The sequence below is a fragment of the Citrobacter sp. Cpo109 genome (assembly GCF_030332565.1).
Lineage (GTDB): Bacteria > Pseudomonadota > Gammaproteobacteria > Enterobacterales > Enterobacteriaceae > Citrobacter > Citrobacter portucalensis.
This window is the reverse complement of sequence record NZ_JAOWHQ010000068.1, coordinates 189256-246926: the sequence shown is the minus strand read 5'-3', so window position 1 is coordinate 246926 and position 57671 is coordinate 189256. Positions and strand designations below refer to the sequence as shown.

At 53.1% G+C, this 57671-nt stretch carries 48 protein-coding genes and 3 tRNA genes (2 of these 51 only partly in view); 28 read left to right on the top strand and 23 right to left on the bottom strand.

Annotated elements, in window-relative coordinates; genetic code table 11:
- The 3 genes from kduI to araE all read left to right on the top strand — a co-directional run.
- Positions 1 to 271, top strand: the end of a protein-coding gene (gene kduI / locus OGY71_RS17910) for a 5-dehydro-4-deoxy-D-glucuronate isomerase (RefSeq protein WP_286613514.1). It extends 566 nt beyond the left edge of the window; 271 of the gene's 837 nt are visible here — the last part of the coding sequence; its start codon lies off the left edge, out of view; it ends in the stop codon at positions 269 to 271.
- 57 nt (positions 272 to 328) lie between these two features.
- A complete protein-coding gene (gene kduD, locus OGY71_RS17905) occupies positions 329 to 1090 on the top strand; it encodes a 2-dehydro-3-deoxy-D-gluconate 5-dehydrogenase KduD (RefSeq protein WP_003033923.1) in 762 nt (253 codons plus the stop codon).
- A gap of 315 nt (positions 1091 to 1405) precedes the next feature.
- Complete coding sequence (gene araE, locus OGY71_RS17900; RefSeq protein ID WP_003033926.1) at positions 1406 to 2824, top strand: arabinose-proton symporter AraE; 1419 nt, start codon at positions 1406 to 1408, stop codon at positions 2822 to 2824.
- A 106-nt stretch (positions 2825 to 2930) separates the two neighbouring features.
- On the opposite strand, the gene OGY71_RS17895 is transcribed toward araE, so the two are convergent.
- Positions 2931 to 3257 (bottom strand): cupin domain-containing protein, encoded by a 327-nt coding sequence (locus OGY71_RS17895; RefSeq protein WP_003825583.1) that lies wholly within the window; start codon positions 3255 to 3257, stop codon positions 2931 to 2933.
- Between the two features lie 141 nt (positions 3258 to 3398).
- On the opposite strand from OGY71_RS17895, the gene OGY71_RS17890 reads away from it, so the two are divergent.
- Positions 3399 to 4106 (top strand): aspartate/glutamate racemase, encoded by a 708-nt coding sequence (locus OGY71_RS17890; RefSeq protein ID WP_191236323.1) that lies wholly within the window; start codon positions 3399 to 3401, stop codon positions 4104 to 4106.
- On the opposite strand, the gene OGY71_RS17885 is transcribed toward OGY71_RS17890, so the two are convergent.
- Positions 4078 to 5013 carry a LysR family transcriptional regulator gene (locus tag OGY71_RS17885; protein WP_008785717.1) on the bottom strand — a complete coding sequence of 312 codons (936 nt, stop codon included), beginning with the start codon at positions 5011 to 5013 and terminating at the stop codon, positions 4078 to 4080. The two genes, OGY71_RS17890 and OGY71_RS17885, sit on opposite strands and share 29 nt — an antisense overlap.
- Before the next feature lie 118 nt (positions 5014 to 5131).
- Here OGY71_RS17885 and lysA point away from each other — a divergent pair, with 118 nt between their 5' ends.
- Positions 5132 to 6388: a diaminopimelate decarboxylase gene (gene lysA, locus OGY71_RS17880; protein WP_063940933.1), complete on the top strand. Its 1257-nt coding sequence runs from the start codon at positions 5132 to 5134 to the stop codon at positions 6386 to 6388.
- An 80-nt stretch (positions 6389 to 6468) separates the two neighbouring features.
- Here the strand turns inward: lysA and OGY71_RS17875 are convergent, their stop codons facing one another.
- Together OGY71_RS17875 and galR are read right to left on the bottom strand one after the other, a co-directional pair.
- Positions 6469 to 7479 (bottom strand): LacI family DNA-binding transcriptional regulator, encoded by a 1011-nt coding sequence (locus tag OGY71_RS17875; RefSeq protein WP_286613513.1) that lies wholly within the window; start codon positions 7477 to 7479, stop codon positions 6469 to 6471.
- Between the two features lie 13 nt (positions 7480 to 7492).
- The gene (gene galR / locus OGY71_RS17870) at positions 7493 to 8521 is read right to left on the bottom strand and encodes an HTH-type transcriptional regulator GalR (RefSeq protein ID WP_003033945.1); all 1029 of its coding nucleotides are present in this window, start codon (positions 8519 to 8521) and stop codon (positions 7493 to 7495) included.
- A gap of 597 nt (positions 8522 to 9118) precedes the next feature.
- On the opposite strand from galR, the gene aas reads away from it, so the two are divergent.
- Both aas and lplT read left to right on the top strand, forming a co-directional pair.
- Positions 9119 to 11278 (top strand): bifunctional acyl-ACP--phospholipid O-acyltransferase/long-chain-fatty-acid--ACP ligase, encoded by a 2160-nt coding sequence (gene aas / locus OGY71_RS17865; protein WP_286613512.1) that lies wholly within the window; start codon positions 9119 to 9121, stop codon positions 11276 to 11278.
- Positions 11271 to 12464: a lysophospholipid transporter LplT gene (lplT, locus tag OGY71_RS17860; protein WP_008785713.1), complete on the top strand. Its 1194-nt coding sequence runs from the start codon at positions 11271 to 11273 to the stop codon at positions 12462 to 12464. The genes aas and lplT overlap by 8 nt, the downstream gene beginning before the upstream one ends.
- Positions 12465 to 12547: 83 nt before the next feature.
- On the opposite strand, the gene OGY71_RS17855 is transcribed toward lplT, so the two are convergent.
- The 4 genes from OGY71_RS17855 to mutH form a co-directional block, all read right to left on the bottom strand.
- Positions 12548 to 13588, bottom strand: a complete 1041-nt coding sequence (locus OGY71_RS17855) for an NADP(H)-dependent aldo-keto reductase (RefSeq protein WP_003825597.1) — start codon at positions 13586 to 13588, stop codon at positions 12548 to 12550.
- Positions 13589 to 13694: 106 nt separating this feature from the next.
- A complete protein-coding gene (gene ygdR / locus OGY71_RS17850; RefSeq protein WP_000758660.1) occupies positions 13695 to 13913 on the bottom strand; it encodes a lipoprotein YgdR in 219 nt (72 codons plus the stop codon).
- A 144-nt stretch (positions 13914 to 14057) separates the two neighbouring features.
- On the bottom strand, positions 14058 to 14771 hold the full coding sequence (locus OGY71_RS17845) for a TerC family protein (protein WP_003033961.1): 714 nt from the start codon (positions 14769 to 14771) through the stop codon (positions 14058 to 14060).
- Positions 14772 to 14846: 75 nt separating this feature from the next.
- A complete protein-coding gene (gene mutH / locus OGY71_RS17840) occupies positions 14847 to 15542 on the bottom strand; it encodes a DNA mismatch repair endonuclease MutH (RefSeq protein WP_286613511.1) in 696 nt (231 codons plus the stop codon).
- A 684-nt stretch (positions 15543 to 16226) separates the two neighbouring features.
- Here mutH and rppH point away from each other — a divergent pair.
- The 12 genes from rppH (at position 16227) to recD (ending at position 34616) form a co-directional block, all read left to right on the top strand.
- Positions 16227 to 16757 carry an RNA pyrophosphohydrolase gene (gene rppH, locus OGY71_RS17835; RefSeq protein ID WP_003825602.1) on the top strand — a complete coding sequence of 177 codons (531 nt, stop codon included), beginning with the start codon at positions 16227 to 16229 and terminating at the stop codon, positions 16755 to 16757.
- Between the two features lie 12 nt (positions 16758 to 16769).
- On the top strand, positions 16770 to 19016 hold the full coding sequence (ptsP, locus tag OGY71_RS17830) for a phosphoenolpyruvate--protein phosphotransferase (protein WP_003825604.1): 2247 nt from the start codon (positions 16770 to 16772) through the stop codon (positions 19014 to 19016).
- A gap of 190 nt (positions 19017 to 19206) precedes the next feature.
- A complete protein-coding gene (lgt, locus tag OGY71_RS17825) occupies positions 19207 to 20082 on the top strand; it encodes a prolipoprotein diacylglyceryl transferase (RefSeq protein ID WP_003825606.1) in 876 nt (291 codons plus the stop codon).
- Positions 20083 to 20088: 6 nt separating this feature from the next.
- Positions 20089 to 20883 (top strand): thymidylate synthase, encoded by a 795-nt coding sequence (gene thyA, locus OGY71_RS17820; protein ID WP_003033990.1) that lies wholly within the window; start codon positions 20089 to 20091, stop codon positions 20881 to 20883.
- A 183-nt stretch (positions 20884 to 21066) separates the two neighbouring features.
- Positions 21067 to 21537, top strand: coding sequence for a prepilin peptidase-dependent protein (locus OGY71_RS17815; protein ID WP_191222197.1), 471 nt, complete (start codon positions 21067 to 21069; stop codon positions 21535 to 21537).
- Positions 21528 to 22091, top strand: a complete 564-nt coding sequence (locus OGY71_RS17810) for a prepilin peptidase-dependent protein (protein ID WP_003825611.1) — start codon at positions 21528 to 21530, stop codon at positions 22089 to 22091. The genes OGY71_RS17815 and OGY71_RS17810 overlap by 10 nt, the downstream gene beginning before the upstream one ends.
- Positions 22088 to 22495 carry a DUF2509 family protein gene (locus OGY71_RS17805; RefSeq protein ID WP_003825615.1) on the top strand — a complete coding sequence of 136 codons (408 nt, stop codon included), beginning with the start codon at positions 22088 to 22090 and terminating at the stop codon, positions 22493 to 22495. Before OGY71_RS17810 ends, OGY71_RS17805 begins: the two co-directional genes overlap by 4 nt.
- The gene (locus tag OGY71_RS17800; protein WP_003825617.1) at positions 22480 to 22803 is read left to right on the top strand and encodes a prepilin-type N-terminal cleavage/methylation domain-containing protein; all 324 of its coding nucleotides are present in this window, start codon (positions 22480 to 22482) and stop codon (positions 22801 to 22803) included. Before OGY71_RS17805 ends, OGY71_RS17800 begins: the two co-directional genes overlap by 16 nt.
- A 12-nt stretch (positions 22804 to 22815) precedes the next feature.
- Positions 22816 to 26184 carry an exodeoxyribonuclease V subunit gamma gene (gene recC, locus OGY71_RS17795; RefSeq protein ID WP_286613510.1) on the top strand — a complete coding sequence of 1123 codons (3369 nt, stop codon included), beginning with the start codon at positions 22816 to 22818 and terminating at the stop codon, positions 26182 to 26184.
- 179 nt (positions 26185 to 26363) lie between these two features.
- Complete coding sequence (gene ptrA, locus OGY71_RS17790) at positions 26364 to 29252, top strand: pitrilysin (protein ID WP_286613509.1); 2889 nt, start codon at positions 26364 to 26366, stop codon at positions 29250 to 29252.
- A complete protein-coding gene (recB, locus tag OGY71_RS17785; protein WP_284962479.1) occupies positions 29245 to 32790 on the top strand; it encodes an exodeoxyribonuclease V subunit beta in 3546 nt (1181 codons plus the stop codon). Before ptrA ends, recB begins: the two co-directional genes overlap by 8 nt.
- Entirely contained in the window at positions 32787 to 34616 is a 1830-nt protein-coding gene (gene recD / locus OGY71_RS17780) for an exodeoxyribonuclease V subunit alpha (protein ID WP_286613508.1), read from the top strand. The genes recB and recD overlap by 4 nt, the downstream gene beginning before the upstream one ends.
- Before the next feature lie 44 nt (positions 34617 to 34660).
- On the opposite strand, the gene argA is transcribed toward recD, so the two are convergent.
- Complete coding sequence (gene argA, locus OGY71_RS17775) at positions 34661 to 35992, bottom strand: amino-acid N-acetyltransferase (protein ID WP_286613507.1); 1332 nt, start codon at positions 35990 to 35992, stop codon at positions 34661 to 34663.
- 234 nt (positions 35993 to 36226) lie between these two features.
- On the opposite strand from argA, the gene amiC reads away from it, so the two are divergent.
- The gene (gene amiC / locus OGY71_RS17770) at positions 36227 to 37480 is read left to right on the top strand and encodes an N-acetylmuramoyl-L-alanine amidase AmiC (RefSeq protein WP_286613506.1); all 1254 of its coding nucleotides are present in this window, start codon (positions 36227 to 36229) and stop codon (positions 37478 to 37480) included.
- A gap of 74 nt (positions 37481 to 37554) precedes the next feature.
- On the opposite strand, the gene OGY71_RS17765 is transcribed toward amiC, so the two are convergent.
- From OGY71_RS17765 to OGY71_RS17755, 3 genes are all read right to left on the bottom strand, one after another.
- Positions 37555 to 37631, bottom strand: a tRNA-Met gene (locus tag OGY71_RS17765).
- 33 nt (positions 37632 to 37664) lie between these two features.
- Positions 37665 to 37741 (bottom strand) — tRNA-Met (locus OGY71_RS17760).
- A gap of 34 nt (positions 37742 to 37775) precedes the next feature.
- Positions 37776 to 37852, bottom strand: a tRNA-Met gene (locus tag OGY71_RS17755).
- A 205-nt stretch (positions 37853 to 38057) separates the two neighbouring features.
- Here OGY71_RS17755 and mltA point away from each other — a divergent pair.
- Both mltA and tcdA read left to right on the top strand, forming a co-directional pair.
- Positions 38058 to 39155 carry a murein transglycosylase A gene (gene mltA, locus OGY71_RS17750; RefSeq protein WP_008785702.1) on the top strand — a complete coding sequence of 366 codons (1098 nt, stop codon included), beginning with the start codon at positions 38058 to 38060 and terminating at the stop codon, positions 39153 to 39155.
- Positions 39156 to 39263: 108 nt separating this feature from the next.
- On the top strand, positions 39264 to 40070 hold the full coding sequence (tcdA, locus tag OGY71_RS17745) for a tRNA cyclic N6-threonylcarbamoyladenosine(37) synthase TcdA (RefSeq protein ID WP_003825630.1): 807 nt from the start codon (positions 39264 to 39266) through the stop codon (positions 40068 to 40070).
- Positions 40071 to 40147: 77 nt separating this feature from the next.
- Here tcdA and csdE read toward each other — a convergent pair whose 3' ends face one another.
- Together csdE and csdA are read right to left on the bottom strand one after the other, a co-directional pair.
- Complete coding sequence (gene csdE / locus OGY71_RS17740) at positions 40148 to 40594, bottom strand: cysteine desulfurase sulfur acceptor subunit CsdE (protein WP_063940939.1); 447 nt, start codon at positions 40592 to 40594, stop codon at positions 40148 to 40150.
- Positions 40594 to 41799: a cysteine desulfurase CsdA gene (gene csdA, locus OGY71_RS17735; protein ID WP_063940940.1), complete on the bottom strand. Its 1206-nt coding sequence runs from the start codon at positions 41797 to 41799 to the stop codon at positions 40594 to 40596. The genes csdE and csdA overlap by 1 nt, the downstream gene beginning before the upstream one ends.
- A gap of 192 nt (positions 41800 to 41991) precedes the next feature.
- Here csdA and OGY71_RS17730 point away from each other — a divergent pair, with 192 nt between their 5' ends.
- The 4 genes from OGY71_RS17730 to rlmM all read left to right on the top strand — a co-directional run bounded on the left by OGY71_RS17730 (position 41992) and on the right by rlmM (position 45009).
- A complete protein-coding gene (locus OGY71_RS17730; protein WP_003825635.1) occupies positions 41992 to 42219 on the top strand; it encodes a YgdI/YgdR family lipoprotein in 228 nt (75 codons plus the stop codon).
- Positions 42220 to 42584: 365 nt separating this feature from the next.
- Complete coding sequence (gene gcvA / locus OGY71_RS17725; protein ID WP_003034035.1) at positions 42585 to 43502, top strand: glycine cleavage system transcriptional regulator GcvA; 918 nt, start codon at positions 42585 to 42587, stop codon at positions 43500 to 43502.
- A gap of 18 nt (positions 43503 to 43520) precedes the next feature.
- On the top strand, positions 43521 to 43916 hold the full coding sequence (locus OGY71_RS17720; RefSeq protein ID WP_003034037.1) for a DUF423 domain-containing protein: 396 nt from the start codon (positions 43521 to 43523) through the stop codon (positions 43914 to 43916).
- Positions 43909 to 45009, top strand: coding sequence for a 23S rRNA (cytidine(2498)-2'-O)-methyltransferase RlmM (rlmM, locus tag OGY71_RS17715; protein ID WP_003034040.1), 1101 nt, complete (start codon positions 43909 to 43911; stop codon positions 45007 to 45009). The genes OGY71_RS17720 and rlmM overlap by 8 nt, the downstream gene beginning before the upstream one ends.
- A 35-nt stretch (positions 45010 to 45044) precedes the next feature.
- Here rlmM and fucR read toward each other — a convergent pair whose 3' ends face one another.
- The 5 genes from fucR to fucP all read right to left on the bottom strand — a co-directional run bounded on the left by fucR (position 45045) and on the right by fucP (position 50898).
- Positions 45045 to 45773, bottom strand: coding sequence for an L-fucose operon activator (gene fucR / locus OGY71_RS17710; RefSeq protein ID WP_003825642.1), 729 nt, complete (start codon positions 45771 to 45773; stop codon positions 45045 to 45047).
- Between the two features lie 57 nt (positions 45774 to 45830).
- Positions 45831 to 46253, bottom strand: coding sequence for an L-fucose mutarotase (gene fucU / locus OGY71_RS17705; protein WP_048215640.1), 423 nt, complete (start codon positions 46251 to 46253; stop codon positions 45831 to 45833).
- Between the two features lies 1 nt (position 46254).
- The gene (gene fucK, locus OGY71_RS17700; RefSeq protein ID WP_286613505.1) at positions 46255 to 47673 is read right to left on the bottom strand and encodes an L-fuculokinase; all 1419 of its coding nucleotides are present in this window, start codon (positions 47671 to 47673) and stop codon (positions 46255 to 46257) included.
- Between the two features lie 107 nt (positions 47674 to 47780).
- Positions 47781 to 49556 carry an L-fucose isomerase gene (fucI, locus tag OGY71_RS17695; protein ID WP_003825648.1) on the bottom strand — a complete coding sequence of 592 codons (1776 nt, stop codon included), beginning with the start codon at positions 49554 to 49556 and terminating at the stop codon, positions 47781 to 47783.
- A gap of 31 nt (positions 49557 to 49587) precedes the next feature.
- Positions 49588 to 50898 (bottom strand): L-fucose:H+ symporter permease, encoded by a 1311-nt coding sequence (fucP, locus tag OGY71_RS17690; protein WP_286613504.1) that lies wholly within the window; start codon positions 50896 to 50898, stop codon positions 49588 to 49590.
- A gap of 563 nt (positions 50899 to 51461) precedes the next feature.
- On the opposite strand from fucP, the gene fucA reads away from it, so the two are divergent.
- A complete protein-coding gene (gene fucA, locus OGY71_RS17685) occupies positions 51462 to 52109 on the top strand; it encodes an L-fuculose-phosphate aldolase (RefSeq protein WP_003825656.1) in 648 nt (215 codons plus the stop codon).
- An 11-nt stretch (positions 52110 to 52120) separates the two neighbouring features.
- Positions 52121 to 53269: a lactaldehyde reductase gene (fucO, locus tag OGY71_RS17680; protein ID WP_193134621.1), complete on the top strand. Its 1149-nt coding sequence runs from the start codon at positions 52121 to 52123 to the stop codon at positions 53267 to 53269.
- Between the two features lie 76 nt (positions 53270 to 53345).
- Here the strand turns inward: fucO and xni are convergent, their stop codons facing one another.
- The 4 genes from xni to ppnN form a co-directional block, all read right to left on the bottom strand.
- Positions 53346 to 54101: a flap endonuclease Xni gene (gene xni, locus OGY71_RS17675; RefSeq protein WP_063940943.1), complete on the bottom strand. Its 756-nt coding sequence runs from the start codon at positions 54099 to 54101 to the stop codon at positions 53346 to 53348.
- Positions 54102 to 54270: 169 nt separating this feature from the next.
- Positions 54271 to 55638, bottom strand: coding sequence for an L-serine ammonia-lyase (locus OGY71_RS17670; protein ID WP_003034070.1), 1368 nt, complete (start codon positions 55636 to 55638; stop codon positions 54271 to 54273).
- 53 nt (positions 55639 to 55691) lie between these two features.
- Positions 55692 to 56981, bottom strand: a complete 1290-nt coding sequence (locus OGY71_RS17665; protein WP_003034073.1) for an HAAAP family serine/threonine permease — start codon at positions 56979 to 56981, stop codon at positions 55692 to 55694.
- A gap of 560 nt (positions 56982 to 57541) precedes the next feature.
- Positions 57542 to 57671, bottom strand: partial view of a nucleotide 5'-monophosphate nucleosidase PpnN gene (ppnN, locus tag OGY71_RS17660; RefSeq protein ID WP_003034076.1) — the 3' end only. It continues 1235 nt past the right edge of the window; 130 of the gene's 1365 nt are visible here — the last part of the coding sequence; its start codon lies beyond the right edge, outside the window; it ends in the stop codon at positions 57542 to 57544.

Sequence of the window (57671 nt, the reverse complement as noted above, 5' to 3'; positions counted from 1 at the left end):
GTGGAACACCATGCCGTGTCATACCCATGAACGTCGTATGGAAGTCTATTTCTACTTCAATATGGAAGAAGATACCTGCGTCTTCCACATGATGGGTCAGCCTCAGGAAACGCGTCATATTGTGATGCACAACGAGCAGGCGGTGATTTCTCCAAGCTGGTCTATTCACTCCGGTGTCGGCACAAAAGCTTATACGTTCATTTGGGGCATGGTCGGCGAAAACCAGGTCTTTGATGATATGGACCATGTTGCAGTAAAAGATCTGCGCTAGTTGCGGGCGACAGCCGTGCCTGCTGCGGTGGGCATTATAAAAAATTAAGGATTTACAATGATTTTGAATGCATTCTCTCTTGAAGGTAAAGTCGCCGTTGTGACCGGTTGTGACACAGGTTTGGGTCAGGGTATGGCGCTTGGTCTGGCTGAAGCAGGTTGCGATATCGTCGGGATCAACATTGTTGAACCGACAGAAACCATCGAACGCGTGACCGCACTGGGCCGCCGTTTTTTAAGCCTGACCGCCGATCTGCGTCAAATCGATGGTATTCCGGCGCTGCTGGAGCGCGCAGTGGCAGAATTCGGCCATATCGATATTCTGGTCAACAACGCGGGTCTTATCCGTCGTGACGATGCGATCGACTTCAGCGAAAAAGACTGGGATGACGTGATGAACCTGAACATTAAGAGCGTGTTCTTTATGTCTCAGGCCGCGGCGAAGCACTTTATCGCTCAGGGTAACGGCGGCAAAATTATCAACATCGCCTCTATGCTTTCCTTCCAGGGCGGGATCCGCGTGCCGTCTTACACCGCGTCTAAAAGCGGCGTAATGGGCGTTACCCGTCTGATGGCGAACGAGTGGGCAAAACATAACATCAACGTCAACGCGATTGCACCGGGTTACATGGCGACGAATAACACTCAACAGCTGCGTGCTGATGAGCAACGTAGCGCAGAAATCCTCGATCGTATTCCGGCGGGTCGTTGGGGTCTGCCGAGCGATCTTATGGGGCCTGTCGTGTTCCTGGCGTCCAGCGCATCTGACTATATCAACGGCTATACCGTTGCAGTAGATGGCGGCTGGCTGGCACGTTAATTCGCTTTCCAGAACCGTTAAACCCTGCCCTCTGGCAGGGTTTTTTTATATTCGGATCATTAAAATCCATATTGTGGTTATAAATTATTCCATATTAAATTTCATACGTATAAATTTATTGTTTTTAATATTCTTTAATATCAATTAGTTAAATTTAATTGAGTGATTGTCGGTAAATTTTAAAATTGGAATATCCATCACATAACCATGTGGTGTAGCTATTTAATCCATGTTTTTGCCGTTTCCCGCCTGACGCTTCCTGCAAGGGATCCCTTACTTTCAATGGCATGGTTACTCTGTATCTGGCAGGAAAAAATGGTCTCAATAAATAATGATGCTGCTTTAGCGCCGCGCCCAGTGCGCGATACGCGACGTATGAATATGTTTGTTTCTATCTCTGCGGCTGTCGCAGGGTTGTTATTCGGCCTGGATATTGGCGTGATTGCTGGCGCGTTGCCTTTTATCACCGATCACTTTGTGTTGACCAGCCGCCTGCAGGAGTGGGTGGTAAGCAGCATGATGCTGGGTGCGGCAATTGGTGCGCTGTTTAACGGTTGGTTGTCATTCCGCCTGGGGCGCAAATACAGCCTGATGGCGGGCGCGATCCTTTTCGTCGTCGGATCTCTGGGCTCGGCGTTTGCCTCCAGCGTAGAAATGCTCATTTTTGCCCGCGTGGTGCTGGGCGTAGCGGTGGGGATCGCGTCTTACACCGCACCGCTCTATCTCTCCGAAATGGCCAGCGAAAACGTGCGTGGCAAGATGATCAGTATGTATCAGCTGATGGTGACGCTGGGTATCGTTCTGGCCTTTTTGTCCGATACCGCGTTCAGCTACAGCGGTAACTGGCGCGCTATGCTTGGCGTGCTGGCGCTTCCGGCTGTATTGCTGATTATTCTGGTTGTTTTCTTGCCCAACAGCCCGCGCTGGCTGGCGGAGAAAGGTCGCCACATCGAAGCTGAAGAAGTACTGCGCATGTTGCGCGATACGTCAGAAAAAGCCCGCGATGAGCTGAACGAAATCCGTGAAAGCCTGAAGCTGAAGCAGGGTGGTTGGGCGCTGTTTAAAATTAACCGTAACGTGCGTCGCGCGGTTTTCCTCGGAATGTTACTGCAGGCGATGCAGCAGTTCACCGGGATGAACATCATCATGTATTACGCGCCGCGCATTTTTAAAATGGCGGGTTTTACCACCACAGAGCAGCAGATGATTGCCACGCTGGTAGTTGGCTTAACGTTTATGTTCGCCACCTTTATTGCCGTCTTCACGGTCGACAAAGCAGGACGTAAACCGGCGCTGAAAATTGGTTTCAGCGTAATGGCCATCGGGACACTGGTGCTTGGTTATTGTCTGATGCAGTTTGATAACGGCACGGCTTCCAGTGGGCTATCCTGGCTGTCAGTTGGCATGACGATGATGTGTATTGCAGGCTATGCGATGAGCGCCGCGCCGGTAGTGTGGATCCTGTGTTCGGAAATTCAGCCGCTGAAATGCCGTGATTTTGGTATTACCTGCTCCACCACCACCAACTGGGTGTCGAATATGATCATTGGCGCAACGTTCCTGACGCTGCTCGACAGCATTGGCGCCGCCGGTACGTTCTGGCTCTATACTGCGCTGAACGTCGTATTTATTGGTATTACGTTCTGGCTGATTCCAGAAACCAAAAACGTCACGCTGGAGCATATCGAACGTAAGCTGATGGCTGGCGAGAAGTTAAGAGATATTGGGGTGTAAGTCAGATAAGCATGCCGGATGGCGGTTCAGCCTTATCCGGCCTGCGAGTGGAGTCTCTTATAGGCCGGGAAAGCGTCAACGCGACCCGGTTTTTTTAATTAGCGCCTTACCCGTGCAGAAAATCTTCGCGAATTGGGGTAAAGGTATCCAGCAGCGTTCCCGGTTTTAAGCAGACGCAGCCATGCATAATGTTGGGCTGTTTATACAGGGTATCGCCCGCCCTAACGATATGTTTCTCTTCGCCAATGGTAAATTCAAACTCACCGGACAACACGTAAGTCAACTGCTCGTGCGGATGATTGTGCATCGGGCCGATTGCGCCTTGCTCGAAGTTCACCTCAACCGCCATCATGTTACCGCCGTGAGCAAGAATGCGCCGGGTAACGCCATTGCCCAGATCGTCAAGCGTGGTCTCTTTATGAAAAATAAACATCCGGCCTTCCTGTAATTAATTAAAACAACGTTTCATTAAAGCTATATCAGAAAATTAAAAAAAGAAATGCACGCCAACAGATGTGGAAAGTTGATCACATCTTTGGTTCACTGGAGAGACAACAACGAGTCAGGGGAAATGATGAAAACGATCGGTCTGTTAGGCGGTATGAGCTGGGAATCTACCATTCCTTATTATCGACTCATTAATGAAGGGGTAAAACAGCGTCTGGGTGGACTGCATTCGGCACAGATTCTGTTGCACAGCGTGGATTTTCACGAGATTGAAGCCTGTCAGTCAAGCGGTGACTGGCAGCGAGCCGGTGAGATCCTCGCGCAGGCCGCCACAGGGCTACAGCAAGCCGGGGCGCAAGGAATTGTGCTGTGTACCAACACCATGCACAAAGTTGCTGAGGCGATTGAAAGCGCCTGTGATGTGCCGTTTCTGCATATTGCCGACGCGACGGGGCGGGCGATACAAAAGCAGCAAATGAGCAACGTGGCGCTACTGGGTACGCGTTACACCATGGAGCAGGATTTTTACCGCGGGCGTTTACAGACTGAATTTGGCATTAGCACGCTGATCCCTGAAGCTGATGATCGTCAGAAAATAAACCAGATTATTTTCGACGAGCTGTGTCTCGGTGAATTCAGCGAGGCTTCCCGCGATTATTACCTGGGCGTCATCGACCAACTGGCGAAACAGGGGGCGCAAGGGGTGATCTTTGGCTGTACCGAGATTGGTCTGCTGGTTCCCACCGAGCTAAGCCCACTACCGGTTTTCGACACCGCGGCAATCCATGCGCAAGATGCGGTGGCGTTTATGCTTTCGGCTGCGGATGCAAAATAGCCTCCAGCGGGTCAATAAGCCTCGGTAGATGGGCCTGCAGATGCGCCGTAAAAGCATCAACCAGCGCCGAGGCGGGGCGATGAAGCGGGTGAATCAGGCTGACTGTAAAGGGTACCGAAATACTGAAGCGGCGGATAACGACTCCGCTGCTGGCGTAATCCAGCGCGGTCAGTGGGTTCACCACCGAGATCCCCACGCCTGCCCGTACCATTGCACAAATTGAAGCGGCGCTATGGGTTTCAATCACCATGCGGCGCTTCACCTGGTGCTCATTAAACAGGGTATCCAGTAGCTGACGGTAGCTGTCGGTGCGCGACAGGCTGATGTAGTTTTCTCCCTGAAAATCCTGCGGCGTTAACACCGCTTTCTTAGTCAGCGGATGGCCCTGCGGCAGCACGCACACTTCATCCAGCGCCAGCAATTCGGTGCGTTTCGTTCCGGCAGGCGTATGCAGCGTTTCCGTTAACCCCAGATCGTGGCGCTGCGCCGACAACCACTCTTCCAGCAGCGGTGACTCCTGCGGCACTATCTGAATATTGACCTGTGGATAGCGTGCGAGGAATGGCTGCAGCAGCGGCGGTAAAAAAGACTGTGAGAATACCGGCAGGCAAACAATCGACAATTCGCCCTGGCGAAACTCGCGCAGGCTTTCGGCGGCGCTCACAATTCTATCCAGGCCATACCACGAACGTTGCACTTCTTCAAACAGACGTAACCCTTGCACGGTTGGGTGCAGTCGGCCACGCGTGCGTTCAAACAGCGTTAATCCCAGCACTTTCTCGAATCGGGCCAGTTCCCGGCTGACGGTGGGCTGCGAGGTATGTAGCATGCGCGCGGCTTCTGTCAGATTGCCTGCCGTCATGATGGCGTGAAAAATTTCGATGTGTCGCAGGTTAACGGCGGGCATGGGCAATCCTCGAATGAATCAATCCATATCATTTTTGCATAGACTCACAATAAAACGATATTTTTTATTCTTTTCGGGCTGTGGCGTAATCATAAAAAAGCCAATACCGGAGCACACCATGCCACGCCCACTCAATAGTACTGACACTGACCTGACCGCCGACAACCTGCTGCGCCTGCCTGCCGAATTCGGCTGCCCGGTGTGGGTCTATGATGCTCAGATTATCGGCGCGCAGATTGCCAAATTGAGTCAGTTTGACGTGGTGCGTTTCGCCCAAAAGGCATGTTCGAATATTCATATTTTGCGCCTGATGCGCGAGCAGGGCGTGAAGGTTGATTCCGTCTCGCTTGGCGAAATTGAACGTGCGCTGGCGGCAGGCTTCGTACCGGGGAAAGATGAAATCGTCTTTACCGCCGATATGATTGATGAAGCGACGCTCGCGCGGGTGCATGAATTGAGCATTCCGGTAAATGCCGGGTCGGTGGATATGCTGGAACAACTGGGCCAGGTCTCGCCGGGCCATCGCGTGTGGCTACGCGTAAACCCTGGCTTTGGACATGGGCACAGCCAGAAAACCAATACCGGCGGTGAAAACAGCAAGCACGGGATCTGGTATAGCGATCTTCCCGCGGCGCTGGAGGTGATTCAGCGCTATAAGCTGAAGCTGGTGGGGATTCATATGCATATCGGCTCCGGCGTAGACTACGGCCATCTGGAGCAGGTGTGCGGCGCAATGGTGCGCCAGGTGGTTGAATTTGGTCAGGATCTGGAGGCGATCTCCGCGGGCGGTGGTTTATCAATCCCGTATCGCGAAGGGGAAGAGGCGATCGATACCGATCATTACTTTGGATTGTGGAACGCTGCGCGTGAACAGATTGCTAAACACCTGGGCCACCCGGTCGCACTTGAGATAGAGCCAGGCCGTTTTCTGGTCGCGGAAGCCGGTGTGTTAGTGGCGCAGGTACGTAGCGTAAAAGAGATGGGTAGCCGCCACTTTGTGCTGATCGATGCGGGCTTCAACGATCTAATGCGCCCGGCCATGTACGGTAGTTATCACCATATCTCAGCGCTGGCAGGGGATGGTCGCTCTCTGGAACACACCCCGCAACGGGAAACCGTGGTAGCCGGGCCGCTGTGCGAATCTGGCGATGTGTTTACCCAGCAGGAGGGCGGAAATGTGGAAACCCGACTGTTGCCTGCGGTGGTGCCGGGCGATTATCTGGTGCTGCATGATACCGGGGCGTACGGCGCGTCAATGTCGTCAAATTACAATAGCCGCCCGCTGCTGCCGGAAGTTTTGTTCGATAACGGCGTGGCGCGGCTAATTCGCCGTCGCCAGACCATTGATGAGCTGTTAGCGCTGGAGCTAATCTGAGGGAATGCCCGATGGCGCTGCGCTTATCGGGCCTACGGGGATGTAGGCCGGATAAGGCGCTTGCGCCGCCATCCGGCACGTTATTTGTAATACGGCCCCGTCGTCACCGAATCACGTAGTACCAGTTTGCCGGTAAACGGTGGGATTGGCTCGACGCTCTCGCCGTTGGCCAGCCGGATAGCCTGGTCGATTGCCGTGGTTATCATGGTATCAATCGGTAGATATACGGTAGACAGCCCTGGCTCCAGCCATTTGGCGCTGGGCGCATCATCAAAACCAAACAGTGAGACGTCCGTTGGGATCCTCAGCCCGGCCTGATGTAACGCTTTTGATGCGCCTAATGCCATGTCATCGTTACAGGCGAATAGGGCGCTAAATTTCACCCCTTCCTCCAGCAGTTCACGGCAGGCCTCATAGCCTCGCGTCATCGTGGAGTCGCCGTATTTGACCTTATCGGGATCCCAGGGAATACCGTTTTTTTCCAGCGCTTTACGATACCCCATCAGGCGTGATTTACCGGTAGGCGTATGGCCTGGCACAGTGATACAAGCAATATCGCTATGGCCCTGGGAGATCAGATAATTGACCGCCTGATAGGCCGCGTCTTCCTGTTCAAAGAAAATTGCGCGATCGCGGGCCTGGCTGACATCACGGTTGATGACCAGCAAGGGCATAGCAATGCTGTTCATCAACGACATAATCGCCTTTTCACTCATATAGCGGGTATAGAGAATAATGGCGTCGCACTGCCTGTCCGCCAGCATTTGCACGGCTTCCTGCTCACGCTCTGGTGTGTCGTGGCCGTCGGTGACGATCAACTGCTTGCCGTGAGATTCCGTCTGGCGTGAAGCCTGTTGCAGCAGGCGGCCAAAGTAGAATCCATCAAATGTGGAAACTACCAGACCAATGCTGTTGCTGGTGCGGTTTGCCAAAGAGCGCGCTAAAAAATTAGGCCGATAATCAAGTGCCTGCATGGCCTTAAACACTTTCTGGCGCGTGCTCTCTTTTACCTGACCCGTGCCATTCAGTACGCGCGAAACGGTCGCTTTTGAGACGCCTGCGTGTTGTGAAACGTCCAACATCGTAGTCATAACGCTATCCTGGTTAATCGTTTGACGATGAATTCCCCGGCTCTGTCAGCGTCGAAACGGAATGGCGACGCACCAGAGTTGGGTTAAAAACGTGGGTAATTTCAGGCACGGGACGCTTCTCCGCCAGCGCGAGCGCCAGTTCGGCAGCCTGGGTTGCCATCGTCACGATCGGGTAGCGCACCGTGGTCAAACGCGGGCGCACGTAGCGGGAAACCAGCACATCATCAAAACCAATCAGCGAGATTTCTCCCGGCACATCAATGCCGTTATCATTCAATACGCCCATGGCACCAGCCGCCATTGAGTCGTTGTAGCAGGCTACCGCAGTGAAGTTTTTGCCACGGCCAAGTAACTCGGTCATAGCCTGTTCACCGCCGCTTTCATCCGGTTCACCAAACGTTACCAGGCGATCGCTGACAGGAATATTGCTCTCTGCCAGCGCGTCGTAATAGCCTTGCAGACGATCTTCCGCATCTGAAATCGTGTGATTGGAGCACAGATAGCCAATGCGCGTATGGCCTTGTTGAATGAGGTGTCGGGTCGCGAGCCAGGCGCCGAAACGGTCATCAAGGGCAACGCAGCGTTGTTCGAATCCCGGCAGAATTCGGTTAATCAATACCATGCCGGGGATTTGCTTCATGAGTGATGCCAGCTCAGCATCCGGGATAATTTTTGCGTGGACAACAAGGGCTGCGCAGCGGTGGCGAATGAGCTGTTCAATCGCCTGTCGTTCCTTCTGTTCGTTATGGTAGCCGTTACCAATCAGTAAAAAATTACCAGTGTTATAGGCCACCTGCTCGACAGCTTTAACCATTGCCCCAAAGAATGGATCGGACACATCTCCCACCACCAGACCGATGGTCTCTGTGGATTGTTGTGCCAGCGCACGCGCATTGGCGTTGGGGTGGTAGCTGAGTGATTCCATTGCACTTGTTACGGCCAGACGCGATGCTTCGCTGGCTTTAGGGGAATCATTAATCACTCGAGAAACGGTGGCGACTGATACACCAGCTAGTCGGGCTACATCCTTTATGGTCGCCATGATAGTACCTGTTGTGGGTAAACGCTTACATTCCGTCAGTGTTACGGAAAATGGCTGGCTGTTCAAGCAGATTGCCTGTCAGAACGTCGCAAATGTGAGCGCACACGAGCGAAGTAAGACAGAAAATAGAAAATGCTAATTTTTGCTTACACTTTGCGATGTGCTGTTGCGATTGTTCGCTGGTGAGGGAACTGAGCAGATTGCTAGAGTTGAGATCCCAGAGGTATTGATAGGTGAAATCAACTTTCGGGTTGATCACTAGAATTACACCAGCCTGCGCAGATGCGCAGGTTTTTTTTTACCTTCAGCCTATCTGTAACAGTAACCGATAATTTACACAACTCGTTGCATTTGGGTTCATTCCTTTGCGTTTTCGCACTGGCGTATCTGGCTGCTGACGACCACAATCAAGATCCCAGAGGTATTGATTGGTGAGATTATTCGGTACGCACTTCGTACCTGTCTCTTGCACCAACCTGCGCGGATGCGCAGGTTTTTTTTCGGATTGTATTTACCAGTTACCTGTCGCGCCCATTCCCCAACTCGTATACTCTCCCACCATTGATGTTTATATAATTAATGGCACAGGGAGTTGAGATGCTATTTGGCTTTTTTCGTAATCTGTTTCGCGTGCTTTTCCGCGTTCGCGTCACGGGCGATGTCAGCGCGCTACAGGGAGAACGCGTTCTAATCACTCCCAACCATGTCTCATTTATAGACGGCATCCTGTTGGCGCTCTTTTTACCGATTCGTCCCGTCTTCGCTGTTTACACCTCTATCAGCCAGCAATGGTATATGCGCTGGCTAACTCCGCTGATTGATTTCGTACCGTTAGATCCAACTAAACCGATGTCGATTAAACATCTGGTTCGTCTGGTCGAACAGGGCCGTCCGGTGGTTATTTTCCCGGAAGGACGTATTTCGACCACTGGTTCGTTGATGAAAATTTATGACGGCGCGGGGTTTGTTGCCGCTAAGTCGGGGGCGACGGTCGTTCCTGTCCGCATTGAGGGCGCAGAACTTTCCCGCTTTAGCCGCCTGAAAGGTTTGGTTAAACAGCGACTCTTCCCGCGCATCCGCTTACACATTCTACCGCCGACTCAACTGCCGATGCCGGAAGCACCGCGTGCTCGCGATCGCCGCAAAATCGCCGGAGAGATGCTGCATCAAATTATGATGGAAGCACGCATGGCGGTTCGTCCGCGTGAAACGCTATACGAGTCGCTGTTGGCGGCGAAATACCGTTTTGGCGCGGGCAAAAACTGCATTGAAGATGTCAACTTTACCCCTGACAGCTACCGCAAGCTGCTGACAAAGACGCTCTTTGTGGCCCGTATTCTGGAAAAATACAGCGTCGAAGGTGAAAAAATCGGCCTGATGCTGCCAAACGCGGGGATCAGCGCGGCGGTTATTTTTGGCGCCATTGCGCGTCGACGCATTCCGGCCATGATGAACTACACCGCGGGCGTGAAAGGATTAACCAGCGCCATTACTGCGTCTGAAATCAAAACGATCTTCACATCCCGACAGTTTCTTGATAAAGGCAAACTCTGGCATTTACCGGAACAGCTCACCCAGGTGCGTTGGGTTTATCTGGAAGACTTAAAAGCTGATGTGACCTTCAGCGATAAGCTGTGGATTTTCTCACATCTGCTGGCACCTCATCTGGCGCAGGTGAAGCAACAGCCGGAAGACGCTGCGGTGATCCTCTTTACTTCTGGTTCAGAAGGCCATCCGAAAGGCGTGGTTCACAGTCATAAAAGCATTCTGGCGAACGTTGAGCAGATCAAAACGATTGCCGATTTCACCGCCGATGACCGTTTTATGTCGGCGCTGCCGCTGTTCCACTCCTTTGGCCTGACGGTGGGATTATTCACGCCGCTACTGACTGGCGCAGAAGTGTTTCTTTATCCCAGCCCGCTGCATTACCGCGTTGTGCCAGAGCTGGTATACGACCGGAACTGCACCGTGTTGTTTGGTACTTCAACGTTCCTCGGCAACTATGCGCGTTTTGCGCATCCGTACGATTTCCACCGCCTGCGCTATGTGGTGGCGGGAGCGGAAAAACTTCAGGACAGCACAAAGCAGCTGTGGCAGGAGAAATTTGGCCTGCGCGTTCTTGAAGGCTATGGCGTGACGGAATGTGCGCCGGTTGTGTCGATTAACGTACCAATGGCGGCAAAATCGGGAACGGTAGGGCGCATCTTGCCTGGTATGGATGCTCGACTGTTGGCCGTTCCGGGAATTGAGGACGGTGGGCGTTTACAGCTGAAAGGTCCTAATATTATGAGCGGTTATTTGCGCGTCGAAAAACCTGGCGTGCTGGAAGTGCCGACAGCAGAGAATGCGCAAGGTGAGATTGAGCGCGGCTGGTATGACACCGGAGACATCGTGCGCTTTGATGAAAACGGCTTTGTACAGATTCAGGGGCGCGCTAAGCGTTTCGCTAAAATTGCCGGAGAGATGGTTTCGCTGGAAATGGTTGAGCAACTTGCGTTGGCGGTATCTGCAGACAAAATGCACGCCACGGCGATCAAGAGTGATGCCAGCAAAGGTGAGGCGCTGGTGCTGTTCACTACCGATAGCGAACTTACGCGTGAAAAACTACAGCAGTATGCGCGGGCGCACGGCGTACCTGAACTCGCTGTACCGCGTGATATTCGCCACCTGAAGCAACTCCCATTACTCGGCAGCGGTAAGCCGGATTTTGTTACGCTGAAAAGCTGGGTCGATGAGCCGGAAAAACAACATGAGTGAGTCAGTGCACACTAACACTTCAATCTGGTCCAAAGGGATGATGTCCGTTATCGCCGCACAGTTTCTGTCGGCGTTTGGCGATAACGCGTTGCTGTTTGCTACGCTGGCGTTGCTGAAGGAGCAATTTTATCCGGACTGGAGTCAGCCGATCCTGCAAATGGTGTTTGTGGGCGCTTACATCCTTTTTGCCCCCTTTGTTGGACAGGTGGCGGATAGCTTTGCCAAAGGCAGAGTGATGATGTTCGCGAACGCTCTGAAATTGCTGGGCGCGGCGAGTATTTGCTTCGGCATTAATCCGTTTCTTGGGTATACGCTGGTGGGAATCGGCGCGGCGGCGTATTCACCAGCCAAGTATGGCATTCTCGGTGAACTGACTACCGGCGACAAACTGGTGAAGGCTAACGGCCTGATGGAAGCCTCCACCATTGCCGCGATTTTGCTCGGTTCTGTCGCCGGCGGCGTTCTGGCCGACTGGCACGTAATTGCCGCGCTTTCTGCCTGTGCCCTGGCCTATGCTGGCGCGGTGGTGGCTAACCTGTATATCCCGAAACTGGCCGCGGCTCGTCCTGGCCAGTCCTGGCATCTGGGGAAAATGACGCGCAGTTTCTTCTGTGCGGCTTCATCGTTGTGGCGCAACGGTGAAACACGCTTCTCGTTGGTGGGAACCAGCCTTTTTTGGGGCGCGGGCGTTACGCTGCGTTTTCTGCTGGTGCTGTGGGTCCCGGTGGCGCTCGGCATCACCGATAACGCAACGCCGACCTACCTCAATGCCATGGTAGCGATCGGGATTGTGGTCGGTGCGGGTGCGGCAGCGAAGCTGGTAACGCTGGAAACCGTTTCGCGCTGTATGCCTGCGGGGATCCTGATTGGCGTCGTGGTGCTGATTTTCTCTCTTCAACATTCGCTGCTTCCGGCCTACGCATTGCTGATGCTTATCGGCGTGTCGGGTGGCTTCTTTGTGGTGCCGCTGAATGCGTTGCTGCAGGAACGGGGTAAGAAAAGCGTCGGCGCAGGTAATGCGATAGCGGTACAAAACCTGGGTGAAAACAGCGCGATGCTGTTGATGCTCGGTATTTACTCACTGGCGGTGCTGGTGGGGATCCCGGCTGTTGCGATTGGTATTGGATTTGGTGCGCTGTTTGCGCTGGCGATTGCGGCGCTGTGGATTTGGCAGCGCCGCCATTAGTCTGTTGTATGCTGTTGCCGTATCAGGCCTACAGGGAAGTTGTCTGTAGGCCTGATAAGCGTAGCGCCATCAGGCGCTAACTGTTACGGTGCAGGATAGGTATACACCTGATGTACCGCTTCAATCTCTGCCAGTACTTCTTCGCTCAACTCCAGATGCAGACTTTCAACGTTGGTTTTTAGCTGCTCCATCGTCGTGGCGCCCAGCAAAGTGCTGGCGACAAACGGCTGACGACGCACGAATGCCAGCGCCATTTGCGCGGGATCCAGATTATGGCGTTTCGCGATATCCACATAGGCCGCAACGGCTTTCTGCGTCTGCTCGCCGCTGTAGCGCGTGAAACGGCTAAACAACGTATTGCGTGCACCGGCAGGTTTCGCGCCGTTCAGGTATTTCCCGGTTAACGTACCGAAGCCCAGGCAAGAGTAAGCCAGCAGCTCAACGCCTTCATACTGGCTCACTTCAGCCAGTCCAACCTCAAAGCTGCGGTTCAGCAGGCTGTAGGGGTTCTGGATGGTGGCGATGCGTGGCAGATCGTGTTTGTCCGCCAGGTGCAGATAGCGCATCACGCCAAACGCGGTTTCATTAGAAACGCCGATGTAGCGAATTTTCCCGGCGCGCTGAAACTCGGCCAGCGCGTCCAGGGTATCGAGAAGGGAAACGACTGGCGCGGAGTCTGTCCAGCTGTAGCCTAACTTACCAAAGCAGTTGGTCGGGCGCTGCGGCCAGTGAACCTGATACAGATCCAGATAATCGGTTTTCAGTCTTTTCAGGCTGTCGTGCAGCGCTTCACGGATATTTTTACGGTCCAGCGCCTGATTCGGTCGAATGCCGCTGTCGTTGTTACGTGATGGTCCGCTGACCTTAGAAGCAACGATCAGCTTTTCGCGGCTGCCGTGTTTGGCGAGCCAGTTACCTACGTAGGTTTCGGTGAGACCCTGGGTTTCAGGACGCGGCGGTACCGGATACATCTCGGCAACGTCGATCAAATTAATGCCCTGTGCTACGGCATAATCGAGCTGTGCATGTGCGTCGGCTTCGCTGTTTTGTTCACCAAACGTCATTGTGCCCAGCCCCAGTGTACTGACTTCCAGCGAGCTGTGGGGTATACGGTGATATTGCATAGCCGTTTCCTTTTTATAATCACGACATAAGGATTATAAAAATGGCTGAGGGAAGAGAAAAAGGGAAGTAAAATTGTTAAGGCCAGCGCGCTGCTGACCTCAACCATCAGCGTTCAATGATTTGAGACACATCATCGCGGTTAATCTGCATCGCATTGCCCTGCTGGTCGTGATAGCTCACCAGACCGGTATCATCGTCAATTTCTGGTTTTCCATCGGTCAGGATCATTCGACCATCTTTTGTCGCCATTACATAATCGCTGCTGCATCCGGAAACGGCAAAAGCCAGTCCTACGGCGGAAATCAAAACTGCCCATTTTTTCATCTGCTTATCCTCACATGGCCTGCGTCTGACAATAGTTTAGTAATAACGCGAAGTTGTGCAGGGTGAAAGCAGTAAAATCTTAAACTGTGAGAAGGGGTAGGTGTGGCTGGCATTCGCTCCCCTTGCGGGGAGCGATGGATTTCATCAGAGCGGATTTTTTTTATTACGCCAAAGGTTCAGGGTCTCTACCGCGATAGAGAAGAACATGGCGAAATAGATATATCCTTTCGGAACGTGGACGTCGAAACTTTCCAGAATTAGCGTAAAACCGACCAGAATCAGAAACGAGAGCGCCAGCATTTTTACCGAAGGGTGGCGATCGACAAACTCACCAATCGGGCGAGCAGCAAACATCATGACGCCTACGGCAATCACCACCGCCGCCATCATGATAAACAGATGATCGGACAAGCCTACCGCAGTAATCACGGAATCCAGACTGAAGATAATGTCTAACAACATGATCTGTACAATCGCACCCAGAAAAGAGGATACGCGAGTTTTCAGACCTTCTTCCTCACCTTCAATGGATTCGTGGATCTCTTTACTGGCTTTCCAGATCAGGAACAATCCCCCCAGCAGAAGGATCAGGTCGCGTGCTGATATCGCCTCGCCAAACAGCTCGAATAACGGGTTTGTCAGCCGCGTTACCCAGGCGATAGAAGCCAGCAGTGCCAGACGCATGATCATCGCCGCCGCCAGCCCAATACGTCGAGCATGATTGCGTTGCGCTGTCGGGAGTTTGGCTACAACCAGAGAAAGGAAAATAATATTGTCGATCCCAAGAACGATCTCCAGCAGCGTCAGCGTACCGAGCGCAAGCCAGGCGTTAGGATCGGTTATCCATGCAAATAACATCGAACAAAGTCCTGCCAAAAAAAAGAAGCGGTAATTATAGGCCCGTAACGCGGCGGGTGAAAGGCCGGACGGTGCCTATTGCGCCTGGAACAAGAAATGTCGCTCAAGCAATGCGCGGGTGAAGTTCTTTTTCAGGTAAAAGCCGCGTGGCAGGGTCAGGATGGGTTCGCCGTTGGCGCCAATGGCCTCGGTAAGCGCGCGGGCGTTGGCGGCTTTAGGACGCAGTTGCAGTACTTCCCCATGGCGAGCGGTGATGCGTTCGACATGACCTAACACAATCATGTCCATTAACTCTTCCCAGTCCAGACGCAATTGCCGGTCTTCTTCTTCATTCGGGCTCCACAGCAGGGGAGAGCCGACGCGGCGCTCAGCCAGAGGGATGCTGCGTTTGCCTTCTACCGGGATCCACAGAACACGTTTGAGTTTGTGCCGTACATGGCTGGTTTCCCAGGTGACGCCGGTATTGCCGGTTAACGGCGCCACACACACAAAGGTGGTTTCCAGCGGTCTGCCAAGACTGTCCACAGGGATCGTTTTCAGCTCCACGCCCAGCGCCGCAAAATCCTGCTCTGGTTTACTGCCCGCACTGGCACCGAGCCAGATTTCCAGCAGGACGCCAATCCAGCCTTTATCGCGCTTAAGATCCTTCGGCGTAATGATTCCCGCCATTGCCGCTAATTCTCCTAACGCGTAGCCCGAAAGCTGCCGTGCCTGGCTCAGCAACTGGGCTTCAGATTCAGGGGGAGAAAGCAACGGACGGAGTTCTGGCATCGGGTTAACCCTTAGGTGAAAAAATGAGCAGTGATTTTATACCGTATGGACAGAGTTTATCTTTTTCCACATGCTTTATTCAATTCTATGATTTATATTGGTTTTTAGATTCACGTTCGCAGAGTTGCGCAACAGCGAAGCGGGTTTTCCAATTCTGGTCACTGACAATGAACAGGATCTTACACCATGTTATCCACAGAAAGATGGGATAACTGTGAAAAACCCCCACTACTGTTTCAATTTACAGCCTTGACGTGCGACGAAAATCGAATTTTCACACAAATTGTGCCTAACTTATTGGCATAATCTGTGGATAAAACCAACGCTGGTCGATCTTTCATCAGAGTGAAGAACGTATGCGTGATGCACATCACATTTCTGTGTGTTTATCTGCGTGGATCGGTTTTAACTTTATGAATGTATAAGAGTATTTTTGATATGTGACGAATGTCTTATTCGGACTGTTCTGGGTTTTCCCATAGTAATTCCGTACTTCTTCACAACTATATCCACAGAAAAGGTGAATAAAATCGCCTTGCTTGCCCTTCTTCTGTTTATAACTCGGCCTTTAACTGTGAGTTATTCAATTGTTATTAGAATATCGCACCCTTAACAGAGTGGTTTACCGCCCCTCAGGAGTGTGAAACAATCGTTTGTATATAAGGTTTATGTTGAGGTAGTCCGGTGATTGATGACGATGGCTACCGCCCGAATGTAGGGATAGTAATTTGTAACCGCCAGGGGCAGGTCATGTGGGCCCGGCGATTTGGTCAGCACTCCTGGCAATTCCCACAAGGTGGGATCAATGCAGGAGAGACAGCAGAGCAGGCGATGTACCGGGAACTCTTTGAAGAAGTGGGTCTCAGTCGTAAAGATGTACGGATCCTTGCTTCTACTCGTAACTGGTTGCGTTACAAGTTACCGAAACGTTTGGTGCGTTGGGACACGAAGCCGGTTTGTATCGGCCAGAAACAAAAATGGTTTCTTCTGCAATTGGTCAGTAGCGATGCTGAAATCAATATGCAAACCAGCAGTACACCTGAGTTCGACGGCTGGCGCTGGGTGAGTTACTGGTATCCGGTTCGACAGGTGGTGTCATTTAAACGCGATGTCTATCGCAGGGTGATGAAAGAATTCGCAAGTGTTGTCATGGCGCTTCAGGAGAGCACTCCTAAACCGCAAAGCGCACCTGCGTACAGACGTAAAAGAGGTTAAGCTACGCAAATTATGCTCACCCGCCTGCGCGAAATAGTCGAAAAGGTGGCCAGTGCTCCGCGTCTGAACGAAGCGCTGAATATACTGGTTACCGACATCTGTCTTGCGATGGATACCGAGGTCTGCTCGGTCTATCTGGCCGATCACGATCGACGTTGTTATTACCTCATGGCGACCCGGGGACTAAAAAAACCACGTGGTCGCACTGTCGCACTCGCGTTTGATGAAGGTATCGTTGGCCTGGTTGGCAGGCTGGCGGAACCTATCAACCTCGCCGATGCGCAAAAACATCCCAGCTTTAAATACATTCCTTCGGTAAAAGAAGAGCGTTTTCGTGCATTCTTAGGCGTACCGATCATTCAGCGTCGCCAGCTTTTAGGTGTGCTGGTGGTGCAGCAGCGTGAGCTGCGTCAGTACGATGAAAGTGAAGAGTCTTTCCTCGTCACGCTCGCCACGCAAATGGCGGCCATACTTTCGCAGTCGCAGCTAAACGCGCTGTTCGGTCAATACCGTCAAACACGTATCCGTGCGCTGCCTGCCGCTCCCGGTGTGGCAATAGCCGAAGGTTGGCAGGATGCGACGCTGCCGTTGATGGAACAGGTCTACCAGGCTTCAACGCTGGATCCAGTGCTTGAACGCGAGCGACTGACTGGTGCGCTGGAAGAGGCGGCGAACGAATTCCGCCGCTACAGCAAGCGTTTTACCGCTGGGGCGCAGAAAGAAACGGCGGCGATCTTTGATCTTTACTCGCACTTGCTTTCCGATACCCGTCTGCGCCGCGAGCTGTTTGCGGAAGTGGATAACGGTTCGGTGGCCGAGTGGGCGGTTAAAACGATCATCGAAAAGTTTGCCGAACAGTTCGCCGCGCTGAGCGATAACTACCTCAAAGAGCGGGCCGGAGATTTACGCGCGCTGGGCCAGCGTCTGCTGTTCCACCTTGATGACTCTATCCAGGGGCCGAATGCCTGGCCGGAACGCTTTGTGCTGGTGGCGGATGAACTTTCAGCAACCACGCTGGCGGAGCTTCCTCAGGACCGGTTAGTTGGCGTGGTTGTCCGGGACGGCGCAGCCAACTCTCATGCGGCAATTATGGTGCGTGCGCTGGGTATCCCTACCGTTATGGGGGCCGATATCCAGCCGTCGGTGCTGCATCGCCGTACGCTGGTGGTGGACGGTTATCGCGGTGAACTGCTGGTCGATCCGGAACCGGTATTGATCCAGGAATACCAGCGTCTTATCAGTGAAGAAATTGAGCTGAGCCGCCTGGCGGAAGACGACGTCAACCAGCCAGCACAGCTGAAAAGCGGCGAGCGCGTGAAGGTGATGCTCAATGCGGGTCTCAGCCCGGAACATGAAGAAAAGCTGGGTAGCCGAATCGACGGCATTGGCCTCTATCGCACCGAAATCCCGTTCATGCTGCAAAGCGGATTTCCTTCGGAAGAAGAACAGGTTGCGCAGTATCAGGGGATGCTGCAAATGTTTAACGACAAGCCGGTGACCCTGCGTACGCTGGATGTCGGCGCCGATAAACAGCTGCCCTATATGCCGATCAGTGAAGAGAACCCGTGCCTTGGCTGGCGAGGGATCCGCATAACGCTCGATCAGCCGGAGATCTTTTTGATCCAGGTTCGCGCTATGCTGCGTGCGAATGCGGCAACCGGAAACCTGAGCATTTTGCTGCCGATGGTAACCAGCATCGATGAAGTGGACGAAGCGCGACGTTTGATTGAACGCGCCGGACGCGAAGTGGAGGAGATGATCGGTTACGAGATCCCGAAACCGCGCATTGGCATCATGTTGGAAGTTCCGTCGATGGTGTTCATGCTGCCGCATCTGACAAACCGGATAGACTTTATATCGGTCGGAACCAACGACCTTACCCAGTACATACTGGCCGTCGATCGTAACAACACACGGGTAGCCAGCATTTATGACAGCCTGCATCCGGGGATGTTGCGTGCGCTGGCGATGATTGCGCAGGAAGCCGAAAGAAGCGGTATCGATTTGCGCCTGTGTGGTGAAATGGCGGGCGACCCGATGTGCGTGGCTATTCTGATCGGTCTCGGTTTCCGTCATTTGTCGATGAACGGTCGTTCTGTCGCTCGCGTAAAATATCTGCTGCGTCATATCGATTTTGATGAGGCGCAAACGCTGGCGCAGCGCAGCCTGGAGGCACAGATGGCAACAGAAGTACGCCATCAGGTAGCGGCCTTCATGGAGCGTCGTGGCATGGGGGGCTTGATTCGCGGGGGATTGTAGGTCTGACAAGCGTAGCGCTATCAGGTATTACGGGGGATAGAGATTACCTATACAGATCTTTTACATCTTCCCGGCATCCGCTTCTAACCCCTTGTGCTATCATTCGCACCTTTGGAGCGCCTGCATTATGCAGGCGCGCTTATCAATTGCTGTCTGACTTCAGCGAAATAACAAGAACTTGTGGTGACAGATGACCAGTAGCTATCTGCATTTTCCGGATTTCGATCCGGTCATTTTCTCAATCGGACCCGTCGCGCTTCACTGGTACGGCTTAATGTATTTGGTGGGGTTTATTTTCGCGATGTGGCTGGCGACGCGCCGCGCGAATCGTCCGGGCAGTGGCTGGACCAAAAATGAAGTAGAAAACTTACTGTATGCGGGCTTCCTCGGGGTTTTCCTCGGTGGGCGTATTGGTTACGTACTGTTCTATAACTTCCCGTTATTCCTCGATAATCCCCTGTATCTGTTCCGCGTCTGGGACGGCGGTATGTCCTTCCACGGTGGACTTATCGGTGTGATCCTGGTGATGATTATCTTCGCCAAACGCACTAAGCGTTCGTTCTTCCAGGTTTCTGATTTCATTGCCCCGCTGATTCCGTTTGGCCTGGGTGCTGGGCGTCTGGGCAACTTTATCAACGGTGAGCTGTGGGGACGCGTTGACCCGAACTTCAAGTACGCCATGCTGTTCCCGGGCTCCCGTACCGAAGATATTTTACTGCTGCAAACTAACCCGCAATGGCAGTCTATTTTTGATACCTACGGCTCGCTGCCACGCCACGCCTCACAGCTTTATGAGATGGCGCTGGAAGGCGTTGTGCTGTTTATCATTCTGAACTTGTACATTCGCAAACCACGCCCGATGGGTTCGGTATCCGGTCTGTTCCTGATTGGTTATGGCGCGTTTCGTATTATTGTTGAATTCTTCCGCCAGCCGGATGCGCAGTTTACCGGCACCTGGGTACAGTACATCAGCATGGGGCAGATCCTCTCTATCCCGATGATTGTCGCAGGCATTATTATGATGGTTTGGGCGTACCGCCGCAGCCCACAGCAACACGTTTCCTGAGGAACCATGAAACAGTATTTAGAACTGATGCAAAAAGTGCTGGATGAAGGCACACAGAAAAACGACCGCACCGGAACCGGAACGCTTTCCATTTTTGGTCATCAGATGCGTTTTAATCTGCAGGAAGGGTTCCCGCTGGTTACGACTAAACGCTGCCATTTACGCTCGATCATTCATGAGTTGCTGTGGTTCTTGCAGGGCGATACTAACGTTGCCTACCTGCATGAAAACAACGTCTCAATCTGGGACGAATGGGCGGATGAAAATGGTAATTTAGGCCCGGTTTATGGCAAACAATGGCGCGCGTGGCCTACGCCAGATGGTCGCCATATCGACCAGATCACCACCGTGCTAAACCAGCTGAAAAATGATCCGGACTCTCGTCGCATCATCGTTTCCGCATGGAACGTCGGTGAGCTGGATAAAATGGCGCTGGCACCGTGCCATGCGTTCTTCCAGTTCTACGTGGCGGATGGCAAGCTCTCCTGCCAGCTGTATCAGCGTTCGTGCGATGTGTTCCTCGGCCTGCCGTTTAACATTGCCAGCTACGCTTTGCTGGTACACATGATGGCGCAGCAGTGCGATCTGGAAGTGGGTGATTTTGTCTGGACCGGCGGCGACACGCACCTGTACAGCAACCATATGGATCAAACGCATCTGCAGCTTAGCCGTGAACCTCGCGCGTTGCCGAAACTGGTTATCAAACGTAAGCCTGAATCAATCTTTGACTATCGCTTCGAAGACTTCGAAATTGAAGGCTACGATCCGCACCCGGGTATTAAAGCGCCGGTAGCTATATAACCTGTTTCAGGCTGTCACAACCGACGCCCATGTGCGTCGGTTTTTTTTGTCTCAAATCGCGTTTTTCGGCGTGGATTCCTGAAATATTGCAACGGCCTGTAACGCGCTAAATATTCCCCATAGCTCGCCGTAGAAACCGAATTTCCCGCTCGTTATTCATTTTCCTCACGCCATACTGGCGACATGAAAAAACAACAAGGTTACACGCTTCTCGAAACTCTGATTGCGATGCTGATTGTCGCGGCGCTTGGTGCATCTGGGCTGTATGGTTGGCAGCGCTGGCAGCAACAGCAGCGGCTGTGGCAGACAGCCTGCCAGGTGCGGGACTACCTGCTGCAACTGCGTGAAGATGCTAACTGGCGTAACCGCGATCACGTGATAAGCGTGATTCGGGATGGCACATCATGGTGTTTTGTCAGCTCTGCGGCTTCGCAAACCACGTGTCGACCCGTTTCGTCTTTGGTTTTTATACCGCCTTGGGATGACGTCGAAATGGCAGAGATAACACCTTCACTGGCCTTTTTTGGACTGCGCAATACGGCATGGGCCGGACATATACGCCTGAAAAATACGGCAGGGGAATGGCGCGTGGTGGTGTCTGGCTGGGGACGAATCAGGCTTTGCGAGCGCGATGAGGCCAGATTATGTCAGTAAACGAACGGGGATTTTCACTGCTGGAGATGCTCATTGCCATGGCGATTAGCAGTATTTTATTGCTTAGCTCAGCGCGATTTTTACCGGCGCTACAGCGAGAGATTCTGCGTAACACCCGCCAGTTAGTACTGGAAGATGAAATATGGCAGCGGGTCTACACCGTGGCGAAGCATCTTCAGCGGGCGGGGTATTGCCGGGGAAACTGTGTCGGAGAGGGACTGGTGATATCGGCTAAGGGAGACTGTGTTATTGCCCGCTGGGATGCCAACAGCAATGGCGTTTGGGAAAGCAGTCCCGTGAAAGAGGCTGATTCTATTGGGTTTCGTTTACAGGACAAGGTGTTGGAAACCGTGCGTGGAGCCACCGGCTGCACTGGCAAAGGATGGGAGAAAATGACCGATCCGGCCACGATGAAGATTGAGGCATTCCAGGTTGAAAGGCTGAATTTCAGCGGATATTCCCCGCTTCTTACGCTGCGTTTGCGTGGAGTGAGCAATGACCAACCACAAAAAGTTGTTGAAGCGATCTACAGCGTTACGGGATTCAACCTATGAACCGTGAGAGAGGCGTATCCTCTCTGACAATGGTCCTGTTGCTGCTGGTGCTCGGTAGTCTGCTGCTGCAAGGCGTTAGCAGACAGGAGGCCAGTTTTGCTGCGCGTGTGGTCACACAAAGTCAGGCGCTGCAGCGTCAGGCGGTAGTGCAATCCGCGATGGAATGGGGGCGTACGCAGCCCTGGCGCTTACAACCCGCCGTACAGTGTCGGCGCGTTCCTACGCAGGATGCCGCGGTTTGCCTGCGTCTGCTTACCAATAATTTTGTGCTGCTTATTGCCCACTATGAAGAGATATCGTTATGGCGTCAGGGGGCGGTTATTGATGGCAACATAGAATTCTCGGCGCGTGGCTGGAGCGATTTTTGTCCGCTAAAGGAGCAGACGTTATGCCAGATCCCCTGAACAGACAGCGTGGCTTTAGTCTGCCGGAAGTGATGCTGGCAATGGTACTAATGGTAATGATTGTGACCGCGTTGTCAGGATATCAGCGGGTGCTAATGAACAGCTTTATCATCAGAAACCAGTATCAGCAACTCTGGCGCCACGCCTGGCAGCAAACCCAGCTGTACCCGTTTTCATCGCCTGTGAACTGGCAGGTTAACCGAATGCAGACAACGAGAGCGGGATGTGTCAGCATCAACGTTATAATTTCTTCACCCCTCGGCAGGCAGGGTCAGATGACGCGTCTGCATTGCCCGAATCGTCAGTAGTCAGGAGTCGCTATGTTAAGGGTCTACCACTCCAACCGTCTGGATGTGCTGGAAGCGTTAATGGAATTTATCGTTGAGCGCGAGCGGCTGGACGACCCCTTTGAGCCTGAGATGATCCTGGTTCAAAGTACCGGTATGGCGCAGTGGCTACAAATGACTCTTGCACAGAAGTTTAGTATTGCCGCCAATATCGATTTTCCGCTGCCCGCGAGTTTTATCTGGGATATGTTTGTGCGCGTGCTGCCGGATATCCCGAAAGAGAGTGCGTTCAGCAAACAGAGCATGAGCTGGAAGTTGATGACGCTGTTGCCACAATTGCTGGATAGCGATGACTTCGCATTGCTACGCCACTATCTGACGGACGACACTGATAAACGTAAGCTTTTTCAGCTTTCCTCGCGCGCGGCTGACCTTTTCGACCAGTATTTAGTCTACCGCCCTGACTGGTTGACCCAGTGGGAAGCGGGGCGACAGGTTGAGGGACTTGGCGAGTCTCAGGCCTGGCAGGCACCGTTGTGGAAAGCGCTGGTGGAATACACCGCGGAATTGGGCCAGCCGTGCTGGCATCGTGCCAATTTATACCAACGATTTATTCAGACGTTGGAAAACGCGTCCGAGTGCCCGCAGGGACTGCCTTCTCGCGTCTTTATTTGCGGTATTTCGGCGCTGCCGCCGGTTTATTTGCAGGCATTGCAGGCACTGGGTAAGCACATTGATATTCATCTGCTGTTTACCAACCCTTGTCGCTACTACTGGGGGGATATTAAAGATCCTGCCTGGCTGGCGAAGCTGATGGCACGTCAGCGTCGGCACAGCTTTGAAGAACGGCATCTGCCGCTGTTTCGTGATAATCAGAAAGCCGAAGGATTATTTAACAGCGATGGCGAACAGGATGTGGGTAACCCGATGCTGGCCTCGTGGGGCAAGCTGGGGCGTGATTACATTTATTTGCTTTCGGAGCTGGAAAACAGTCAGGAACTGGATGCGTTTGTCGACATTACACCTGACAACCTTTTGCATAATATTCAATCAGATATTCTGGAACTCGAAAGTCATGCCGTAGCGGGCGTTACGCTGGAAGAATATTCCCGTAGCGACAATAAACGACGGCTTGAGCTGAACGACACCAGCGTGACTTTCCATGTCTGCCATAGCCCACAGCGCGAGGTGGAAATTCTTCATGACCGGCTGTTGGCCATGCTGGAAGCGGACCCAACGCTGACGCCGCGCGATATTATCGTGATGGTGGCGGACATCGACAGCTACAGCCCATTCATTCAGTCGGTCTTTGGTAGCGCGCCAGCCGAGCGTTACTTACCTTATGCAATATCTGACCGTCGGGCACGCCAGTCTCATCCCGTCTTACAGGCCTTTATCAGCCTGCTGTCGCTGCCGGATAGCCGTTTTGTCTCAGAGGATGTCCTGGCGTTACTGGATGTTCCCGTGCTGGCGGCGCGTTTCAACATTGATGAAGAAGGGTTGCGCTATCTTCGCTTATGGGTCAATGAATCCGGGATTCGTTGGGGAATTGACGACGATAACGTGCGTGAACTGGAACTTCCACCTACAGGTCAGCATACCTGGCAATTTGGTTTAACGCGTATGCTGCTCGGCTACGCGATGGAAAGCTCGCAGGGCGAGTGGCAATCGGTATTGCCTTACGATGAGTCCAGCGGCCTGATTGCCGAGCTGGTAGGGCATCTGGCCTCGCTGCTGATGCAGCTTAATCTCTGGCGTAGGGGGCTAGCGCAGGAACGACCGCTGGAAGAGTGGCTACCCGTTTGTCGGGAAATGCTTAATGATTTCTTCCTACCGGACGCGGACACCGAAGCGGCGATGACGCTGATTGAACAGCAGTGGCAGGCCATTATTACCGAAGGTTTAGGGGCTGAGTACGGCGATGCTATACCGCTCTCTCTGTTGCGTGATGAGCTAGCCCAGCGCCTTGACCAGGAACGCATCAGCCAGCGCTTCCTGGCGGGGCCCGTTAACATTTGTACGCTGATGCCGATGCGCTCCATTCCGTTCAAAGTGGTGTGCCTGCTGGGTATGAACGATGGGGTTTATCCGCGTCAACTTGCGCCGCTGGGCTTTGATTTAATGAGCCAAAAACCGATGCGAGGTGACCGCAGTCGTCGCGATGATGACCGCTATTTGTTCCTCGAAGCATTAATCTCAGCACAGCAGACGCTCTACATCAGCTACATTGGCCGCTCTATTCAGGATAACAGCGAGCGCTTCCCGTCGGTGCTGGTGCAAGAACTGATGGACTACATTGGACAAAGCCATTATCTGCCGGGCGATGAATCGTTGACCTGCGATCAAAGCGAGGCAAGGGTAAAAGCGCACATTACCCGTTTGCATTCCCGTATGCCCTTTGATGCACAAAACTATTTGCCGGGCGAACAGCAAAGCTATGCCCGGGAATGGCTGCCTGCGGCGAGTCTGTCAGGAAAAGCGCACACGGATTTTGTGCAGCCTCTTCCCTTTGAAATGCCAGAAACGCTAACGCTGGAAACGCTGCAGCGGTTTTGGGCACATCCAGTACGCGCCTTTTTCCAGATGCGTTTGAGGGTCAACTTCCGCTCTGAAGAGAGTGAGATCCCGGATACGGAACCTTTCACTCTTGAAGGGTTGACCCGCTACCAGCTTAATCAGCAATTGCTTAATACGCTGGTTGAAGAGAACGATGCTGAACGACTGTTCCGCCGTTTTCGTGCGGCGGGCGCGCTACCCTATGGGCCGTTTGGCGAAATTCTGTGGGATACGCAGCGTCAGGAAATGCAGTCGCTGGCTGAACGCATTATCGCCTGTCGTCAGCCCTGTCAGAGCATGGAAATCGATCTTAACTGTCACGGCGTGCAAATCACCGGCTGGCTGCCGCAGGTGCAAGAGGATGGTTTGTTGCGCTGGCGCCCATCTTTGATAAGCATTGCGCAGGGTGTGCAACTTTGGCTGGAACATCTTGTCTATTGTGCCAGTGGCGGTAGGGGAGAGAGCCGATTGTTCCTGCGTAAAGACGGAGAATGGCGTTTTCCGCCGCTGGATGCAGAACAGGCGTTGCTGTACCTGTCGCAACTCATTGAGGGGTATCGGGAAGGCATGTCGTCACCGTTGATGGTATTACCCGAAAGCGGTGGTGCATGGATAAAAACCTGTTATGACGCCGCAAATGATGCCATGTTAGATGACGATGCAACGTTGCAAAAAGCGCGCAGTAAGTTTCTGCAAGCCTATGAAGGCAACATGATGGTACGTGGCGAAGGTGATGATATCTGGTATCAGCGTCTTTGGCGTCAACTGGATGCTGATACTCAGGAGGCTATTGTTTTACAGTCTCAGCGCTACCTGTTACCGATTTTTCGCTTTAATCAGTCATGATGATTGTATAAAAATTGCGCAATTTGATGGCTTCCACTATGATGCGCATTCTGTCACGGACTGATTCTTACAAAGAGAAGATGCTGGCTCGTTCAGCACATAGTCTTGCCCTGTTCAGGTCATGTATTTATACGTGGTTTGTAGTGAACAGGTGAATTCGTTAATGATGAGGTTTGTGAATGCCCCGCAGCACCTGGTTCAGTGCATTACTGTTGTTCGTCGCCCTTTGGGTTCCCGTAAGTCAGGCAGATACCGGTTGGCAGCCTTTAGCTGAAACCATCCGTAAAAGCGATAAAGACACCCGTCAGTATCAGGCCGTGCGCCTTGATAACGGCATGGTTGTGCTGCTGGTATCCGATCCTCAGGCCGTGAAATCCCTTTCTGCACTGGTAGTCCCCGTGGGCTCGCTGGAAGATCCGGACGATCATCAGGGGCTGGCGCACTATCTCGAACACATGTGTCTGATGGGCTCGAAAAAATACCCACAGCCGGACAGCCTGGCTGAATTCCTGAAAATGCACGGCGGTAGCCACAATGCCAGTACTGCGCCTTATCGTACGGCCTTCTATCTTGAAGTCGAAAACGACGCGCTGGTGGGGGCGGTGGATCGCCTGGCGGATGCTATTGCTGATCCATTGCTGGATAAAAAATATGCCGACCGCGAGCGTAACGCGGTTAACTCCGAGCTGACGCTGGCGCGTACCCGAGACGGGATGCGTATGGCGCAGGTGAGCGCTGAGACGATCAACCCGGCGCACCCTGGCTCGCGTTTCTCTGGCGGGAATCTCGAGACATTAAGCGATAAACCGGGCAACCCGGTGGTGAAGGCATTACAAAAATTTCATGAAAAGTACTACTCTGCTAACCTGATGAAGGCGGTGATTTATAGCAATAAACCGCTGCCAGAGCTGGCGCGGATAGCGGCTGACACCTTTGGGCGCGTACCGAACAGGAATATCGCAAAGCCTGAAATTACCGTACCGGTCGTCACTGATGCGCAAAAGGGCATCATCATCCACTATGTTCCGGCAATGCCGCGTAAAGTATTGCGCGTCGAGTTTCGTATCGATAACAACAGCGCGCAGTTCCGCAGTAAAACCGATGAACTGGTGACCTACCTGATTGGCAATCGTAGCCCGGGCACGTTGTCTGACTGGCTGCAAAAGCAGGGCCTGGTTGAGGGTATTCGCGCGGACTCCGATCCGGTGGTCAACGGGAACAGCGGCGTATTAGCCATTTCCGCGACGTTAACCGACAAGGGGCTGGCGAACCGCGATGAAGTTGTCGCGGCAATCTTTAGCTACCTCAATTTGTTACGCGAGAAAGGTGTCGATAAACGCTATTTTGACGAGCTGGCGCACGTGCTGGATCTCGATTTCCGTTATCCCTCCATCACCCGTGATATGGACTACGTGGAATGGCTGGCTGATACCATGATCCGCGTTCCCGTCGAGCATACGCTGGATGCGGTGAATATTGCTGACCAATACGATGCGAAAGCCGTTGAGCAACGTCTGGCAATGATGACGCCGCAGAATGCGCGTATCTGGTATATCAGCGCGAAAGAGCCGCATAATAAAACCGCTTATTTTGTCGATGCGCCTTACCAGGTGGATAAAATCAGCGACAAAACCTTTGACGACTGGCAGCAAAAAGCGCAGGGCATTGCGCTGTCGTTACCGGAGTTGAACCCCTACATTCCGGATGATTTCACGCTGATTAAGACGGATAAAAAATACGCTCATCCTGAGCTGATCGTTGATGAGCCGGATTTACGTGTGGTGTATGCCCCGAGCCAGTATTTTGCCAGCGAGCCAAAGGCTGACGTCAGCGTGATCCTGCGTAACCCGAAAGCCATGGACAGCGCCCGCAACCAGGTCTTATTCGCACTTAACGATTACCTGGCAGGGATTGCGCTCGATCAGTTAAGTAACCAGGCATCGGTAGGTGGAATTGGTTTCTCTACCAACGCTAACAATGGGTTGATGCTTAACGCCAACGGCTACACCCAACGTTTGCCGCAGCTTTTTCAGGCGCTGTTGAGCGGCTATTTCAGCTACACCTCAACGGACGAACAGCTGGAACAGGCGAAATCCTGGTATGCCCAGATGATGGATTCCGCAGAAAAGGGTAAAGCTTACGATCAGGCTATTATGCCGGTGCAGATGCTTTCTCAGGTGCCGTACTTCTCCCGCGACGAGCGCCGTAAACTGCTGCCTTCCATCACCCTGAAAGAGGTGATGACCTACCGCGACGCCTTAAAAACCGGTGCGCGACCTGAATTCCTGGTCATTGGCAATATGAGCGAAGCTCAGACGACGAGCATGGCGCGGGATATCCAAAAACAGCTAGGTGCGAACGGGTCACAGTGGTGTCGCAACAAAGATGTGGTTGTGGACAAGAAGCAGTCCGTCATCTTTGAAAAAGCAGGCAGCAGCACGGATTCAGCGCTGGCCGCGGTATTTGTGCCAACCGGATACGATGAATACGCCAGTTCAGCCTACAGCGCTATGTTAGGTCAGATTGTTCAGCCGTGGTTCTATAATCAGCTGCGTACTGAAGAACAGTTAGGCTACGCCGTATTTGCTTTCCCGATGAGCGTTGGCCGTCAGTGGGGAATGGGGTTCCTGCTGCAAAGCAGTGATAAGCAGCCGTCTTACCTCTGGGAGCGTTATAAAGCGTTCTTCCCGACGGCGGAAGCGAAGCTGCGGGCGATGAAACCTGAAGAGTTTGCGCAAATTCAGCAGGCGATTATTGCGCAAATGCTGCAGGCGCCGCAAACGCTGGGGGCAGAAGCCTCACAGTTAAGCAAAGATTTTGATCGCGGCAATATGCGCTTCGATTCACGTGATAAAATAGTGGCTCAGATTAAACTGCTGACGCCGCAAAAACTTGCCGACTTCTTCCATCAGGCGGTGGTTGAGCCGCAAGGCATGGCGATATTGTCACAGGTTTCCGGCAGTCAGAATGGGAAAGCAGAATATGTGCACCCGGAAGGCTGGAAAGTGTGGCAGACCGTCAGCGCGTTGCAGCAAACCTTACCCCTGATGAGTGATAAGAATGAATGATGCCGCTGAGTCCCTTGATCCACTGCGCTTGCCCCTGACGGGCGAGCGTCTGATTGAAGCCTCTGCGGGCACCGGTAAAACCTTTACCATCGCCGCCCTGTATTTACGTTTACTGCTTGGATTGGGCGGCTCTGCCGCCTTTCCTCGTCCTCTGACCGTCGAAGAACTGCTGGTGGTCACCTTCACCGAGGCGGCTACCGAAGAGTTGCGCGGTCGAATTCGTAGCAATATTCATGAACTGCGAATTGCCTGCCTGCGTGAAACCACCGACAACCCGCTATATGCCCGTTTGTTAGATGAAATTGCCGATAAAAAACGGGCCGCGCAGTGGCTGCTATTGGCTGAAAGACAGATGGATGAAGCGGCGGTGTTTACCATCCACGGCTTTTGTCAGCGTATGCTCAGTCTCAACGCCTTTGAGTCAGGCATGCTGTTCGAACAGCAGCTGATAGAAGATGAATCGCTGCTGCGCTATCAGGCTTGCGCGGACTTCTGGCGTCGGCACTGCTACCCGCTGCCCCGCGACATTGCGCAGGTGGTTTTTGAAACGTGGAAAGGCCCGCAAGCGCTGCTGAGAGATATCGATCGCTATCTGCAGGGGGAAGCGCCGGTTATCAAGGCGCCACCGTCTGATGACGAAACGCTGGCCTCCCGGCATGAACAAATTCTCGCACGCATTAACCAGATCAAGCAGCAATGGCGTGATTGTGTTGATGAGCTGGATGGCCTGATGGAAGCCTCCGGAATTGACCGGCGTAAATTTAATCGCGGTAATCAGGGCAAGTGGATCGAAAAGATCAGCGCGTGGGCGGAGGAAGAAACACAAAGTTACCAGCTTCCTGACGCGCTGGAGAAATTCTCACAGCGTTTTCTGGAAGAGCGCACCAAAGCGGGTGGGATAACCCCTCAGCACCCGCTGTTTGTCGCTATTGATGAACTGCTTAGCGAACCGTTAACTCTCCGCGATCTGGTGATCACTCGTGCGCTAGCGGAGATCCGCTCGGCAGTTGCCGAGGAAAAACGTCGCCGCGGCGAGCTGGGTTTTGACGATATGCTCAGCCGTCTGGATGCGGCGTTGCGCAGTGAAAGCGGCGATGCGCTGGCGACGGCTATTCGTACTCGTTTTCCGGTCGCCATGATCGATGAATTCCAGGATACCGATCCACAGCAGTACCGTATTTTTCGTCGGATCTGGCAGCATCAGCCGGATACCGCACTGCTGCTAATTGGTGATCCGAAACAGGCAATTTACGCGTTTCGCGGCGCGGATATCTTCACCTATATGAAGGCGCGCAGCGAAGTCAGCGCACACTATACGCTCGATACCAACTGGCGTTCGGCCCCCGGCATGGTCAATAGCGTGAATACGCTTTTCAGCCAGATGGACGACGCCTTTATGTTCCGCGAAATCCCTTTCAGCCCGGTAAAATCCGCAGAAAAAAACCAGGGGTTACGGTTTGTTTTACGCGGCGAAACGCAGCCCGCTATGAGTATGTGGCTGATGGAAGGAGAAAGTTGCGGCGTAGGCGATTATCAGAGCTACATGGCGCAGGTGTGCGCCACGCAAATTCGCGACTGGCTTAAGGCTGGGCATTCTAGCGCAGCGCAACTGGTAAGTGGCAAAGCATCCAGCCCGGTACGCGCGTCGGACATTAGCGTATTGGTTCGTAGCCGCCAGGAGGCGGCGCTGGTCCGTGATGCACTGACGCAACTGGCCATTCCCTCTGTCTACCTCTCCAACCGTGACAGCGTATTTGAAACGCTGGAAGCACAGGAGTTGCTGTGGGTGCTGCAGGCGGTGATGACGCCGGAGCGTGAGAACACGCTGCGTAGCGCGCTGGCAACGTCAATGATGGGGCTGAATGCGCAGGATCTTGAAGCGTTAAATAACGACGAAAATGCCTGGGATGCGGTGGTCGAAGAGTTCGATGGCTATCGTCAGATCTGGCATAAACGCGGCGTGATGCCGATGCTGCGTGCGCTGATGACAGCTCGCCAGATTGCGGAGAACCTGCTGGCGACGGCGGGAGGCGAACGTCGACTGACCGACATTTTACATATCAGCGAACTGTTGCAGGAAGCGGGTTCGCAGCTGGAAAGCGAGCATGCGCTGGTGCGCTGGTTGTCCCAGCATATTCTTGAACCCGACAGCAACGCGTCAAGCCAGCAGCTCAGGCTGGAAAGCGACAAGCATCTGGTCAAAATCGTCACCATCCATAAATCGAAAGGGCTGGAATATCCGCTGGTCTGGCTGCCGTTTATCACCAATTTCCGCGTCCAGGATCAAGCTTTCTATCACGATCGCAGCTCTTTTGAAGCGGTGCTGGATCTCAGCGATGCCGAGGAGAGCGTTGAGCTAGCCGAAGCAGAGCGTCTGGCGGAAGACCTGCGTTTGCTGTATGTCGCGCTAACCCGTTCGGTATGGCATTGCAGCCTTGGCGTTGCGCCGTTGGTACGACGTCGGGGCGATAAAAAAGGGGATACCGATGTGCATCAGAGCGCCCTTGGTCGCCTGTTGCAAAAAGGCGAGCCGATGGATGCCGTGGGTCTGCGTAGCGCGATTGAAGCGCTTTGCAGCAACGATATTGCTTGCCAGACTCCCGCGCAGCCTGACGGTGAACCCTGGCAGGTTGCGCAGGCTGTTAGCAGCGAACTGAGTGCAAAAATACTGCAGCGTAAGCCCGGTGATAGCTGGCGCGTGACCAGTTATTCCGGTCTGCAACAGCGTGGACAGGGTATCGCGCAGGATCTGATCCCACGACTGGATATCGATGCCGCAGGCGTCGGTGAGGTTATTGAAGAATCAGGACTTACACCGCATCAGTTCCCGCGCGGCGCTTCGCCAGGTACGTTCTTGCATAGCCTGTTTGAAGATCTCGATTTTACGCAACCGGTGGATCCGCATTGGGTCGAGGAGCAACTGGCGTTGGGCGGTTATGACGCACACTGGACGCCGGTTTTGACCGAATGGCTGGACGCCATTTTGCAGGCGCCTCTCAACGAGACGGGCGTGAGTTTGAGCCAGCTATCCGCGCGTGAAAAACAGGTGGAGATGGAGTTTTATCTGCCGATTTCGCAGCCGTTAATGGCCAACCAGCTTGATGCGTTAATTCGCCAATACGATCCGCTCTCGGCGGGGTGCCCTGCGTTGGACTTTATGCAGGTTCGCGGTATGCTGAAAGGCTTTATTGACCTGGTATTCCGCCACCAGGGGCGTTATTACCTGCTCGATTACAAATCGAACTGGCTGGGCGAAGACAGCTCTGCCTATACGCAGCAGGCGATGGCCTCTGCCATGCAGGCGCATCGCTACGACCTTCAATACCAACTTTATACCCTCGCGCTGCATCGCTACTTACGCCATCGTATTGCTGATTACGATTATGAACGCCATTTTGGCGGCGTTATCTATCTCTTCCTGCGTGGCGTTGACAGTGAAAATCCGCAGCAGGGAATTTACGCGACTCGACCTGACGGAGAGTTGATTGCATTGATGGACGAGATGTTTGCCGGTGCGGTGCAGGAGACGATGTTATGACAATCCAGAAACGATTTCTGGAGGCTGTTGAGCAAAAACAGCTCCGGCCTCTGGATGCTCAGTTCGCGCTGGCGGTTGCCGGAAGTGACAACCCTGCCGTTGCGCTGGCTGCGGCGTTGCTCAGCCGTGAAGCGGGAGAAGGGCACGTCTGCTTACCGCTTTCACGGTTATCTCTGAGCGAGGACGCGCATCCTCTGTTAAGCGCCTGGCTCGCTGAAACGGGCGAGCCTGAAGACTGGGCGGAATGTCTGTTGGCTTCCAGTGCGGTAAGTCGTGGCGAGCAACCTACGCCGCTGGTGCTGTACGGCGATCGCCTGTATCTGAACCGGATGTGGCATAACGAACGTACGGTAGCTCGCTTTTTTAGTGAAGTGAACCACGCCATTGAAGTGGATGAACAGCGGCTGACCCACACGCTGGCATCGCTGTTCCCATCCTCTGAGGGGGTTAACTGGCAAAAAGTGGCCGCTGCTGTCGCGCTGACCCGCCGGATATCGGTGATCTCCGGCGGACCGGGGACGGGAAAAACGACAACGGTCGCAAGGCTGCTGGCGGCGTTGATTCAAATGGCAGACGGTGAGCGCTGTCGTATTCGACTGGCGGCGCCAACGGGAAAAGCGGCAGCGCGCCTGACCGCCTCATTGGGAGCGGCGCTACGAGAGCTACCGCTAACCGACGAGCAAAAGAAACGCATCCCCGATGACGCCAGTACGCTGCATCGATTATTAGGCGCTCAGCCTGGCAGTCAGCGTCTGCGTCACCACGCGGGAAACCCGCTGCATCTGGATGTGCTGGTGGTGGATGAAGCCTCGATGATCGATTTGCCTATGATGTCGCGCCTTATCGATGCGCTGCCGCCGCATGGACGGGTGATTTTTCTGGGCGATCGCGACCAGCTCGCTTCCGTCGAAGCGGGGGCGGTGCTGGGGGATATCTGTGCTTTCGTCGGTGACGGGTTTACCCCGGAACGCGCCCGCCAGCTCAGTCGCCTGACCGGAAGCGCTATTCCGACAGGTACGGGAACTCAGGCTGCTGCTCTGCGCGACAGTCTGTGCCTGCTGCAAAAGAGCTACCGTTTCGGCAGCGATTCCGGAATCGGTCAGTTGGCCGCTGCGATTAATTGCGGCGATAAATCTGCGATAAAAACGATTTTCCAGCAGGGATTTAGCGACATCGAAAAACGCACGCTACACAGCAGCGAGGATTACGCCGCGATGCTGGATGAGGCGCTGGCGGGTTATGGGCATTACCTGGATTTGCTGCGCGAGGGCGCAGAGCCAGGAGCTGTCATTCAGGCCTTCAATGAGTATCAACTGCTATGCGCCCTGCGGGAAGGTCCGTTTGGCGTTAGTGGTTTGAATGAACGCATTGAGCAGGTGATGGCGCAAAAACGTAAAATTCATCGTTCGACGCATAGCCGCTGGTATGAGGGAAGGCCGGTGATGATCGCGCGCAATGACAGTTCGCTGGGATTATTTAACGGTGATATCGGCATTGCCCTCGACCGTGGACAGGGCCTGAGGGTGTGGTTTGCGTTGCCGGATGGTTCTATCAAATCGGTGCAGCCCAGCCGCTTGCCTGAACATGAAACCACCTGGGCGATGACGGTGCACAAATCGCAGGGATCTGAGTTTGACCACGCGGCGTTGATTTTACCCAGCCAGCATTCACCCGTGGTTACCCGCGAGCTGGTCTATACCGCCGTTACCCGCGCGCGTCGCCGCCTGTCGCTGTATGCCGATGAGCGGATATTGAGCCGCGCCATTGCCACCCGCACTGAACGTCGCAGCGGACTGTCAGCATTATTTAATGACGGCATGATGTAGATGTAGGCCGGATAAGGCTGTTATGCCGCATCCGGCAACGACTCTTACCCCAAATCCGCCATCAGCACTTTTGACCGCCGCTGATAGTTGTACATCTCTTTCTTGCTTTCCGGCAGCAGGTCGATATCCACCGGCGTGAAACCGCGCTCCTGGAACCAGTGGATGCTGCGCGTGGTCAGCACAAACAGCTTGCTTAGCCCCATTTGCCGGGCCTGCGCGGCGATCCGTTCCAGCAACACTTCCCCGCGCGACGAACTACGGTAGTCCGGATGCACCGCCACGCACGCCATCTCGCCAATTCTCTCTTCCGGGAAAGGATACAGAGCGGCGCAGGCGATGGTCAGGTTATCACGCTGAATAATCGTGAATTTGTCGATCTCCATTTCCAACTGCTCGCGCGAGCGGCGGACCAGAATACCCTGCTGCTCCAGCGGGCGGATCAGCTCAAGAATCCCGCCGATATCGTTAATGGTGGCGCGACGGATCTGCTCGGCGCTTTCCATTACGATCTGTGTACCGATCCCGTCGCGGGAGAACAGTTCCTGCAGCAAGGCGCCATCTTCCTGATAGCTGATCAGATGGCAGCGGCGTACGCCACTGCGGCAGGCTTTCACCGCCCCGCGCAGGAAGCGCACCGTGCCGGAGCCGTAATCGCCTTTCTCTTCCTGCAACTCAACGCGAGCCTGGGCTTCGTTAGGAAACAGCTCGGAAATAATATCGCCATCATCGTTGGTGACACCCTGAGACGAGCAAAACCCGATCATTTTCTCCGCCTTCAGTTTGATAGCCAACTGTGTGGCGACCTCTTCTGACGTCAGGTTAAAGCTCTCACCGGTGACGGAAACGGCGACCGGCCCCAGCAGCACAATCGCGCCGCTGTCTAACTGGCGGTGAATGGCATCTTCATCAATACGACGAATACGCCCGCTATGGCAGTAATCTACGCCGTCATCAACGCCCAGTGGCTGAGAGATAATAAAATTACCGCTGACCACGTTGATGTGTGCACCTTGCAGTGGCGTATTATTCAGGCTCATCGACAGGCGGGCGGTAATATCAAGCTGAAGTAATCCCGCAGCCTGTTTGACCAGCTCGAGCGTTTTAGCGTCGGTAACGCGCGTATTTTTGTGGTACACCGGTTCATGATGATGCGCCGCAAGGTTGGCATCAATCTGCGGTCGTGCGCCATAGACCACGACGAGGCGGATGCCGAGGCTATGAAGAAGACCAATGTCATTGACGATACTGGAAAAGTTTTCATGCTCGATGGCTTCGCCGCCCAGCATAATGACAAACGTTTTTCCCCGATGGGTATTGATATAGGGAACAGAATGGCGGAATCCCTGTACCAGTTCGGTTCTACGCTCCTTCACCACGGCACACCCTCATTGCATGATTATTCGTAATTTATGTATTTTTATTCTGTTTTGGCGCTGTGCGCAAGCGTAATTTTTACCCATCCCGAAGATTTATCTCAGTAATGCCGTGAATATAAAAAGAATGTTTACCCTTTTATTGATGACAGATTATGCGTCATTCGCTAAAGTTTCCGGTCAATTCGGACGTTTTACGTATTACCTCAATAAAGATTTCTTTTGCTCGGGAGAAGCATGTCGGGATCCAATTCAGCAATCAGTCGCCGCCGTTTACTGAAAGGTGCGGGTGCTATGTGGCTTTTGAGCGTCAGCCAGGTCGGTCTGGCTGCCGTGAGTCAGGTCGTTGCCGTTCGTGTCTGGCCTGCGTCCAGCTATACCCGTGTCACGGTAGAATCTAACCGTCTGCTGAAATACAAACAGTTTGCCCTGAGTAATCCTGAGCGTGTGGTTGTGGATATTGAAGGCGTTAACTTGAACTCGGTGCTTAAGGGCATTGGTACGCAGATCCGTCCTGACGATCCGTATATTAAGTCGGCGCGTGTTGGGCAGTTTGACCCACAGACCGTGCGGATGGTGTTCGAGCTGAAACAGAACGTGAAGCCGCAACTTTTTGCGCTGGCTCCGGTGGCTGGCTTTAAAGAACGTCTGGTGATGGATCTCTATCCTGCGAATGCCCAGGATGTTCAGGATCCGTTGCTGGCGTTGCTGGAAGATTACAACAAGGGCGATCTGGATAAACAGGTGCCGCCTGCGCAAAGTGGCCCGCAGCCTGGTAAAGCGGGGCGCGATCGTCCGATTGTCATTATGCTGGACCCTGGCCACGGTGGAGAGGATTCCGGTGCGGTGGGGAAATACAAGACGCGTGAAAAAGATGTGGTACTGCAGATTGCCCGCCGCCTGCGAGCCCTCATAGAGAAAGAGGGCAACATGAAGGTCTTTATGACGCGAAATGAAGATATCTTCATTCCGCTTAAAGTCCGCGTGGCGAAAGCGCAGAAGCAGCGTGCTGACCTGTTTGTCTCTATTCACGCCGATGCCTTTACCAGTCGACAACCCAGCGGTTCGTCGGTGTTTGCGCTCTCGACCAAAGGCGCGACAAGTACCGCCGCGAAATATCTGGCGCAGACCCAGAACGCCTCGGATCTCATTGGTGGCGTCAGTAAGAGCGGTGACCGCTACGTCGACCACACCATGTTCGATATGGTGCAGTCGCTGACCATCGCCGACAGCCTGAAGTTTGGTAAAGCGGTATTGAACAAGCTTGGCAAAATCAACAATCTGCACAAGAATCAGGTTGAACAGGCCGGGTTTGCGGTACTAAAAGCGCCAGATATCCCGTCTATTCTGGTCGAAACGGCATTTATCAGTAACGTTGAGGAAGAGCGTAAACTCAAAACGGCGAACTTCCAGCAGGAAGTTGCAGAGTCGATTCTGGCAGGGATTAAAGCCTACTTTGCCGATGGGGCGACGCTGGCGAGAAGGGGATAACAAAAAAGCGCTGAAAAGCGCTTTTTTTATGGGCAACAGAAACAAAAAAACACCCGTTAAGGTGTTTAATGTGTTGGTTGCGGGGGCCGGATTTGAACCGACGACCTTCGGGTTATGAGCCCGACGAGCTACCAGGCTGCTCCACCCCGCGTCACCGTACTGCTTATATTTTATCAAATTTGATTGGTTGCGGGGGCCGGATTTGAACCGACGACCTTCGGGTTATGAGCCCGACGAGCTACCAGGCTGCTCCACCCCGCGTCACCGTACTGCTTATACTTCATCAAATTTTAATTGGTTGCGGGGGCCAGATTTGAACTGACGACCTTCGGGTTATGAGCCCGACGAGCTACCAGGCTGCTCCACCCCGCGTCCGTGGATGCGCACTATACTCTGCTCGCATTTTCATGCAACCCTTTTTTCACCTTGATCACGTTTTTAGGGTGAAAATGAACAAAAACAACGCATTCTGGATTGTTTTTTGCTCAAAATTTGCGTTCGGGTATGTATACGCATTTCATTAGGTTCGGGGGTTTGTTATCTTCGTCTCGCATTCAGGCAACATAAGACGAGAACAATGAAAGGACGTTGGGCAAAATATCTTCTGGCGGGAGCTGTAGTCGCGATGCTCGCCGCGTGTTCCTCAAAACCCACCGATCGTGGGCAGCAGTATAAAGACGGGAAATTTACCCAGCCTTTCTCACTGGTGAACCAGCCTGATGCGGTTGGCGCGCCAATCAATGCCGGTGATTTCGCCGAGCAGGTTAATCAAATTCGCAGCGCTTCGCCACGTTTGTACGGCAACCAGAGCGACGTCTACAACGCTATCCAGCAATGGTTACGTGCGGGCGGTGATACGCGCAGTATGCGCCAGTTTGGTATTGATGCCTGGCAAATGGAAGGGGCGGACAACTACGGTAACGTCCAGTTTACCGGTTACTACACACCGGTTATCCAGGCGCGCCATACGCGCCAGGGCGAGTTTCAGTATCCTATCTATCGCATGCCGCCAAAACGTGGGCGCTTACCCTCTCGTGCCGAGATCTACGCGGGCGCGCTAAGCGACAATTATATTCTGGCATACAGCAACTCCCTGATGGATAACTTCATTATGGATGTTCAGGGCAGTGGCTACATCGATTTTGGCGATGGCAGCCCGCTCAACTTCTTTAGCTATGCCGGGAAAAATGGCCACGCCTATCGCAGTATCGGTAAAGTGCTTATCGACCGTGGCGAAGTGAAAAAAGAAGATATGTCGATGCAGGCTATTCGCCACTGGGGTGAGACGCACAGCGAAGCCGAAGTGCGTGAGCTGCTGGAGCAGAACCCATCGTTTGTCTTCTTTAAACCGCAATCTTTTGCTCCGGTGAAAGGGGCCAGCGCGGTGCCGCTGATTGGCCGCGCGTCCGTAGCTTCTGACCGTAGTATCATTCCTGCGGGCACAACGTTACTGGCGGAAGTCCCGTTACTGGACAATAACGGCAAGTTTACCGGCCAGTACGAACTGCGCCTGATGGTGGCGTTAGATGTGGGTGGGGCTATTAAAGGGCAACACTTCGACATCTATCAGGGTATTGGCGCTGACGCCGGACACCGTGCCGGGTGGTATAATCACTACGGTCGCGTATGGGTACTAAAAACAGCGCCGGGTGCGGGTAACGTGTTCAGCGGTTAATTGCCGGATGGTGCTTCGCTTATCAAGCCTACATTATTGAGTAGGCCTGATAAGGCGTAGCCGACATCAGGTAGTCAGACTGCTCGGTATTAATGAATTTGAGGTTCTATGTCTGTGGTTATTAGCGATGCCTGGCGCCAACGTTTTGGTGGTACGGCACGTCTGTATGGCGAAAATGCGTTGCAGCTGTTTGCCCAATCGCACGTTTGCGTGGTTGGGATTGGCGGAGTAGGGTCATGGGCGGCGGAAGCGCTGGCGCGAACCGGTATTGGCGCTATCACACTCATTGATATGGATGATGTGTGCGTCACCAATACAAACCGCCAGATCCATGCGCTGCGTGATAACGTCGGTCTGGCAAAAGCTGAAGTGATGGCGGAGCGTATCCGACAAATTAACCCGGAGTGCCGGGTGAACGTGGTCGATGATTTTGTTACGCCAGATAACGTTGCTGAATATATGAATGCAGGATTTTCGTACGTCATCGATGCGATTGATAGCGTGCGCCCAAAAGCGGCACTGATCGCGTACTGTCGGCGTAACAAAATTCCGCTGGTGACCACCGGTGGTGCGGGCGGACAGATCGATCCTACGCAGATTCAGGTCGTTGATTTGGCAAAAACCATCCAGGATCCGCTGGCGGCCAAGCTGCGTGAGCGGCTGAAAAGCGATTTTGGCGTGGTGAAAAACAGCAAAGGCAAGCTGGGCGTGGACTGCGTGTTCTCGACCGAAGCGCTGGTTTACCCGCAGGCGGATGGCTCGGTATGTGCGATGAAAGCGACGGCGGAAGGGCCGAAGCGTATGGATTGCGCGTCCGGGTTTGGCGCGGCTACCATGGTGACAGCCACCTTTGGCTTTGTTGCTGTCTCCCATGCGCTGAAGAAGATGATGGCGAAGGCTGCGCGTCAGGCCTGATTGTGTCGGATGGCGCTATGCTTATCCGACCTACGGTTCGTGCAGTGTTGTCGGCCGGATAAGACGTATCTGCGTCGTCATCCGACTTTCTGGGCCGCCTCGAGAATCGCCTCGTTTAGAGCATGCAGCCCCTGGCTACGCGAGGCGCTGAGCTGCGCGCGTAAACCCAGTTCGTCAAATAACGCCATCGGCGAACGCGCCAGTAACTCGGCTGCGGTTTTACCTTCGACCGCCGTGAGTAATACCGCCAACAGCCCGCGTACTATTCGACCTTCGCTGTCGCCGAAGAAATGCAGAGTGCCATTCTCATGAAGAGTATGCCCCAGCCAGACGCGGTTTTCGCAGCCCGAAATTTCTTTGGCCTGCGCCTTTAGCTTATCCGGAAGCGCCGGCAACTGCTTACCCAGCAGAATCAGCTGGCGATATTTATCTTCCCACTGAGTAAGCGGGATAAAGGTATTGCGTAACGTCTCTTCGGTTACGGTTGTGCCAAACGGGTGTCCGGCGAACAGAGGGCTTGTCATTAATCCACCAATATTTCCAGCGCGCGGTCGACGGCTGCGACCAACGCATCCACATCGCTTTGGGTATTATAAGGGGCAAATGAGGCGCGTAGTGTTCCGGATACGCCAAGTTCCGCCAGCAGCGGCTGTGCACAGTGTTGCCCCGCGCGCAGCGCAATGCCATATTCGGCCAGCAGAGTGACCATATCGCTGTGATGAACACCCGCGAAATCAAAGGCTAACAGACTGGAGTCCTGGCAGCGGAAGGAACGAAAGCCAGGGCGTTTCGCCAGGGCATCTTCTGCCAGCGTCGCCAGACCCCGGCTCCAGTTTTCGGCCTGTGCAACGTCGACGTCCGCCAGCCATTCGAGCGCCGCGCTTAGCCCGATAACGCCTGCAACGTTAGGCGTACCGGCTTCCAGCTTCCATGGTGCGGGCTGAGTGGTGAAACCGTCAAAACTGACTTCGCTAATCATCTTACCGCCCCCAAGCCAGGGAGACATGGCTTCCAGCAGTTCCGGCTTACCGTACAGCACGCCAATACCGGTGGGGCCATATAGCTTGTGGCCTGAAAACGCATAGAAATCAATATCCAACTGCTGTACATCGGCAGGGTAATGCACAATTCCCTGGGCACCATCAACCATCACCACCATGCCAGCCGCATGGGCGAGCGTAATGGCGCGGGCCAGATCCGGGCAGCCACCAGTGACGTTCGACATTTGCCCGAGCGCCAGAATGCGGCTGCGCGGGGTAATGAGCTGCGTGAGGCGCTCAACGTCTGGCAATAAATGGGGGGTGAGTGGGAGTTTGACGACCTTAGCCCCCGTTTGCTCCGCGACCATCAGCCAGGGAACGAGGTTGGCGTGATGTTCCGCTGCGCTAACGATAATCTCATCACCCGGTTGTAGGCGTGGACGCGCATAGCTTTGGGCAACCATGTTGATCGCTTCCGTTGTGCCGCGGGTCCAGACGATGGTTTTGTCATCCGACGCATTAATCAGGTGTGCGACTTTTTCCCGCGCGGCTTCATAGCGAGCGGTCAGGCGCTGGGCTTCAGCAAACTGGCTGCGATGGACGTTCCCGGCACTCAGGCTATAAAACTGATGGGTTGCCTCAATGACCGCCTGCGGCTTCAGCGCCGTAGCAGCGCTGTCGAGATAAACGCCAGCATCGTTGAGTGCGGGAAATTGTGCGCGAAACTGCGCGGGGTTAAAAGCGTTCATGGTATTCCTCAGTTCAGTAAACCGATCGTGGCGCAAAAAGGGCATTGATACAAGGGTTGTGCTAACCATCGGAATACTCTGGATATCCTGGCAAAGCCCGTTCAGTGTCTTATGCTAAATAGCGTTAGGCGAACAATTTTGCCTGTTACGGAGTATGTTTTTAATAGCATAAATCGCTTTAAGGAGAAGAAGATGAAAAAGACTGCCGCCATAATTTCTGCCTGTATGCTGACTTTTGCCCTGAGCGCCTGTTCTGGTTCGAATTACGTGATGCACACCAATGATGGCCGATCAATCGTAGCTGATGGTAAACCACAGACCGATAATGAGACGGGGATGATTTCGTATAAAGACGCTAACGGCAACAAACAGCAGATTAATCGTACTGACGTGAAAGAGATGGTAGAACTGGAGCAATAATAGCAGGTCGGCCATCGACGAAACGTGGACAAAAAAAAGCACCGCAATTTGGCGGTGCTACATTAATCACTATGGACAGACAGGGTAAATGTACAGGAAGTGAAAAAGGGTAGCTTTGCTACCATGGTCTGAATCGCAGACCAATTGCAAACACAACAACACAACATCACAACCGTAAGCCAAAAGCCCACCAGAACACGCATTCCGATAAAACTTTTCGTTCCGGCTTCAGGAAGTGCCGCCACTATAGGTATTTGCTGGTAGAACCTCAACGGACAATTTATAATGGCTCAGATAAAAAAAACTAATAGGTTACAGCCTGTTAGCTAATTGTTAAATTCATTTAACATCAAAGCCTAAAAGTCATGTCAAAACGATTACCACCCTTAAATGCGTTACGTGTTTTTGATGCTGCCGCGCGTCATTTAAGCTTTACTCGCGCAGCAGAAGAGCTTTTTGTGACGCAGGCCGCAGTAAGTCACCAAATCAAGTCACTTGAGGATTTTTTGGGGCTAAAACTGTTTCGTCGACGCAATCGATCTTTGCTGTTAACGGAAGAAGGTCAAAGCTACTTTCTCGACATTAAAGAGATTTTTTCGCAATTAACCGACGCGACGCGTAAACTTCAGGCACGCAGTGCAAAAGGTGCGCTTACCGTGAGTTTATTGCCCAGTTTTGCGATCCAATGGCTGGTGCCCAGACTCTCTAGCTTTAACTCAGCTTATCCGGGAATCGATGTCAGGATCCAGGCGGTGGACCGTCAGGAAGACAAACTGGCTGATGATGTTGATGTGGCGATTTTCTACGGACGTGGCAACTGGCCGGGTCTGCGCGTGGAAAAATTGTACGCAGAATATTTATTGCCGGTCTGCTCTCCGCTGTTGCTTACCGGTGATAAACCGCTAAAGACACCGGACGACCTGGCAAAACATACTTTATTGCATGATGCGTCGCGACGAGACTGGCAAGCCTATACGCGCCAGCTTGGCCTGAATCATATCAACGTACAGCAAGGACCTATCTTCAGCCATAGCGCCATGGTGCTACAGGCTGCAATCCATGGACAGGGGATCGCGCTGGCTAACAACGTCATGGCGCAGTCCGAAATTGAAGCCGGACGTCTGGTCTGTCCGTTTAACGATGTTCTGGTCAGCAAAAACGCATTTTATCTGGTTTGTCATGACAGTCAGGCAGAACTGGGTAAAATAGCCGCCTTCCGTCAGTGGATTCTGGCGAAAGCGGCCACGGAACAAGAAAAATTCCGCTTTCGTTATGAACAATAATTTACGTAGGGTATTCAAATGACCAGCCGTTTTATGCTGATTTTTGCCGCCGTAAGTGGCTTTATTTTTGTGGCGTTGGGCGCCTTTGGGGCACATGTTCTGAGTAAAACCCTCGGTGTTGTTGAAATGGGGTGGATTCAGACCGGCCTCGAGTATCAGGCGTTTCATACGCTGGCTATCTTTGGCCTAGCCGTCGCCATGCAACGGCGCATTAGTATTTGGTTTTACTGGAGTAGCGTGTTTCTGGCATTAGGTACAGTGCTGTTTAGCGGCAGCCTGTATTGTCTCGCGCTCTCTCATTTACGCCTGTGGGCGTTTGTTACCCCTGTTGGCGGCTTCAGCTTCCTCGTAGGCTGGGCGCTGATGTTAGTGGGCGCTATTCGATTGAAACGTAAGGGCGTTAGCCATGAATAAGGTTGTATTGTTGTGTCGCCCAGGTTTTGAAAAAGAGTGCGCCGCAGAAATTACGGATAAAGCAGGACGCCGGGAAATCTTCGGTTTTGCCCGCGTGAAAGACAATGCGGGTTACGTCATCTTCGAATGCTATCAGCAGGACGATGCTGAAAAGTTAGTGAAAGAGCTGCCGTTTAGTTCGCTGATTTTTGCTCGTCAAATGTTTGTGGTGGGCGAGTTGCTGCAATACTTACCGCCGGAAGATCGCATTACGCCGATCGTTGGCATGTTGCAGGGCGTGGTGGAAAAGGGTGGCGATCTGCGAGTAGAAGTTGCCGACACCAATGAAAGCAAAGAGCTGGTTAAATTTTGCCGTAAATTTACCGTACCGTTGCGTGCAGCGCTGCGCGAAGCGGGCGTACTGGCAAAGTATGAAACGCCAAAGCGTCCGGTGGTTCACGTCTTCTTTATCGCCCCTGGCTGTTGTTATACCGGCTATTCCTGGCCTGACAATAACTCACCGTTTTACATGGGGATTCCGCGTCTGAAGTTTCCAGCCGATGCGCCGAGCCGTTCAACGCTCAAGCTGGAAGAAGCGCTGCACGTGTTTATCCCTGCCGATGAATGGGATGAGCGTCTGGCGAACGGGATGTATGCGGTGGATTTAGGCGCCTGCCCGGGCGGATGGACCTATCAGCTGGTTAAACGCAACATGTGGGTTTACTCCGTGGATAACGGCCCGATGGCGCAAAGCCTGATGGATACCGGACAGGTCACCTGGCTGCGTGAAGACGGATTTAAGTACCGTCCGAATCGCAACAACATTTCGTGGATGGTCTGTGACATGGTGGAGAAGCCGGCGAAGGTTGCCGCGCTGATGGCACAATGGCTGGTCAACGGCTGGTGTCGTGAGACGATCTTCAACCTCAAACTGCCGATGAAAAAACGCTACGAAGAGGTGTCACAGAACCTGGCTTACATTCAGGCCCAGCTTGATGAACATGGTGTAAATGCCCAGATTCAGGCGCGTCAGTTGTATCATGACCGTGAAGAAGTAACCGTTCACGTACGTCGTCTGTGGGCTGCCGTCGGCGGTCGTCGCGACGAGCGATAAGGCTACAACCCAGGTCGGATGGCGGCGTAATCGCCCTATTCGGCCTGGATTGCTTCAATCAGCTGTGTATCTGAAACAATATGCGTCACATCATCCAGATGCCCAATTCTGGCCTCTCCCGAACGATTAAATTTACTTTTATCGATCAGTAATAAAGACTGCGATGCACGCTTAAGCAGAATGGATTTGAAGTCTGCGTTGGTTGCATTTGAGTCCCAGAGCGCACCGTCGCTGTCGATCCCTTCGCAGGAAAAAATAAACAGGTCAATCTCGAGTGGTTTTAGCTGCGAGATAAGCGAGGGATTAACGTAGCAACCGTATTTGCGCTCAAGACGACCGCCGGAGCTGATAAGCTGAATGTGTTCACGTTTAGCCAATTCCTGGCAGATGGGCTGGCTGTTGGTAAAAACGTGAATGTTGATGTCCGGTAACTGTCGCGCCAGATACCAGCAGGTAGAGCTGGCGTCTAAGGCAATTACCATACCTTCTTCGATCCATGCCAACGCTTCACGGGCGATATCCGCTTTGTGTGCATAGTGGCTTTTGAGTCGAATATGAAATGGGTCACCGCTGTCCTGATTTTCCCGGTGAATAACTTTGGCCCGACCGTGGTTGCGTAACACTTTTCCCTGGGTCTGTAACTCGCTGAGATCGCGGCGGATGGTCTCTTTGCTGACGTTAAGCTGCAAAGCCAGGGCTTCGGTTGTCAGGCTTTTGTGGTTAGTAAGCAGATCTACGATTGCCTGCTGGCGCGCCGCTTTCATGTTCTGATCCTCATCTAATGATGAATGCCCGTACCTGACGGGCATTCTGACCAGAGATTACGGCGTTACCCCTTTTTTTAAAAGAATATTCCCGTACTTTGCCCGCTCTCCTGTGATAACGATCGCAAACGCCTTTTGTGCTCGTTCGTAAAAGGCATAGCGGTCAATACGCGTGATGTCCGGGCAGGGGGTCTGTAATGAAAGTGCCTGACGATAGCGAGCCTCAACGTCAGGATCGAGAGTGTCACCTTCAACCGCAGCCATCATCACCAGCGGTGGGGCGTAGCTGTCCAATTCAAATAGCGGAATAAGCGCCCGCAGCAGATCGCTGACCAGCAGACCGTCAGCGCGGATGACCTGCGGCCCCATGCTGTTGGCCGGGAAGTGGGCATCGGAAAAGATAATCTCATCGCCGTGTCCCATTTCGGCCAGCACTTTCAGTAAGTCGGGGGAAATTAAGGGAGATATCGTTTTAAGCATGTTACTCGACTCCTGTGAGTTCGGATTCGGTTTGCGGATAGAAGTAACGGTACTGATAGCGCACCTGTTCGCGCGCCTGCTCCGGGGAGGTAAATTCCCCGATGCCTGACCAGGCAAACATTGCGGCGCCTGCCACGGTAGTTTCGGCATCATCCAGCACTTTGACTGGGATCCCGAGTACGTTCGCTTTGATTTGGTTCCACAAGATATTGCGGCTGCCCCCGCCAACTAATAGCAGTTCAGTGGCCTGGAAATGGCCGATTTTTTCCAGCGTTTGCAGATTCCGCTGCAGCTGTTCTGTCAGTCCTTCCAGCGCGGCGCGATAAAAGTGTCCACGGGTAGTATTGAGGGTAACCCCTTGCCAGCCCGCATTCTGACAGGCCAGCAGGTCGCAGTGCATCTTCACCCCTTGGGCACCAGCGGGAATATCCCGAGCTTCATCAATCAACGTTTGCCAGGGCGTGTCCTCGGTCCATAACAGCTTTCGAACCCATTCAAGCACGCCGGAGGCCAGCCACTGCATTCCGGGATTGTTAAGCCCAGCCTGACTATCCAGCTCACAGGTGGAGCCCGCATAATGGCTGAGCAGGGAGGTATTTACCTGCGCACTGCGCACCATCAGAATTTCCCATGTGCCGGAAGAGAGTACCGGTTCATCCTGTTGGGCTCCTGCGCCAAATAGCGCAAACTGTGTGTCGTGTCCGGCAGAGATGACCGGAATACCCTCTGGAAGTCCGAGCTGGCTGGCGGCCTCGCGTTGCAGTACCCCAATTTGTTCGCCTGCTTCAACCAGGCGCGGAAACAGGCGACGCGGTATGCCTGTTGCCTGCAAAATGTCCTGGCTGAAATCACGTTGCTGGATATCCAGCATCTGGCTGGTTCCCGCCATGGTGATGTCAGTTGTGAACTCGCCGGTTAAACGTTGGTTGATAAGCGACGAGATAAACAGCCAGGCGTGCGCCTGTTCCAGTAATTGCGGGTGGTTCTCTTTCAGCCATACCAGTTTGTACAGCGTATTGAAGCTAAACGCCCCAACGCCGGAGATTTCCTGCAGTTGCTGCGGTGACATGTAGCGATGGATATTCTCCATAACCGCTGCGGTACGTGGGCATTTCCAGCTGATCACCGGATACAGTTGTTTTCCGTTCTTATCCACCAGCGCGCCATCCACGCCGAAGGTGGTGACGGCGATCCCGCGAATTTGGCAGGCGGCCAGTTGTAAGGAAAGCCGCTGACAGCAGTCGGCAAAGCGTTGCAGAATGGCCTCCAGCGACCATTGGTGCCAGGCACTGTTTTCTGCGGCGATGTCACTGGCGTTCGGGGTCGCTGCGCGGGCGACAATCTTTCCCTGTCGGTCAACGGCAATGGCCCGCACGTTGGTCGCGCCACAGTCGAGAACCAGAATAACCTCTTGTTTCATAATTGCTCCTGGGAGATTACCTATTTCCGGATGGCGGCTTCGCCTTATCCGGCCTACAAAACCGTGTGCTTCGTAGGCCGCGCCGCCATCAGGCAATCGCTCGATGTTTAACGCTTATACAGCGGACCGTAGTTCTGACAAGCGCGGTAATCCTGACCTTCCGTATCCATACCGTGGGCGGCCCAGGAGGAAGGACGATAAATTTTCTCGTCTTCTACGTTGTGCATGCACACCGGGATACGCAGCATGGCAGCCAGAGTGATAAAGTCCGCACCTACGTGACCAATCGTCAGCACCCCGTGGTTAGCACCCCAGTTAGCCATGACGGAATAGACGTCGCTGAACGGGCCCTTGCCGGTTAAGCGCGGAGCAAACCAGGTGGTTGGCCATGTGGAGTTGGTACGCGCATCAAGCTGGTCGTGCATATCTTTCGGCAGCTCCACGCTCCAGCCTTCCGCGATTTGCAGCACCGGCCCCAACCCTTTGATGATGTTGATACGGCTCATGGTGAACGGCACACCGCCTTCAGTCAGGAAGCGAGATGAGTAACCGCCCCCGCGGAAGTATTCGTGAATAGCCGGGCACCATTCGGTTGCCGCCAGGCATTCATCCGCCTCTTTCTGCGAGATTTCCCAGTGTGGTTTCATGGTCGGTTTACCTTCGCTGTCGCGCTGTTTGCAGGAACCGTCCAGTGCCGCAGAACCGGAGTTAATCAAGTGAATAATGCCGTGCTCAGCAAGTCCGGTCAGTGGTTTACCCGTGACGCGTTCAACCGCCTCTGGCGACCAATAGGTGCGCACATCGGCAAAGACCTGGGCCGTGCCGGTGAGTTGATGGCCGAACAGCATCGCCACGCCGTTCAGGCTGTCGTTTTCTGTCGCGACAACGAACGGTTCACGAACGCCATTCCAGTCAAATGAGCTGTTGAGCAACGCTTCGGCGGTATCGCCATTTGGGTATTGATCGGTCCAGTGACGCTGGCCCTGGAAGCCTGCGGCGATCGCGTTATAGCCCAGGGATTCTTCGACCAGACCTTTGTCTGCCAGCTTTTTGTTACCCTGCATCATGTCGCGAATGCACATAGCCATCAGCAGACTTTCTTTCAGCACCGCGCGGCTTTGTTCTGCGTTACGCTTATATTGTTGTGCGTTCTGATCTTCGCCGTAGCGGAAGTTTTTGTCCGCCCACGCCAGCGCCATTTCCAGCTCGGTTTCATCATAGATTTTCTGGTCAATGCGACGACGCAGCTCGGTCATATCAACCGCCTGCACCTTCATACCCAGCCAGGATTCAAAGAAGTTATGGTCGACGATAGAACCGGCGATGCCCATTGATACACCACCGACAGACAGGTAGCTTTTCCCTTTCATACTGGCAACCGCTAAACCGGCACGGGCAAAACGCAGCAGTTTTTCTTCAACATCGGCAGGGATAGATGTGTCGTCTGCATCCTGTACGTCATGACCATAGATGGAGAAGGCAGGAAGGCCTTTTTGGCTGTGAGCTGCCAGTGCGGCGGCCAGGTAAACCGCCCCCGGACGTTCCGTGCCGTTGAAGCCCCAGATCGCTTTCGGGCGCATCGGATCCATGTCGATGGTTTCACTGCCGTAGCACCAACATGGGGTAACTGTAATCGTCACGCCAACATTCTGGCTGCTGAATTTTTCTTCACAGGCCGCGGATTCTGCCATGCCGGCGATACAGGTATCGGCAATCACACATTCAATTTGTGCGCCGCAGGCATGACGAAGTTTTTCAGTGATAAGCGCTGCGGTAGCTTTAGCCATATTCATGGTTTGCTCTTCGAGCGACTCACGTACACCCATACGACGTCCGTCAATAACCGGGCGAATACCAATTTTTGGTAAGCTGATTTTTTTCATCACAGATTCCTCACGTTATTCGGATAAATATTCAGTTGGCTGCCGTTTGTGAACGGAAGCGGGCAAAAATAAAGATGATGGCGAAGCAAAGCGCCGGGACCAGTTCAGCTGTTGGGATATTGCCAGCGGCATCGCTGACAAAGCCCATCACCGGGGTCACAATGCCGCCGCCAATGATAGTCATGACGATAAAAGACGAGCCGTATTTGGTGTCTTGTCCCAGATTTTTGATCCCCAGAGAAAAAATGGTTGGGTACTGAATCGACATAAATGCACTGCACAGCGTCAGGGCCAGTAGGCCGATCTGACCACCGGTGAAGGCGGAAATGAGGCACAGGATCATGGCAAGCAGGGCATATGCGGCCAGCACTTTATGCGGTGCAAAGCGACTGATAAGCCAGGTGCCGGAGAAACGACCGATAAAGAAGCACACCATGGTGCCGGTCAGGTAGTTGGCGGCGAAACCTGGCGTCATGTCTGGGATCTCTTCGATTGCGTAGCGAATCAGGTAGCTCCAGCAGGCAGTTTGTGCACCGACGTAGCAGAACTGCGCCAGTACCGCCCAACGCCAGTGGCGAATGCGCACCAGGCGGGAAAGGGACGCGGAGAATGAACTCTGAGCGTTGTCACTGTGATCGTCACTTTGCAGGGTCGGAAACTTGGTAAACATGATCAGCAGGGCGACCAGCAAAACGACCGCGACGATGATCATATAAGGGGTTTGAACCGATAACACCAGGCTGTGCTTGTAGGCGCTTAGCTGTTCTGGCGCCATCTTATCGAGTACGTCTTGAGATTGATGTGGCACATTAGACAAAATAAGACTTTGCCCAAAAACAACCGCAATAATGGCACCAAATGAGTTAAAAGTTTGCGCGAGATTTAATCGGAAGTGACCGCCGCTTTCCGGGCCCAGTACGGTTACAAAGGGGTTGGCAGCCGTTTCCAGACAACCTAAGCCCGCCGCAATAATAAATAGGCCAATCAGGAATAAGGTGTAATTCATTACCTCAGCCGCTGGCCAGAATAATGCTGCACCGATGGCATATAAGAATAATCCGGTAATAATACCTGCTTTATAACTTAGTTTTTTCATCAGGATCCCGGCTGGGATTGGAATGACGAAATAACCAAAATAAAAAGCAGATTGAATCAGACCAGCCTGAAAGTTTGTTAATGTAAAAGCTTGCTGAAATTGTGGTAATAAAATGTCATTAAGATTATTGGCAACCGCCCAAAGAAAAAACAGTGAACAGAGTAACGCGAAGGGAATGACATAATTTTTTGTCTGCCCCCGCTCTACCGCATGAAAACTTTGTGTTTGTATTGATGTGTTTCCCATAGCATCCTCATCAGTTCATAAGCATGTTCAACAGCTTAAGAGTACGATTGGTGATTTTTACCAACCTGCTAATCCAGGTGAGTTCCGGTAACCTGCCAGATAAAATTGGCCTTCATGAATGAACTCATGAATTCATTTTCAAATAAAAACCGGCCATTAATATGATGGTGGTCACATTTATGCTCAGGGTGTGGGTTTATGTGATTATCATCACTTTAATTTCTTTAAAACAATGACCGTTTGAGGAAAATAAATTAAAAAGCCACAGGGATAATGCCCGAATTAATTAGTTAAGTGGAAAACGGGCAATGGTAACAATTTATTCGCAAATGACCGTTTTATAATGGTTTTATTAAGAACGGACATTTTGCAATTGTAATATTATGCTTGCATGTTTTTATTCATCGTTATTAGTTGATGAACATCACAAAATCCAGTGCTAAAAATTCCCTTCTCTTTATTCAGCATGATGATAGTTAGCAAATACCCGCTTAAATCAACAGAGCGTCGAGGTATTAGCAATGTTCTGTTGTCGCATTTTGACTCACTGAGAGAGGTAAGTAATGGAACGAAATACGCTGGCACGGCAGATTATCAATACCTGCCTGGAAATGACCCGTCTGGGGCTGAATCAGGGGACTGCGGGTAATGTAAGTGTGCGTTACCAGGACGGGATGTTAATTACCCCGACGGGTATTCCCTATGACAAACTCACCGAATCCCACATAGTGTACATCAATGCTGAGGGGCAGCACGAAGAAGGGAAATTACCTTCCAGCGAGTGGCGGTTCCATATGGCCGCTTATCAGACGCGTCCCGATGCTCAGGCGGTGGTCCATAATCATGCCGTGCATTGTACTGCTGTTTCTATTCTCAACCGGCCAATCCCGGCAATCCATTACATGATTGCGGCGGCTGGCGGTAACTCAATTCCCTGTGCGCCATATGCGACGTTTGGCACGCGTGAGCTTTCCGAGCACGTTGCGGTAGCGCTGAAAAACCGAAAAGCAACGCTGTTGCAGCATCATGGGCTGATCGCCTGCGAAGAAAATCTGGAAAAAGCCCTGTGGTTAGCGCATGAAGTGGAAGTGCTGGCGCAGCTTTATCTCAGCACGCTGGCGATTACCGATCCGGTTCCGGTACTGGATGATGAGGCTATCGCTATTGTGCTGGAAAAATTCAAAACATACGGATTGCGTATTGAGGAATAGGAGATAAAACGATGGCGAACAGAATGATTCTGAACGAAACGGCATGGTTTGGCCGGGGCGCTGTTGGCGCATTAACCGATGAAGTTATTCGTCGTGGTTATCGCAAAGCGTTGATTGTGACTGATAAAAATCTGGTGCAGTGCGGCGTTGTTGAGAAGGTGATTTCCCGAATGGATGCTGCAGGTCTGGCATGGGAAATCTATTCAGGCGTTATTCCTAATCCAACCATTGCGGTAGTGCAGGAAGGATTGAGTGTCTTTCAGCAAAGCGGCGCAGACTATCTGGTCGCCATTGGTGGAGGCTCCCCGCAGGATACCTGTAAAGCGATTGGCATTATTAACAATAACCCAGAGTTTGCGGATGTACGCAGCCTTGAAGGGTTATCGCCGACACGCTTCCCGAGCGTGCCAGTTATGGCTATCCCAACCACTGCGGGAACGGCGGCGGAAGTGACCATTAACTACGTGATCACTGACGAAGAGAATCGGCGTAAGTTTGTTTGTGTCGATCCACATGACATCCCGCAGGTGGCGTTCATTGATGCTGACATGATGGACGGCATGCCTGCTGCATTAAAAGCGGCTACTGGCGTAGATGCACTGACTCATGCCATTGAAGGCTACATCACGCGGGCTGCGTGGGCGCTTACCGATGCGCTGCACATTAAAGCCATCGAAATTATTGCCGGGTCATTACGTGGTTCCGTTGCGGGCGACAGCCAGGCGGGGGAAGCGATGGCTCTGGGCCAGTACGTTGCCGGGATGGGTTTCTCCAACGTAGGTCTGGGATTAGTGCATGGTATGGCACACCCGTTAGGCGCGTTCTACAACACGCCGCACGGCGTCGCGAATGCCATTTTGCTGCCGCACGTGATGCACTATAACGCCGAATTCACCGGGGAAAAATTCCGCGATATCGCCCGGGCAATGGGGGATAAGGTTGAAGGACTGACGCTGGCAGATGCACGCAAAGCGGCGGTGGATGCCGTCTTCGCCCTTAATCGCGATGTAGGTATCCCACTGCATCTACGCGATGTTGGCGTCCGTAAAGAGGATATTCCTGCGCTGGCGCAAGCCGCATTTGACGATGTTTGTACCGGGGGAAATCCGCGTGAAGCGAGCCTTGGGGATATCGTTGAGCTGTACCATACTGCCTGGTAATCACCTGGCGCTTATCCGGCCTACAGGGTAGTACGATAAGTAGGCCGGATAAGCGCAGCGCCATCCGGAAATAAGACTACCGCGCCAGCCGTAGCTGCTGTAGGTTTCCGTCGATATGTAAGTCCGTTTGCAGCCGCGCGATATCGCGGCACAAAAACGCCATCTCCCGATGTTCTTCGAGTTTCTTGCGCCATTTCTCCGGTACGTCATCCAGATGTTCATACAGCGCCTCCAGCGTTGGAAACTGTGCCAGCAGTTGTGTGGCGCTTTTAGGACCAATACCGGCAACCCCCGGTATTTTAGAACTGCTGATCCCGGCCAGTCCCCAATAATCTGGCAGCTGTTGCGGCAGTACGCCGAACTCTTTCTCGATAAACGGCGCATCCAGCCAGCGTTTCTGGAAATAATCGCGAATCCGCAGCGTTGGGGAGAGTAGCTGACAGTAGCCTTTATCGGTTGAAACGATAGTCGCCTGGTGTCCCGCCTGGCTAACTTTCACCGCCAGAGTGGCGGCTAAATCATCGGCTTCATTCCCGCTGGATACCCAGCAGCAGACGCCGCGCTGTTCAAAAGCGGCGCGTAAGGCGGACATTTCCTGGTGTAAATCGTCAGGCATCGGCGGGCGACCGGCTTTGTAGTCAGGTAACCGTTGGTGACGCCAGCCGCTGTTACGCGCTTCGTCATCAAATACCGCCACGGCGTGCGTGGGTTGACTGTGCACAATCAGCTGATCGAGCGCGTGCTGGCATGTCTCCACGCAGGGGGAGCCCTGTACGGCGTGAATACGGCGGATGAGATTCAGTGCATCAACAATGAGCAGGTGGACGGCCACTGTGTTCTCCCTAACAAATTAGTCTGTAGGGTAACATTCACGACGAGTGGAGACGAGCATTGCGAAAGAGCGCTATCCGAAAGCCTGATAAGCGAAGCGCCAGCAGGCAATAAAAGCCGGATACGGCGAGCGCCTTATCCGGCCTACAGATACGAAAATGTGCTGAGAATTAATCGCAGGTGACAATCTTCATCGCCAGACCACCACGAGAGGTTTCGCGGTATTTGGCATTCATGTCTTTACCGGTTTCGTACATGGTCTCGATAACTTTATCGAGGCACACGCGTGGTTCACTGGTACGGCGCAGCGCCATACGTGCAGCGTTCACCGCTTTAACCGAAGCAATGGCATTACGCTCAATGCACGGTACCTGAACCTGGCCGGCAACCGGGTCGCAGGTCAGACCCAGGTTGTGTTCCATACCGATTTCTGCCGCGATGCATACCTGCATTGGGCTACCGCCCAGCAGTTCAGCCAGACCAGCCGCTGCCATGGAGCAGGCGACGCCAACTTCACCCTGACAGCCGACTTCGGCACCAGAGATAGAGGCGTTCATCTTGTACAGTGAACCAATGGCGCTCGCGACCAGCATGTAGCGTGCCAGCGAGTTAGCGTTCACTTCACGGATAAACTTGTCATAATACGCCAGTACGGCAGGAACAATCCCGCATGCACCGTTGGTTGGTGCAGTCACCACGCGTCCACCGGCTGCGTTTTCTTCGTTCACGGCCAGCGCGAACATGTTGATCCAGTCAACAACCGCCATCGGGTCGGTGGTGGTTTTGTCGCTGCTGACCAGCATGCGACGCAGCGCAGCAGCACGACGCGGAACGCGCAGTTTGCCCGGCAATACACCTTCGGTGGTGATGCCGCGTTCAATCCCGCTACGCATCACTTCCCAGACGTTAGCAAAGTGCTGTTCCAGCTCTTCTTTGCTGTGCAGCGCCAGTTCGTTTTGCATCATCAGACCGGAAAGCGACAGGCCGGTTTCCTGGCAATGACGTTGCAAATCAGCTGCGGATTTATACGGATATGGCACGTTTACCGGAGAGTTGTTCGGTAAACCAAAATGTTCTTCATCAACGATGAACCCACCGCCAATGGAATAGTAAGTCTGGCTGTAAATGGCCTTTTCGCCCGCCAGTGCGGTAATGCGCATCCCGTTTTCGTGCAGGGACAGATTGTCCGCATGGAAATTCATGCACTTATCGACCGGGAACTCGACCTCATGTTGACCGTCTGCCAGCAGCAAACGCCCATGAGTATTCACATCCTGGATAAAGGACGGAATGGCATCAATGTCTACGGTATCCGGCAGATTACCCGCCAGGCCCATAATAATCGCGATGTCGGTATGGTGACCTTTCCCCGTCAGAGATAAAGAGCCATAGACATCAACCACTACGCGGGTTACGTCAGTGAGAATTCCGCGTGCAATCAGGTCATCCGTGAATTGTTTGCCTGCTTTCATCGGGCCAACAGTGTGGGAGCTGGAAGGGCCAATGCCGATTTTGAAAATATCGAATACGCTAATCATGAGGCGTCCATTGTGTATCGAGGTGCGCCGCCCCGAGGAGCGGCGCAGGGGAATTAACTGAACAGAGAGTAGAAAATAGCGGAGATAGCGATCAGGCCCATAATCACAACGAAGACGTTGCTGATATGGCCGCTGTACTTACGCATTGCCGGTACTTTCTGAATGGCATACATCGGCATCAGGAACAGAATCATCGCGATGATTGGGCCACCCAGGGTCTCAATCATGCCGAGGATGCTTGGGTTCAGCGTCGCCACAATCCAGGTGGTTACCAGCATGAACAGCGCAGTGATTTTGTTCAGTTTGTTGATTTCGATGGATTTGCCTTTGCCGCGCAGAGACTTAATCACCATACCATTGAAGCCTTCACGTGCGCCCAGGTAGTGGCCCAGGAAGGATTTGGTGATAGCGATAATCGCGATGATCGGTGCCATCCAGGCAATAATCGGCGCGTTAAAGTGGTTCGCCAGGTAAGACAGAATCGAGATGTTCTGCTCTTTCGCTGCTGCCAGGTCTGCCGGAGTCAGGCTGAATACGCAGCTGAAGACGAAGAACATAACGGTCAGTACCATCATGATGTGAGCGAATGCCAGAATCTTGGAGCATTTTTTCTCTGCTTCATCACCGTACTCTTCACGCTTCGCCACGGCGAAGGAGGAGATGATCGGGGAGTGATTGAAGGAGAACACCATTACCGGAATTGCCAGCCACAGGGTCAACAGCAGGCCGTTGCCGGTGGTTGCCGCAGAGTCAAAAGACATGGTTTCCAGAATCGCACCGCTCCACTGAGGGATCAGGTACAGCGCCAGCAGCATCAGCGCCGCAACGAACGGGAATACCAGGATGCTCATCGCCTTAACGATCATCTGCTCACCGAAGCGCACGATGGTCATCATGCCGACAATCAGGATCAGTGACAGGATTGCGCGCGGCGGCGGCGTAATCGCCAGCTGGTGGGTCAGGAAGCTTTCAACCGTGTTGGTGATGGCTACGCTGTAAACCAACAGAATCGGGTAGATAGCGAAGAAGTAGAGCAGGGTAATCAGTTTACCTGCACCAACACCAAAGTGTTCTTCTACAACTTCGGTGATGTCTTCACCCGGATTTTTACCGGACAGCACAAAGCGAGTCAGGCCACGGTGTGCAAAGAAGGTCATTGGGAAGGCAAGGATCGCCATGATGATCAGCGGGATCATACCGCCTACGCCTGCGTTAATCGGCAGGAACAATACACCCGCCCCAATCGCCGTGCCGTAAAGGCCCAGCATCCACATGGTGTCTGTTTTGCGCCATGCGCTGCGGGTCTGGCCCGTAACGATAGTGCTGGTTTGAGTGTTTTCCATCTATTTCTCCTGGAGGAAGCTTAAAAAGTCGGGTTTGGGGTCAATCCAATGAGAAAGTACCCGACTGTAAATCGAAATTCGTTGAGCGATTTTTATATAATTTTTCGCCGTAATAATTTTCGGGCGGAAAGATACATTTTAGTAATGAATGTATCAGTGATCGGGATCCCAAATGCAATAATCCACCTTTTATGTGGATAAATTTGGGCCATTAATCTGTTAAAAAATAGTCAAAGCGAATTTACGGGCGCGAAGGCTAACATTAACGACATATCTCATGAAAGCGAAGGCGCGAAGATAGGCGTGTTCAGCTGTAAAAACTGTTGTTTTTAGATGATTTCGGCGACTAATAATAATTTTCTAAGATAAATCACGGTTGGTTTTTCAAAGTAATCGTTTGCGTAGCTCGCTGTTTTTTATGAATCATCACTGGCATTTATATGATTGTCGGAGCTATGTGACTGGTATCACTAAAAAAAGCCGGGAGGCAAGTGCGCCAAACCCGGCTTTGATATGGACAAAACTGTCACCGCTATAGCGCTGCTAGCGGGTGTTGAAGGTTAGGCGCAGATCTCGTAACAAGGGATATACGCAGTGCCCGGTAACTTCATACGATGTTGTGCAACAAAGCCCTGCAGGAGATCGTCCATGCGGCGCATCATTTCGCGGTCACCGTGGATTTTGTACGGG

What these genes read in the sequence shown, in the direction of transcription:
- OGY71_RS17885 (WP_008785717.1), bottom strand. Translation starts at nt 5,013, where the DNA reads ATGCCCGCCGTTAACCTGCGACACATCGAAATTTTTCACGCCATCATG.
- OGY71_RS17800 (WP_003825617.1), top strand. Translation starts at nt 22,480, where the DNA reads ATGCCAGATCCCCTGAACAGACAGCGTGGCTTTAGTCTGCCGGAAGTG.
- mltA (WP_008785702.1), top strand. Translation starts at nt 38,058, where the DNA reads ATGAAAGGACGTTGGGCAAAATATCTTCTGGCGGGAGCTGTAGTCGCG.
- ptrA (WP_286613509.1), top strand. Translation starts at nt 26,364, where the DNA reads ATGCCCCGCAGCACCTGGTTCAGTGCATTACTGTTGTTCGTCGCCCTT.
- recB (WP_284962479.1), top strand. Translation starts at nt 29,245, where the DNA reads ATGAATGATGCCGCTGAGTCCCTTGATCCACTGCGCTTGCCCCTGACG.
- recD (WP_286613508.1), top strand. Translation starts at nt 32,787, where the DNA reads ATGACAATCCAGAAACGATTTCTGGAGGCTGTTGAGCAAAAACAGCTC.
- fucO (WP_193134621.1), top strand. Translation starts at nt 52,121, where the DNA reads ATGGCGAACAGAATGATTCTGAACGAAACGGCATGGTTTGGCCGGGGC.
- fucA (WP_003825656.1), top strand. Translation starts at nt 51,462, where the DNA reads ATGGAACGAAATACGCTGGCACGGCAGATTATCAATACCTGCCTGGAA.
- rlmM (WP_003034040.1), top strand. Translation starts at nt 43,909, where the DNA reads ATGAATAAGGTTGTATTGTTGTGTCGCCCAGGTTTTGAAAAAGAGTGC.
- amiC (WP_286613506.1), top strand. Translation starts at nt 36,227, where the DNA reads ATGTCGGGATCCAATTCAGCAATCAGTCGCCGCCGTTTACTGAAAGGT.
- OGY71_RS17670 (WP_003034070.1), bottom strand. Translation starts at nt 55,638, where the DNA reads ATGATTAGCGTATTCGATATTTTCAAAATCGGCATTGGCCCTTCCAGC.
- lysA (WP_063940933.1), top strand. Translation starts at nt 5,132, where the DNA reads ATGCCACGCCCACTCAATAGTACTGACACTGACCTGACCGCCGACAAC.
- recC (WP_286613510.1), top strand. Translation starts at nt 22,816, where the DNA reads ATGTTAAGGGTCTACCACTCCAACCGTCTGGATGTGCTGGAAGCGTTA.
- OGY71_RS17730 (WP_003825635.1), top strand. Translation starts at nt 41,992, where the DNA reads ATGAAAAAGACTGCCGCCATAATTTCTGCCTGTATGCTGACTTTTGCC.
- csdA (WP_063940940.1), bottom strand. Translation starts at nt 41,799, where the DNA reads ATGAACGCTTTTAACCCCGCGCAGTTTCGCGCACAATTTCCCGCACTC.
- OGY71_RS17875 (WP_286613513.1), bottom strand. Translation starts at nt 7,479, where the DNA reads ATGACTACGATGTTGGACGTTTCACAACACGCAGGCGTCTCAAAAGCG.
- OGY71_RS17890 (WP_191236323.1), top strand. Translation starts at nt 3,399, where the DNA reads ATGAAAACGATCGGTCTGTTAGGCGGTATGAGCTGGGAATCTACCATT.
- ptsP (WP_003825604.1), top strand. Translation starts at nt 16,770, where the DNA reads ATGCTCACCCGCCTGCGCGAAATAGTCGAAAAGGTGGCCAGTGCTCCG.
- kduD (WP_003033923.1), top strand. Translation starts at nt 329, where the DNA reads ATGATTTTGAATGCATTCTCTCTTGAAGGTAAAGTCGCCGTTGTGACC.
- fucR (WP_003825642.1), bottom strand. Translation starts at nt 45,773, where the DNA reads ATGAAAGCGGCGCGCCAGCAGGCAATCGTAGATCTGCTTACTAACCAC.
- OGY71_RS17815 (WP_191222197.1), top strand. Translation starts at nt 21,067, where the DNA reads ATGAAAAAACAACAAGGTTACACGCTTCTCGAAACTCTGATTGCGATG.
- galR (WP_003033945.1), bottom strand. Translation starts at nt 8,521, where the DNA reads ATGGCGACCATAAAGGATGTAGCCCGACTAGCTGGTGTATCAGTCGCC.
- fucI (WP_003825648.1), bottom strand. Translation starts at nt 49,556, where the DNA reads ATGAAAAAAATCAGCTTACCAAAAATTGGTATTCGCCCGGTTATTGAC.
- OGY71_RS17720 (WP_003034037.1), top strand. Translation starts at nt 43,521, where the DNA reads ATGACCAGCCGTTTTATGCTGATTTTTGCCGCCGTAAGTGGCTTTATT.
- tcdA (WP_003825630.1), top strand. Translation starts at nt 39,264, where the DNA reads ATGTCTGTGGTTATTAGCGATGCCTGGCGCCAACGTTTTGGTGGTACG.
- aas (WP_286613512.1), top strand. Translation starts at nt 9,119, where the DNA reads ATGCTATTTGGCTTTTTTCGTAATCTGTTTCGCGTGCTTTTCCGCGTT.
- gcvA (WP_003034035.1), top strand. Translation starts at nt 42,585, where the DNA reads ATGTCAAAACGATTACCACCCTTAAATGCGTTACGTGTTTTTGATGCT.
- fucP (WP_286613504.1), bottom strand. Translation starts at nt 50,898, where the DNA reads ATGGGAAACACATCAATACAAACACAAAGTTTTCATGCGGTAGAGCGG.
- lgt (WP_003825606.1), top strand. Translation starts at nt 19,207, where the DNA reads ATGACCAGTAGCTATCTGCATTTTCCGGATTTCGATCCGGTCATTTTC.
- mutH (WP_286613511.1), bottom strand. Translation starts at nt 15,542, where the DNA reads ATGCCAGAACTCCGTCCGTTGCTTTCTCCCCCTGAATCTGAAGCCCAG.
- OGY71_RS17805 (WP_003825615.1), top strand. Translation starts at nt 22,088, where the DNA reads ATGAACCGTGAGAGAGGCGTATCCTCTCTGACAATGGTCCTGTTGCTG.
- araE (WP_003033926.1), top strand. Translation starts at nt 1,406, where the DNA reads ATGGTCTCAATAAATAATGATGCTGCTTTAGCGCCGCGCCCAGTGCGC.
- ygdR (WP_000758660.1), bottom strand. Translation starts at nt 13,913, where the DNA reads ATGAAAAAATGGGCAGTTTTGATTTCCGCCGTAGGACTGGCTTTTGCC.
- csdE (WP_063940939.1), bottom strand. Translation starts at nt 40,594, where the DNA reads ATGACAAGCCCTCTGTTCGCCGGACACCCGTTTGGCACAACCGTAACC.
- OGY71_RS17895 (WP_003825583.1), bottom strand. Translation starts at nt 3,257, where the DNA reads ATGTTTATTTTTCATAAAGAGACCACGCTTGACGATCTGGGCAATGGC.
- thyA (WP_003033990.1), top strand. Translation starts at nt 20,089, where the DNA reads ATGAAACAGTATTTAGAACTGATGCAAAAAGTGCTGGATGAAGGCACA.
- fucK (WP_286613505.1), bottom strand. Translation starts at nt 47,673, where the DNA reads ATGAAACAAGAGGTTATTCTGGTTCTCGACTGTGGCGCGACCAACGTG.
- fucU (WP_048215640.1), bottom strand. Translation starts at nt 46,253, where the DNA reads ATGCTTAAAACGATATCTCCCTTAATTTCCCCCGACTTACTGAAAGTG.
- lplT (WP_008785713.1), top strand. Translation starts at nt 11,271, where the DNA reads ATGAGTGAGTCAGTGCACACTAACACTTCAATCTGGTCCAAAGGGATG.
- OGY71_RS17665 (WP_003034073.1), bottom strand. Translation starts at nt 56,981, where the DNA reads ATGGAAAACACTCAAACCAGCACTATCGTTACGGGCCAGACCCGCAGC.
- OGY71_RS17845 (WP_003033961.1), bottom strand. Translation starts at nt 14,771, where the DNA reads ATGTTATTTGCATGGATAACCGATCCTAACGCCTGGCTTGCGCTCGGT.
- OGY71_RS17855 (WP_003825597.1), bottom strand. Translation starts at nt 13,588, where the DNA reads ATGCAATATCACCGTATACCCCACAGCTCGCTGGAAGTCAGTACACTG.
- OGY71_RS17810 (WP_003825611.1), top strand. Translation starts at nt 21,528, where the DNA reads ATGTCAGTAAACGAACGGGGATTTTCACTGCTGGAGATGCTCATTGCC.